This is a genomic window from Bacillus sp. AFS037270 (assembly GCF_002585305.1).
Genome location: NZ_NUNF01000019.1, coordinates 115,344 through 173,014, shown reverse-complemented (window position 1 = coordinate 173,014; position 57,671 = coordinate 115,344). Strand labels below are relative to the sequence as shown.

The window sequence follows — 57,671 nt, the reverse complement described above, 5'->3', positions numbered from 1 at the left end:
TTTTCGGGCGTAATTGTCTACCAAAAGTTTTCTGATTCTTTTAAAAACTGGTACATTGTTAAAAGAATTCCTTATGATGTACTTTACCAAGGTGCGAGGCAGACTGTATTTACAAATATAATCATTGTAATTATTACACTTATTATCGTTTTATTTGCTACCATGTTCATCTCTCTGAGACTCACTGCTCCAATCAAAGTATTAATTGCTAATATGAAAAAAGTAGAAAAAGGTGTGTTTGAAGCGGATTTTGAGTCATTAGGGAATGATGAAATTGGGATGCTGGGCAGGCATTTTAAATTAATGATTTCAAAAATAAATGAATTAATTGAACGCGAATATAAACTAGAGATTGAAAATAAATCTTCCCAGTTAAGGGTTCTCCAATCACAAATAAATCCGCATTTTCTTTATAATGCGTTTCAGTCGATTGGAACGCTTGCATTAAAATTGAAGGCAGTCCAGGTGTATTCGTTATTAAACTCATTATCGAATATCATGCGTTACAGCATGAATATGAATGATGATATTGTCCCATTTTTAGCAGAGGTAAACCATGTTAAATCCTATCTTAATTTACAAAAGCAAAGATTTGATGAGCAGTTTGAGTTTGAATTAAATATTGAAAAAAGTGTAGAAGAGGTACTAGTACCGAAAATGATCTTACAGCCGATTGTTGAAAATTGCTTTAAACATGGCTTTGATCAGCAGCTAGAAAAAGCAACGATTGTGATTACAGCAAGAGGGGAACATGACCATCATTTATGCATTTCTATTAAAGATAACGGGGTTGGTGTTAATGATCACGACCTTGAACAACTTCGCCGAGAATTGTCCGACGGCGGGAGTGACGTAAATCAGAAGAGCGCTGGTATTGGATTAAAAAATATTTATGACCGCTTAAGGATTTATTATAGTAATCAGGTAGAAATGGATGTTTACAGCAGCGAAGAAGGCGGATTTACTGTTACGATAATTATTCCAAGAGATATTCATAATGAGGTGGTACATCCATGAAAGTCTTAATCGTCGATGATGAAAAACACGTTCGTGAGGGAATTAATCTGCTCGGAGAATGGGAACAGAATGGGATAACGGAGATTTATGAGGCTAGTAACGGTGAGGAGGCAATCCAGCTTATTCGAACTCTTCGTCCGGAAATCATTTTTTCTGATATGAAAATGCCCAAGATGGATGGTACACAGCTGTTAGAGTGGATTAAAGAAAATCAGCCAACAAGTAAAACGATTGTCGTGACTGGTTACGATGATTACCACTATATGCGTAAAGCCATTCATTTCGGCAGTTCAGACTATTTATTAAAGCCGGTTGATCCGGAAATATTAAACCAAACGCTGGCAAAAGTGGTGAAGGAGTGGAGAAACGAGGAAGAGGAGCGGAATAGCAAAACGACCAGCTATCAATTAATAAATGAAATGAAGCCAGTTTACCGGGATCGAAAATTAACCCAATTATTAAATAGTGATAATCTGAAGGAAGAATTGTATGAGGAATTTGGTTTTTCTAAAGCGCAAAAATATCTCGTCGCACTTGTTCGGATCAATAGAAAGGCAATCGAGGCTTTTCGGGGAGACCGGGACCTAACCTATTTTACACTCTTGAACGTCATGAATGAAATTTTACAGGAAAAAGAATGTGGAATAGCCTTTCGCTACCTTGCGAATAAAGGTGAAATCGTCATTGTTTTTTGGAATCAGTTTACTCAAATAGAAGAACTGCTGGGACGCATCTATAAAGCAATTTTGAATATCATAAATGTTTCTTGTCATATTGCGGTTGGGATAGAGGTGGATAAAAGGAACAAATTAATGAATTCTTATCAGCATGCAAAGGAAGTTTTATTAAACAGTAATATATTGGATGATGCAAAAAGCAAGGTCTACCGTCAAGATGTAATTCAATCGCAGGTATTAAAAAACTTATTTGTGTATTCTTCTGAAATTGAATTGGCTATTCAAGCGGGGGAAATAAGGGCTTTTGAAGATTTGATTAGTAAAATTGCAAAAGATTACACGGAGGGCCATTACTTATCATGGGCCCAGCTGCTGCAGCTTGAAAATGAGTACCTGGTCATCAGTAATCGATGGTTTGAACATTTTCATATCACAGCAAAGATTTCGAAGCATATTGAGTACAGAGTTGATCCATTTTTCGATCAAAACGGTACATTCCAGCTGCAGGATTATATAGGTCGAACTATCCGCGAAGTTTCTATTTTTCTGAGGAAAATTAAGCGAAAGACTGTTCAGAAAAGCAATAATGTCATCTATGAGATAGAGAAATATTTGGAAGCAAATTTTGATCGTGATGTTAAGCTGCAAGAGATATCAAACCATTTTTATATAAGCAGGGAATATATTTCGCGGAAATTTAAGCAGGAGTTTAACGTTAATATTTCTGATTATATTGTTAAAATCCGAATAGAAAGGGCTAAAGCATTATTGAAAAATAGTGAGCTAAAAATCTATGAAATTGCCAACATGGTCGGTTACCAGGACGACAAGTATTTTCGAAAGGTATTTAAAAAGGTGGAAGGCGTAACACCCAATGAGTTTCGGGAATTACATATTATTCAGAAATGAGCAGATTATAAATAGTAAATGGGAGTTAACATAACCGTTATTTTAGTTATGTTAACTCTCTTTTTGTTAGTTAATAAAACGTAAATATAACTAAATTACAGGTAAATTTTATAAAAATAAATAATTTACTAAAAAATAAAGTAAAAAGTATTGAATGAAAGCGCATCCTCTGATATATTGAGGATATAAAATTTAGTTAAGTTAACTAAATGGATTGATGGTGAAAAAATGACAACGATAAAAGATATTGCCGATCAGGCAAATGTATCGACGGCAACAGTTTCCCGGATCTTAAATAATGATCCCACACTTTCCGTATCTGATGATACGAGAAAACGGGTGATTGAAATCGTCAATGAGTTAAATTATAAACCATTGCGAAAAAAGAGTGGGAAAACGGATAAACCTAATGAGAATTTTAATATTGGCGTCATCATGTTAAATGATGAAACGATTGATCCATACTTTCAGTCGATCCGCCTTGGTGTAGAAAGTACCTGTAATCAATATTCTCTAACAATCGCTACGACGATGATGGTAGGAAAAAGCAACATTACAGCAGAAAGCTTGAGCGGACTGGATGGGCTGATTGTTCTGGGAGATGTTGATATCGGGGATTTAAAAGAAATTTACTATGAAAATAACCATATCGTCGCGGTGGACTATTTGCCTCAAGATTCACATGTGGATGTGGTAATTTCAGATTTTGAAGGAGCAACTCAAAAAGTTCTAGATCATTTGCTTGAACTTGGTCATACGGACATCGCTTATCTAGGCGGAAGAGGAATGGTATTTGGGGTAAGCCGCCAAAAGTCGAAGGAAAAAGAAGATACTAGAAAAATGACCTTTGAAAAAGTGATGAAAGAAAAAGGGCTGTACACCCCAGACAAAGTCTTAATTGACGAGTGGGGGCCAACAAGCGGATATACATTAACCAAACAATTAATTGATAACGGGCAGCCGCCAAGTGCAATTATAGTCGGCAGTGATCCAATGGCATTGGGTGTGCTTCGCGCCTTACATGAGGCCAACGTCAAAGTACCTGACGAAGTTTCAGTGTTCAGTTTTGATGATATCGAAGCAGCGGCCTTTATGAATCCCCCCCTCTCAACCGTAAAAGTATATGGAGATGAAATGGGGAAAACAGCAGTAAAGCTACTATATGATCGTTTGAAGGGAAGAACAATCCCGCTGAAGGTGACTATTCCAACGGAACTTGTTTTACGTGATAGTGTAAGCGTTAAAAAATAATAAAAGTACTAACGGCGGTTAGGTCATTTCTTGGCCGATAGGAAAGTATAACTTTCCTATCAGGCATAAGTGCAACTACGCCTCTGTCTTCGCCCTTAGGGGCTAGCCAATCGGCGAGTTTTCGAATAACCGCTCGCCAATCCTTTTGTTAGTTTGAAAATAAAAAACTATTAAAATCATGGAGGGTTTTCTATGAAAAAATCAATCTCATTAGTAGCTACTGGTATGATTGCACTTTCTGTTCTAGCAGGCTGTGGAAGTAAAGATGAGGCTTCAGGTGGTTCAAATGGCAAGGTGAAAATTGAGTTTTTCCAGTATAAATCAGAGGCAAAAGGTACGTTTGATGAACTGATTAATAAGTTTGAAAAAGAAAATCCAACCATTGATGTCGTTCAGTCTCAGCCGCCTGATGCTATTACAGTATTAAAAACACGTGTTGCAAAACGAGACCTTCCAGATGTCATCGGAATGGGCGGGGATGTATCGTATGCAGAAATTTCAAAGGCGGGAGCCTTTAAAGATGTTTCAAAAGATAGTGCTTTAAATGATGTACAGCCTGCGTATGTTGGCATGTTAAAAGATATTTCAAAGCAAGAAAAAGTATATGGAATTCCATATGCAGCAAACGCCGATGCTGTTATTTATAATAAAACTATTTTTAAAGATTTAGGTATTGATGTACCGACAACATGGGATGAATTCATCGCTGCTGCGGAAAAAGTGAAGGCAGCTGGTAAAATTCCATTCTACTTTACTTTTAAAGATGCTTGGACAGCCCTTCCTGCTTACAATGTACTTGCAGCCAACACTCAAGGAGAAGACTTTTTTAAAGAGCTTGATAAGGGAAAAACTACATTTTTAAAAGGACATAAGGAAGCAACTGAAAAGCTATTAACCTTACTTAAATATGGTCATAAGGATCAGTTGGGTAAAGCATATAACGATGGGAACGTTGCATTTGCAAAAGGTGAATCTGCCATGTATCTTCAAGGGATTTGGGCAATTCCCGAAATTAAAAAAGCAAATCCTAATATTGATTTAGGCGTATTCCCTTACCCAATTAATGATTCAAAGGTTGTTTCAGGAGTGGATTTACTACTAGCTCAATCTGCAACTAGCAAGCACCCGAAAGAAGCCAAAAAGTTCATCGATTTTCTATTAAGTGATGAAAATATGAAAACATATCTAACAGAGCAAAATGCTTTTGCTGCTAAGAAAGGTGTCGTACAGGAAGCACCTGAACTAGAAGGTTTAAAAGCAAGCTTTGACAAGGGTAATGTCGTTGACTTTCCTGACCACTATGTACCAACAGCTGTTGCTCTTGACAAACAATTGCAAGTGTTAACACAGAAAAAGAATGTTGGAGAGTACTTGAAAACATTAGATAGTGAATGGGAAAAAGTAGCAGACCGTAAATAATAATTATGGAGAAATTGGGGACCCAATTTCTCCAGTTTTAAAAATAGGGAGTGAAAAGCAATGAGCAAAGAGGATATTGCCTTGAAAAATCCAACGGTTTCTTCCGCTAAAACAAAAGAAAAGAAGACCAAAATCAAACTTAAAAACGTCCCCTTTTATTTAATGACGATTCCTGCGTTTCTTCTTTTCCTCATTTTCCATACCTTCCCAGCCCTTCAGGGTATTTATTATTCGTTTACAAATTGGGACGGTTTAAGTTTTACGTATGACTTTGTCGGTTTGAAGAATTATTTGAACTTATTTAAAGATGGAAATATCCTGAACTCTTACTTATTTACTTTTAAATTTGCGATTGTCTCCACGATTCTTGTGAATGTATTGAGTCTTTTAATCGCAATGGGGCTCAATGCCAAGATTAAAGGTAAGAATTTTTTCAGGGCGGCTTATTTCCTTCCTAATGTCCTTGGTGTGCTAATCGTTGGTTTTATCTTTAACTTTATTTTTTCAAATGTAATCCCACAGTTAGGAGACAAACTGGATATTGGGTTTTTATCCACCAATATCTTGGGAAGTGAAAAATTTGCCTGGTTAGGTATCGTCATTGTAGCGGTTTGGCAGGCATGTGCCTTTAATGTCATTTTATACTTATCCGGCCTGCAAACCGTTCCAACTGAATTATATGAGGCATCAAGTCTTGATGGAGCGAATAAGTGGCAGGAATTTTGGAAAATTACTTTCCCAATGATCGCCCCATTCTTTACCATCAATATGGTACTTTCGATGAAGAACTTCTTAATGGTTTTTGACCAGGTTGTTGCCTTAACAGGAGGCGGTCCGGGAAGAACGACAGAATCGATTTCCCTTTTAATCTATAAAGGTGGATTTACAGGGGGAGAGTTTGCATACCAATCAGCAAACTCCGTAGTCTACTTTATTGTGATTGTTGTAATCTCTGTTTTTCAAATTAAGGTTCTCCAAAAAAGGGAGATGGATATGTAATGTTAAAACAAAAGACAAACTGGCCTGTTACGATATTAATTGCTTTAGGGTCTCTATTTATACTTATCCCTTTGTATATTGCGGTTTCGATTGCGTTAAAAACACCGGATGAAATGGCCAAATCGGTCTTTTCTCTTCCAACAGGGCTTCATTTTGAAAATTTTACCCGGGCCATCGAAGCAACTAACTTTTTTGCAGCATTCAAAAATAGTGCGGTCATAACTGTGGTTACAGTAGTTTTTACCATCTTGACAAACTCAATGGTTGCATATGCAATCGCAAGAAATATGCACAAGAAATTTTTCAAAGGACTCTATTACTATTTTGTTAGTGCTATGTTTATCCCGTTTCCAATTATTATGCTGCCACTGGTTAAACAGACTTCATTACTCAATATGGATAATCAAGGCGGACTGATCTTTTTATACATTGTCTATGGGGCGGCATTAAACATCTTTATTTATACAGGATATATTCGTTCAATTCCAAAGGAACTAGAGGAGGCAGCAATTGTCGATGGCTGCAGTACATGGGGAGTTTTTTGGAAAGTTATTTTTCCGCTGTTAACACCAATAAATGCTACAGTGGGAATTCTAACATGCTTATGGGCATGGAACGACTTTATGCTTCCATTAATTATTCTAAACGATCCAGCGGATGCTACTCTTCCATTAGTTCAGTATATTTTCCAGTCTCAGTTTGGTACGGACTTTAACTTAGCATTTGCATCATATCTATTAGCTCTATCACCGATGGTTATCGTCTACATCTTCGCACAAAAGTGGGTCATCGGCGGTGTGGTAAAGGGAGCTATCAAATAGCCGATTTAGGAGTTGGAGATTCATGGGAATTCATTTTTGTTCAAAAAATAAAACCTTTCACTTGCAGGCAAAGGATACAAGCTATGTTATGGAAATAGTCCGTGACGGCTATTTAGTCCACAATTATTGGGGGCGGAAAATTAGAAAGTATAGCCATTCAAATTTTCTGCAATCGTTAGACCGCGGTTTTTCCGGGAACCCTTATCCGCATAAAGAGGATCGGACCTTCTCCCTGGATACTCTTCCGCAAGAGTATCCACAGTACGGAAACACCGATTTTCGGAAGCCTGCCTATCAAATTCAGCTCGAAAATGGCTCAACGGTTACGGACTTGAAGTACCTATCCCATATCATTTTTAAAGGAAAAGCACCTTTAGAAGGGCTGCCAGCAACGTATGTAGAGAGTGAAGATGAGGCGGAAACGCTCGAAATTACGATGGAGGATTCACTTATCGGCTTAAAAGTAATCTTAAGTTATACTGTTTTCGAACAGTTTAATGTGATTACCCGTTCAGTCCGCTTCGTAAATGAGGGGGAAGAATCATTAAAGCTGTTAAGTGCATTAAGTGTGAGTGTCGATTTTCGAGATGCGGATTTTGAGTTTTTACATCTTCATGGTGCCCATGTAAAAGAAAGACATATCGAACGCCAGCCACTTCGCCATGGAATTCAGTTAGTTGAAAGTACGAGGGGGGCAAGCTCCCATCAGCATAATCCATTTATTGCTCTATTAAGAAAGGGTACAATGGAGGATACAGGCGAAGTTTATGCGTTTAACTTTGTGTATAGCGGAAATTTCTTGGCACAGGCGGAGGTAGACCAATTTAGCAATACCCGTGTCACGATGGGAATTAATCCGTTCGATTTCAGCTGGAAGCTGGAAGCGGGTGAGGTATTCCAAACACCGGAAGTAGTGATGGTCTATTCGGCCGAAGGTCTCGGCAATATGTCACGGACATTCCATGAGCTTTATCGTACCCGTTTGGTACGAGGAAGCTACCGCGATCAAGAGCGGCCGGTTTTAGTAAACAACTGGGAAGCAACTTATTTTGATTTTAATACTGAGAAGATCCTTGAGATTGCCAAGGCAGGAAGCGAATTAGGGATTGACTTATTCGTTTTGGATGATGGTTGGTTTGGAAAAAGAGATAATGATAAGTCTTCATTAGGGGATTGGTTTATTGATCATCAAAAGCTCCCTGAAGGATTAGATAATCTTGCGTTAAAAGTGAAGGATATGGGAATGGAGTTTGGACTCTGGTTTGAACCGGAAATGGTTTCAGTTGATAGTGATCTTTATCGCGAGCACCCAGATTGGTGCCTGCATGTTCCTGAACGGCTTCGGTCGGAGAGCCGCAACCAGCTTATTCTCGATTTTTCAAGAGAAGATGTTTGCAATGAAATTACCAAACGAGTTAGCGATATTTTAGCAACTGTTCCGATCTCTTATGTGAAATGGGACATGAATCGCCACATGACGGAAATCGGTTCGGCAGCCCTGCCTGCGGACAGGCAAAGGGAAACTGCGCATCGATATATGCTCGGCTTGTATAAAGTGATGGAAACAATTACGACTTCGTTCCCACATATTTTATTTGAGAGCTGCTCTGGCGGCGGGGGAAGATTTGATCCAGGGATGCTCTTCTATATGCCGCAGGTGTGGACTTCCGATAATACCGATGCAATCTCACGTTTGAAAATTCAATATGGTACGAGTCTTGTATATCCGATTGTTACTATGGGCTCCCATGTATCTGCGGTGCCGAACCATCAGGTGCATCGGAGCACTTCAATGGAGATGCGTGGTAATGTCGCGATGTCTGGAAATTTAGGGTATGAGCTAGACTTAACCAAGATAACAGGCGAGGAAAAAGAAATCGTCAAACAGCAGGTTGCTCACTATAAAGAAATTCGTAAATTAATCCAGTTTGGTGATTTTTACCGGCTGCAGAGCCCGTTCGAAGGAAATGAAACAGCTTGGCTTTTTACTACCAAGGACAAGTCTGAAGCCATTGTCTACTATTTCCGGGTATTAGCTGAACCAGCTGCACCAACAACTGTATTAAAGCTAAAGGGAATTGATGATACGAAACAATACCAAGTGATCGGTACTGATAAAGTATTTGGCGGGGATGAGCTGTCATATGTGGGTCTAAGTATACCAGCTAACATTCATGGGGATTTCCAAAGTTACGTTTGGCATTTAAAAGCGTGCAGTGAATAAGAGTCGTATCGAAAACGGTGAACAACAGAAGAAATGTTGTTCATCGTTTTTATGTAATGACCAACTTGTATAGGGAAATAAATCATCCTTAGGTGGTGGTAAGTTCTTGAGCACTTTTGTAAAAAAAAGAATTCGCCACCTGCTTTTTTGATATATTTTAAAATATTACTCCGTAGACCCAAAAGGATTGTTTTACCTTTTGGGTCACTTTTATTTTTTCAGTTAATAAAAAATATTAGGAGAAAAACTACTAATATAGCTATTAAATTACAATGGTATGATGAGAAAGGATATGTTAAATTGAATTAATAATAAAACTAGATTAGAAAAAATGCATAATACTGTAAGGGTTTACTTAAGCCTTCAGGGGGACTGATATGTTTTTTTCCTTACGTAATCGTTTATTTATCGTATTTACTTGTTTATTAACAATCCCGTTAATTATATTGTCCTTTATTATACCAAGCTGGTTTACATCCATCATTGAGGAACAGACACAGGAACTGACAGTGGAGGCTATGGACCAATATTCGCTTTTTATTGATTCCATCACAACGCAAGCGAAAGATTTAGGGAATCAGATACTCGTAAACCAAACGACACAAAAATGGATCAAACTAGAAAGCAAGAATGCCAATATATCCGATGGACAGAGACTTCTACAGAAGAATCAACTCAAAATGTTGTTATCGTCGATGATGGTAAACAATTCAAATGGCATGTCGATTTCAGTTGTTTTGAATGATGGCACAGGGACCTGGGGAAATATCTCAAACTTAAATCAAGTAGATTGGTATAAAGACTATTCTCAAAATAAACAGCGATATATTAAGTCGCATATTGATCCATTTCAGCCAACCCAAGGTAACATTAATAGCTATATTTTACCCCTCTTCGATATGAATACATTTGTTTCGTATGGAATGATTAAGGTGAATTTTCCTTCAGAATTGCTTGAAACATCGTTGAATAAAACCAAGATTGGAAAAAACGGACATGCTTATTTGATCAATCATAATGGCGAAAATATCCTGCCTGGAAAGATCCGAACCCCTAAAAAGGTTTTGAAACAAACCTTAATTAAATTAAGCGATGATAAAAATCAAAAGGGATTAGTCGAAACGGATGATCATGGAGAAAAATATTTAGTTTTTTATCAAAAGTTAGGGGTAGGCGATTGGATTTTAATTAGTGAAGTAACTAAGTCTGAATTATTCGCTAAGGTCACACGTTTACAACGGAACCTGCTGTTAACTAGTGCGATCGTGTTTTTAATAACGATTGTAGCTTCTTACATGATTTCTTCGAATATTGTTAGCCCCTTAGGTAAGTTGGCAAAAGCTATGAGGTATATAGAAAGTGGCGATTTTTCCGGTGCCAAACGCTTTATGCCGACAATAAAATCAGCTAATAATGAAGTGGGTTACCTAATAACCGTTTTTAATCAGACGATTGATCGGTTGAAGAATTTAATTGAAACCGAATATGAGGCAAATTTACGCCAAAAAGATGCGGAATATAAAGCCTTATTATTACAAATCAATCCACACTTTTTAAATAATACGCTTGAAATTATTGGTGGATTAGCTATGCAAGGAAAAAATAAACAAGTTATGGATGTAAGTATTCACTTAGGCCGAATGATGAGATATTCCTTGAACACGCACAGTGATGTAGTAAATTTGGGAGAAGAGTTAAAGTATATCCGCAGTTACACTGAAATATTAAAGCTAAGATATGAAGATGCTATATCAATTGAGATTGAAGAAGATTTAGAGACAAGAAGTCTTCCTATTATTAAATTTATTTTGCAGCCGCTCGTCGAGAATGCTGTGAAATATAGTTTTATTGAAAAGACATCCGCGGAAATTTTTATTAAAACCAAGCAAAGTAATCATTTGGTATTTATTGTTATTGAAGATAAGGGGATCGGAATGTCTGAAGAAGTGTTCTCCGATCTAATGAGTGTCCAGACGAAGAATGATATAAATAGTGTCCTTATGAGTAAAGGAAGCAGCATTGGACTAAGAAATGTACTAAGTCGTTTGAAACTTTACTATGGTCCAAATTTCTCGTATATGATTGAATCTGAAAGGAATGCAGGCACACGGATTACGTTATGCATCAATACAGATCGGGGTGATAGACATGTTGAAGGTGATCATCACAGATGACGAGATTCAAATTCGTAAAGGCTTACGAATGAAAGTGAACTGGGAAGAACAAGGGTTCCAAATAGCAGGAGAGGCGTCCAATGGGGAAGAAGCACTTGAATTGCTTCGGGATTTGAATATCGATGTGGTTATTACGGATATGAGGATGCCGATTATGGATGGAATTGAATTAGCGAAACGTTGTCAGCAAGAATTTCCGAACGTAATGGTAGTTGTTTTATCGGGTTATTCTGATTTTGAATATGTAAGAGGTTCATTGAAAGAAGGGGTTAAAGACTACTTGTTGAAACCTGTTGCCCCTGATGAATTAGTAGAGGTATTGAGTAAGATTCGTAAGGAAGTTGAAGAAGAGAAGCGGATCCAAGCGGAATCGGCTCGATTGCGCAGGCTTGTTCATTCTCAGCTTCAAGAAGTTCAAGAGCAATATTTACTCTACCTTGTTAAAGAGGAATGGCTAGAGCTAAACATGGTAACAGAGAGATTGCGCCAATTGCAGTTAGAAGATCTTGTAAATGATGACGGAGAAGTACAATTTGTTACGGTAGAAATAAGAGAGAAAGAATACAATCCGAATCGATTAAAGGAACTATGGCTTCCCTTTCAGATGTTATGTAAGGAAATTGCAAAAGATCATCCCAAAACATATTCGTTTTATGACCCTAGTTATGCAAATATGATTCACTTTTTACAGCTTCTCGATTCCGACAATAGAGACAGTCCTTCAAGGCTAGTAAAAGAAATACAACAGACGATTAAGAGACTCTTGAAATTAGAAACGGTTGTTGGAATTGGAAATGTGATTTGTGGAATTACAAATTTTAAGACAGGTTATATCTCTAGTTTACTTGCATGGAGTCAAAGTCAACTCGGCTCACAATCACAGGTATTGGATGGGTCGAATGTAAAAGAAGAAGTATTTGAGTTTTCACCTGAGATTGAAAGAAAGTTAACTAATGGAATTGAAAGTGTAAATTACGAGGCATTTAAAGAGAATATATACATTTTATTGGAAGGGGACCGAAACCTCTCGATTATGTCCTTTACCTTTGCTGCTAATCGTGTGTTGTTTTTGTTAGGCTCACTCGCAAGAAAATATAATATGGAAACAAACGATTTTCAAAAGGTAATGTGGAATTGTCAGCAAAGCATTTGGGAACTCAATTCGCAAACTAAAGTAATCGAGCATCTTCTTCAATTAGCGAAGCTAATTATCGAGAAGGTCCGTGTAGCGCGTTTTTCGAACGGAAAAGTTATCGTAGCTAGTGTTCAGCAATATTTGGAACAGCATTACGCAAGTGAAATTTCCCTTTCCATGCTATCGGAACTCTTCCATATCAATAGTGCACATTTATCCGAAACGTTTAAACATACTGTTGGACAGAATTTCAGCGATTATCTTGTTCAATTACGACTACAGAAGGCCCGACAGTTCCTGAAAGATAAACAGCTTAAAATAATTGATGTGGCAAACTTGACTGGCTTTTCTAACTCAGGGTATTTTAGTACCGTTTTTAAAAAGTATTTTGGACAAACCCCTGTTGAGTTCCGAAACTCACTAGATTCATAAGTTTGATTTTTTAGGGCAGGAAGGTGAGGGAATGTAGATGAAAAAATGGTTATCTTTGATAATTTTTTCCATTTTACTTATAAGTAGTTCCTTGTATGTGCTATCTTTCCTTGGTACATTCTCTAGCAGTGAAACAGAAAATGTTGAAAAACCAAATAAAACCAACCCAATCGTGCTAACCTTCTGGCGCAATAATGGAAATGCAGCAGAAAATAAAGCATATGAAAAATTAGTTTCTTCTTTCGAAGCAGTTTATCCTACTATTAAAGTTCATATGAAATCATTTCCTTATAGTGATTATGAAATAAGACTGCGAACCGAGCTTGCCACTGGAAACCCTCCGGATGTGCTGACAATTGACAGCCCGACCTTGGCGCTTTATGCCAATACAGGTTCATTATTATCACTCGATTCATATATGAGAAACGAGGGAAATATTGAGGATATTCCTGAATCGACATTAAAAGGAATGAGTTTTCAGGGGGCCATTTACTTGGCTCCTCTCGTTGAATCTAGTATTGCATTATTTTATAATAAGCGGCTTTTTAAAAACGCAGGCATACCTTTTCCTTCAGGCGATCCCAATAAGCCAATGACATGGGAAGAAGTGCTGCAGATTGCCAAAAAACTAACCTATCCTGAAAAGGGGGTGTATGGGATTGATCCAGCACAGGGCTTTAATGATGGTGAGTCTCCTGCTTATTTTAAAATGCCTCTCCTTTGGCAGTTTGGGGCGGACGCGCTAAGTCCAGATGGTACAACTGCAAGCGGGTATTTGGATTCAAAAGAGGCATTAAAAGCCCTGCAATTTTATCAAGATTTATATTATAAAGATAAAGTGGCCGGTTTTGAATTACCGCCAGACCCATTTATAACAGGGAAACTTGCGATGACTGTTCTTGGATCTTGGACATTGAAGGATCTGGAAAATAGTTCTGAATTTAAATTAGGTGAAGATTTTGGAGTTGCCCCTTTGCCAAAAGAGAAGTATCAAGTTGTTCCAAATGGAGGATGGGCCCTCGGTATTTCCTCCAAGACTAAATACTCAAAGGAAGCTTGGGAGTTTATCAAATATGTTACAAGTTATGAAGGGATAAAAATGTATGTGGAGGAAACCGGTGATATACCTGCTAGGTACTCTGTTGCTAAAGACTTTCCTGAATTTAATCAGTATCCTAAAAATATCTTTTTACAACAAGCACAAAGATTTTCTAAAAACCGCCCGGTTACCCCAGCTTATCCTGTGATCAGCGATGCCCTAAAGACCTTATTTGAAGAAGTTGGACTTGGCGGAAATGATGTAGGGGCTTCTGCAAAGGAAGCCGTGGAGAAAATTAACACTAGTTTAAAACAAATACAGAATCCATAAAAGGTAACCTCTAGTTCAAAACTAGAGGTTTTTTTATTTGTTAAATTTGTAACCGATTTCAAAGTGCCGAAAATATTAAACACCTTAAACCAAAAATATTGAAATATTCATAAGAGCCATTTTGTTAAAGTAAAGCCAGAAGAAGAAAATACCCCAGAGAGGAGGAAGCAATTGTGGAACAGATATACCAGAAAGTAGAGAATGGTCCAAACGAAGTAATGAAAGCAGAAGTGGGCACTAAAATGTCGAGGAATTTAAAGTATATGAAGAACAATTATCAATTATATCTCCTTGTTCTTCCAGCGTTAATCCTGCTTATTATTTTTAAATACGTACCCATGTATGGAGCCATTATTGCCTTCAAAGATTTTAATCCATTACAAGGAATCATGGGAAGTCCGTGGATTGGATGGGAAAATTTTGAGAAGTTCATGAGCACACCAGATTTTATGAATCTCTTAAAGAACACCCTAAAATTAAGTGCCTTTGGATTAATATTTGGCTTTCCTGTACCTATTATTCTAGCACTTATGATTCATCGAATTAAAAGAGTGGCCATTAAGAAAAATATTCAATTAGTCTTATATGCTCCAAATTTTATTTCAGTTGTTGTTGTAGTCGGGATTGTTTTTATTTTCCTATCTCCGGTTGGACCTATTAATCGATTCATCACTTTTTTGGGTGGAGACAGTATCTCCTTCATGACAGAACCTAGTTATTTCAGGACGATCTATATTATAAGTGATATTTGGCAATTTGCGGGCTGGGCATCGATTGTTTATTTAGCATCACTTTCCAATGTAAGCCAAGACTTAATTGATGCCGCGAAAATAGATGGAGCTAATATATTGCAGCAAATACGTCATATCGATTTGCCAACGATTAAACCGATTATGGTGATTCAATTTATTTTAGCTGCCGGAAACATCATGAGCCTTGGGTTTGAAAAAGCGTATTTATTGCAAACATCAATGAACCTTCCTACATCTGAAATATTGCCTACCTATGTTTATAAAATTGGCTTGCAGATGGGGGATTATGGTTACTCAACCGCAATTGGGCTTTTCAACGCCGTGATTAATGTCATCTTACTAATCAGCGTTAACCAAATCGTAAAACGGTTAAACGAAGGAGAAGGTATATAAATCTACTTGATGGAGGTGAGAGGTATGTTTAAGCATCAAACGAGGGCAGATAAAGTCATCTTAACAACAAACGGGGTTATCTTGGCCTTAATCGTATTTGCTATTTTAATCCCATTAATTTATGTCATTATGGCATCGTTTACAAATCCAGCAACTTTGTTAAACAGTGGGATTACCCTTAATCCATCCAAATGGACACTTCAGGGATACTCACGAGTATTTAAAGATGGATCACTATTAATAGGTTTTAGGAATTCACTTTTTTACTCCACTGCTTTTTCGCTTATTTCAGTTACAATCACGTTATTCGCTGCTTATCCATTATCAAGGAAGGATTTTGTCGGCCGAAAACTGATGATGGCTCTCTTTATTATTACAATGTTTTTTGGCGGGGGATTAATCCCAACCTATTTGTTAGTCAAAAATTTAAATATGCTGGATACCATTTGGGCCATTTTATTACCAGGTGCTGTAAATGTATGGAACATTATTTTAGCAAGAGCCTACTTTCAAGGCATCCCAAATGAATTACGAGAAGCCGCTATTGTTGACGGTACATCGGAAATCCAGTTTTTCTTTAAAATCCTGCTTCCATTAAGTAAACCAATCATAGCGGTATTAGTGTTATATCAATTTGTCGCACAATGGAATTCTTATTTTGATGCCATGATTTACTTGAAAAGCGAGAATTTACAGCCCTTACAAATTGTCCTTCGATCAATTCTTGTTCAAATGCAGCCTAGACCTGGCATGATTCAAGACGCACAAAACACAGCCCAGCTGCAGCAAATTGCTGAAATGGTCAAGTATTCAAGTATTGTCATTTCTAGTTTGCCGCTAATAATAATTTATCCATTCTTCCAAAAGTACTTTGAAAAAGGAGTAATGGTGGGTTCAATAAAGGGTTAAAAAAATTAATTTTAAACTATTAAATGGGGTGAAGGGATTATGAAGAAAAAGAAAAAAATGAGTTTTTTAGTAACGGCTGCACTTGTTACAAGTTTACTAGCTTCAGGTTGTTCGAATTCGGCCAGTTCGAAAAAAGAAGCAGATGGGGCCAATTCATCACCAAAGTATGAACTGAAAAATATCAATTTTCCATTAGATAAAAAGATGACATTAAAATTTTTAACACAAAGTTCACCAATTGCGCCAAAGGATCCAAATGATAAATTAATTTGGAAAAGAGTAGAGAAGGATACAAATGTTCATATCGATTGGACGAATTATCCTTGGGAACAATTTGGAGATAAAAGAAACTTGGAGCTTGCTAGCGGCGACCTGCCGGATGCCGTGTTTCACGCTGGTTTAAGTGATAATGATATCCTGAGATACGCGAAACAAGGAGTTATTGTCCCTGTAGAAACACTAATTGATAAATATATGCCAAATTTCAGGAAAGTTCTAGACACTCGCCCGGAATATAAAAAATTAATCACTGCTTCTGATGGACATATCTATTCCTTCCCATGGATCGAGGAACTTGGCAATGGGAAAGAAGCGATTCAAGCGTTAGATGACATACCTTGGATTAATAAGAAATGGTTAGATGAGTTAGGTTTAAAAATGCCGACAACTACTGATGAGTTAGAAAAAGTTTTAATTGCGTTTAAAGAAAAGAAGCCAGAGGGGAAAAATGATATCATTCCGATGTCGTTCATGATCAACCATGGCGGTGAAGATCCAGCTATGCTCTTAGGTGCCTTCGGGTCAGGCGATAACTATGATCATTATGTAGTATCAGAGGATAAGAAAGTTATCTATACTGCAAACCAAGAAGGGTACAAAAAGGGAATTGAATGGCTTCACCAGCTGCAACAAAAAGGTTTAATCGATAAGGAGGCCTTTACGCAAGATTGGAATACGTATGTGGCCAAAGGGAAGAACGGCCGCTACGGCTTATACTTTACGTGGGACAGAGCCAATATTTCTGGTAATAATGAAGATTATGTTCCACTTCCTCCGTTAAAAGGACCAGATGGGCAGATCAATGTAGCAAGGACCAATGGATATGGTTTTGATAGGGGCCGAATGGTCGTAACAAGTGCAAACAAGAATCTTGAATTAACAGCAAAATGGATTGATAAGGCTTATGAACCAATTCAATCTGTACAAAATAACTGGGGTACTTATGGAGATAAGAAGCAACAAAATATCTTTGAACTTACCAGCAATGGTTCTCTAAAACATTTACCGCTTGGTTCCACTTCACCTTGGGATTTAAGGCAAAAAACAAATGTGGATGGGCCTTTGGCAGTTTTAGATAACTACTATGGAACGGTAACGACCATGCCAGATGATGCTGCTTGGAGACTTGATATCCTGCATAAAATATATGTTCCTTCTATGAAAGCAACCTATAATTATCCACCAATTTTCTTAGATAAAGACGATCAAGATCAATTAACACAACTGGAGACAGTGGTAAAACCATATGTAGAAAGAAAGAAAGCGGAATGGATTTTAAAAGGCGGTATTGAAAAACAATGGGACGACTATTTAAAACAATTGGACAAAAACGGCCTTCCAAAACTATTAGACATTAAACAAAAAGCATTAGATAAGTATAATGCCGGGGAATAAGTTAGTAGATTAATAAATTAGGGAATGACCATCCAAGCCGAAACAGAATTTCGTTTCTGTTCGGCTTATTCTTCATAAAGTTAGGTGAGTAGACATGTTCGATGTAACGGCACTGGGTGAAGTATTGATAGACTTTACGCCAGCTGGGAAATCAGAAAGTGGTGAAGTTCAGTTTGAAAGGAATGCAGGAGGAGCCCCAGCAAACGTTCTTGCAGCACTAGCTAAGTTAGGAAAGAAAACTGCGTTTATTGGTAAGGTAGGTAATGATCAGTTTGGTCATTATTTACATTCTGCATTAGGTAAGAATGGCATCAACACGAAGGGCCTTGTGTTCTCGAATGAGATAAATACAACACTAGCTTTTGTACATTTAGATGAACAAGGGGATCGGTCTTTCAGTTTTTATCGTAATCCTGGGGCAGATATGATGTTAAAGGAGCAAGAAGTCAATCTAGAGTTATTAGATCATACGCGTATCTTCCATTTCGGGACGATATCAATGACACATGAACCTGCTGCATCTGCCACTTTAATGGCGATTAAGTATGCGAAAGAAAAGGGACAACTCATTTCATTTGATCCAAATTTAAGAGTTAATCTTTGGGGGGATTTGAGCCGCGCGAAGGAGATGTTTACTATTGGTTTAGGATATGCCAATGTCTTAAAAATATCTGAAGAAGAGCTAGATTTTATTTCAGGCACGAAAGATCCTGATAAGGGTACGGCCTATATCTATGACCAATTTCATACTGAATTAATCTTCGTTACCATGGGAGGAGAAGGCTGCTTCTACCGTTTAGGAGAAAAAGTGGGGAAATGCAGCGGCTATGAGGTAGTGTCAATCGATACAACGGGTGCAGGAGATGCCTTTTTAGCTGGAATTCTTTATCAACTGATCGAGAAAAATCAATCACTGTCTGATTTGAGTTTGAATGATGTAGAAGAGATGGCATCATTTGCAAATGCGGTAGGCGCCTTAGCTACAACGAAAAAAGGGGCAATCTCGGCAATGCCATCGGTGGAAGAAATCATTGATCTTCGAATCAGACAATTTGTCTATCAAAGGAGAACCGAATCATAATGAACAAAATTGATGTGAAAGAAAAGTTTCGTCCGCAGTATCACTTTTCACCAGAATCTAACTGGATGAATGATCCAAATGGAATGGTCTATTATGCAGGGGAGTACCATTTGTTTTATCAACATTATCCTTACGGAACGACATGGGGTCCCATGCATTGGGGCCATGCGGTAAGTAAGGATCTAATTCATTGGGAACACCTTCCCATCGCCTTGGCACCTGACGAGCATGGAGACATATTTTCTGGCAGTGTGGTAGTCGATTGGCATGATTCAACTGGTTTTTTTGGTGGTGCCGCTGGTCTGGTAGCGATTTTTACACATGCGGACCAATATCCGGATTCAGACCGTCCAAGACAAAGGCAGAGTCTTGCCTATAGCACAGACCGTGGACGTACTTGGACTAAGTACGAAGAAAACCCCGTCTTAGTGGAGGAATCAATTACTGATTTCCGTGATCCAAAAGTATTTTGGCATGAGGAGACCAATAAGTGGATTATGATTCTTGCTGCAGGAGACCATGTTCGGTTCTATACTTCACACGATCTAAAGTCTTGGGAGTTTTCAAGCGAGTTCGGTGCACAGTCCGGGTCCCATGCTGGTGTGTGGGAGTGTCCTGACATCTTTAAATTACCAGTTGACGGAAATAAAAATACAAACAAGTGGGTGATGATTGTTAGTATTGGTAATGAATCCGCTTATATCGAAGGTTCGAGAACGCAGTACTTTATAGGTGAATTTGATGGAGTATCGTTTACCAACGAGAACTCCGATGACACAGTACTGTGGCTAGACCATGGAAGAGATAATTATGCTGGCGTTACATGGTCCGATATCTCAAAAGAAGATGGACGGCGGATCTTTATTGGCTGGATGAGTAATTGGAAATATGCAAATGAAACCCCTACCGTCGGGTGGAGAAGTGCCATGACGCTTCCGAGGGAGTTAACATTAAAAGAAACCTCTGATGGCGTTAGACTTATTCAAACTCCGGTGGCTGAGCTTGAAAAAATCAGGCGGGAAAAACGGTCATGGAATCAGCTCATCCTAGAACCAGAGAAAAATGTATCACTTGACGTTGCTGGAGAACAGTTAGAAATTATAGCTGAATTTGAACTGCAGTCAGCAACAGAATTTGGTATCAAAATTCGGAAATCAGATTCGGAGGAAACCATAATAGGATATGACACTGTAAATGAATTCCTATTTGTTAATCGGATTAACTCGGGAGTTACTGAATTTAACGAATATTTTCCTTGTATGCATGGAGCCTCATTAAAAACAGAGAATAATCCACTGAAACTGCACATTTTTGTTGATAGTTCATCCGTCGAGATTTTTGCGAACAATGGCCAAGTGGTAATCACGGATTTAATCTTCCCTGACCCTAAAAGCACAGGGATTGAATTATATACCACAAATAAGAAAGTTAAATTAGCCTCGTTAGTCATCGTTCAATTGGCTTCGATTTTTTAATGACTACATCCAGTCTTGTTTTTTCTGAACTGCTGAAGTTAATTGTTATTTCAAATTAAATGTAAATGAATTATTTGAGTAAGGGTAGATTTCAACCTGAGTGAACCTGCCCTTTTTCAGCCATTAATTGAGTATAAAACACTTAATAGGAGGGCATTTCATGCAATTAGGCTTTATTGGATGTGGAGTTATTTCAATTGAGCATGTTGAAGGATTAGCGGAGTTAAAGAACAAAGGACTGGAAACATTTGAATTGGCAGCAATATGTGACATTCAGGTTGAAAGAGCTGAAAATTTTTCTATAGAGGTGGAAAAAAGGTTAGGTAAACGCCCTGCTGTATATTCTGATTATCGTGTGATGTTAGAAAAAGAACAATTAGATGCCGTTTCTGTTTTGATTAATCATGATTTGCATCATTCAGTAGCTGAAGATTGCTTTGCTGCGGGAGTAAATGTGCAAATGCAAAAGCCGTTAGCAATTTCCCCTTCTTTTGGTCAGAAAATGATTTCTGATGCCAAAAAGTTTAATCGTGTTCTAACAGTTTCAGAACCAAGTGTGTTAGGTGCAGCAAATGTTGCGATGGTGAATGCTGTAAAAGATGGAATAATTGGTTCTGTTTCTTTAATTATGGATTATGCGACAGTTTCTTTAAATCGAGGATTTTTCGCTGGTACTCCGTGGAGGCATATGAAGGGTAAGGCTGGTGCTGGCTGGATTAATGATCATGGTGTACATCGAACACACTTCTTCGCTGAAATTAATGGTCCGATTGATGAGGTTTTTGCCTATACAGAAATTTTTGAAAAAGAATTAAGTAATGGTGAGGTGACAATTAAACCTACTGGAGAAGATACTGCGGTCACTGTATTTAAATTTAATAATGGGGGACTTGGACATTGGATGTGTGCCACATCGGCTCATGGTGAAAGAACCGGTGGTGTATGGATTTATGGGAATAAAGGATGTCTTCGTCCGGGACAGCATGTAGCACTTGATGATGGAAGAAGAATTTTGATACCAGAATTAATAGAAAGATATGCATCGGATATTGTTAAACATCCATTTGCCCATTCCTATGTGGAATTATGGGATGCAATTATTAAAAATAAGACACCTATTTCTAGTGCTCAAAGAGGCCTAGAAGCATTAGGCGTTGTATTTGCTGCACTAGAATCCGCAACAATTGGCCAGCCAGTCAAAGTTAAAGACATCCTAAATGGTAAAAAGCACAAGTATGAAGATACAGTTTTTGATGAGATGGAATCTAAAGAAGTGAATTTATAATCGAGCTCTAATAAAGATATGAATCTAGTAATTAATGTAATTGGAAGAGAGGGCAAAGGATGAAATCGACTTTGAAAAAATGGACTTTTGTATTTTTCTCAATCGTGCTAATCACGGCTGCAATGGGAACGATTTTTACTCATCCTACGACAGGCAGGGCAACTGAATCGACAGAAAGCGGGGAGGGTTCAACTATTATTGAAAACACAACCAAAGCAAATACAAATCTAACAGACTGGAAAGTGAAAGGGAAAGGTACATTAGAAGACACAGAACAGGGACTTTTGCTCACTTCAGAACCTAAAGAAAATGTCATGGCGATATCGGGTGTTACAACTGAAGATTTTATTTTTGAAGCCGATGTAAAACTCATCGACAAGAACGCAGACGCCACATTAGTGTTCCGATCAAATGAAGATGGGTGGGACTCGTACATGCTGCAAATCGTGCCAAATGCGGGGATTATTCGTCTTCGTGATGCTCGTGATGAGTCGAGATTAAAAGTCGAACACCAAGTGAACCTGCAAGAAGGAGGGATCTATCATCTGAAGGTAAAGGCGGTTGGTGATCATCTCCAAGTTTATTGGGGGGATCATTATGCTCCTGTCATTGATGTTCATAACAATCTATATAAGAAGGGATTACTTGGACTCAACGTATGGGATGGATCAGCCTTATTTCAAAATGTAAGCGTTAGCAAACTATCTGCCAATCTAGGCTCCTATCAATATAAGGAAGGAAGCTGGGAACCAGCCATCAAAGGTCTAAAGGGAATGGCCGTTGACGGGGTGAAAGCCAAGCAAATCTATAATAAGAGTGAAAGCGACTTTGTTCTTGAAGGAAATATATCATTTGACCAAGATCTAGCGGAAGCTGGCCTTTTATTTCGTACAAATGAGCAAGGAACTACGGGTTATCAAGCGGTCCTTATTAAAGAAGGAAACTCGGTCAAAGCTCAATTGCAGAAAGCGGACGGTACTGTACTTAAAACATCAGACCGCGACTTTCAAACTCAAGAAGGTACCATACACCATCTTGAGATTATCACAAACGGCAATCAAATTAAACTTTATGTTGATGGGTATACGGATGCAGCAGTAAATGCGACGGATACGAGTTACAGCACAGGCTTTGCTGGTTTTACCGTTGTATCAGGGACTGCATACTTCCAAGATACTTATCTTGTTCCAGCATCAAGCTATTATACGGAAAAATATCGGCCAGATTATCATTATACTCCGGCTCGTGGATCTGTAAGTGATCCGAATGGACTCGTTTATTACGAAGGAGAATATCACTTATTCCATCAAGATGGAGGAACTTGGGCTCATGCAGTAAGTAAAGATTTGATAAATTGGAAGCGCCTTCCTATTGCTTTACCATGGAATGATTACGGACATGTATGGTCTGGTTCTGCCATAGCAGATGTAACAAATGCCTCCGGTTTATTTACTAATGCTGGTGGTAAAGGGCTGATTGCCTACTATACTTCATTTAACCCAGATGGACCTAATGGTAATCAGCGGGTCGGTCTTGCCTATAGTACCGATCAAGGGCGTACCTGGAAATATTCAACAGAGCACCCCATCGTTATCGAGAATCCGGGTAAGAATGGTGACGATCTAGGCGGGTGGGATTTCCGTGACCCAAAGGTGGTCCGAGATGAGATGAACAATCGGTGGATTATGGTTGTATCTGGAGGAGACCACATTCGCTTCTTTACTTCAACTAACTTAATAGATTGGAAGCTTACCGATAATTTTGGTTATGGAGATTATGTTCGCGGTGGTGTTTGGGAATGCCCTGATCTTTTCGAACTTCCGGTAGACGGTACAGGGGAGAAGAAATGGGTTCTGATGATCAGTACAGGAGCCAATCCGAAGACACAAGGATCCGATGCGGAGTATTTTATTGGTAATCTAACAGCTGAGGGAAAATTTATTAATGATAATCCAGCGGGTGCGGTACTGAAATCGGATTACGGTAAGGAGTTCTATGCGTCGACGTCCTTTGCCAATATGCCTGATAACCGCCGTGTAATGCTGGCGTGGATGACCAACTGGGATTATCCATTTGCTTTCCCAACGACGGGCTGGAAGGGAGAACTGACGATTCCGAGAGAAGTAAGATTGGTGAAAACTGATGATGGAATCAGACTTGCACAAGCACCGATTAAAGAGCTGCAGTCCATTCGCAGTACTCTATTTCAGGTGCAAAATAAAGTAGTCAATTCGACCAATGCTTCCAACTTAATGAAGGGAATCTACTCAGGTGCCTTCGAAATAGAAGTAGAGGTCGAAATCCCTGCTGACAGTAAAACAAGCGAATTTGGATTTCATGTTCGTGAAGGAGCTGGCCAAAAAACGGTTGTTGGGTACAAAACAGAGGAGAATCAATTATTTGTTGATCGTGCCGAGTCAGGAGAGACTGATTTCTCCAGCCTTTTTTCTACTTTACATGAAGCTCCTTTAAAACCAAATAATAAACGTATCAAAATGAATATATTTGTAGATGAATCTTCGATTGAAGTATTTGCTAATGATGGAAAAGTAATTTTTTCTGATGTCATTTTTCCAGATCCATCAAGTCGCAGCATGAACTTCTACACAAAGGGTGGAGAGGTGAAGGTACTTTCCTTAAAAGTACACTCGTTATCCAATATTTGGAATCCGTACGATGATGATGATACCAGTATTGTCATGGATTCAAATCAAAGAGAGATGAATATTGGTGATTCTCTCACTTTATTTGCTTCCGTGAAAAATGGAAAAGGAAGGGGAACTAAGCCAATTGAGTGGAAATCGAGTAATCCGAATGTAGTGAAGGTTGCCTCCGCAGCTGACTCCAAAGCCGTGCTTAAAGCAGGAAGCAAAGGAGAAGCGACAATTACCGCCACTTTACCAAATGGAAAGGCTTCTGCAAGTGTAGTGGTAAGAGTGTACGATGGTGAATTTAATACAAATCTGACTGGATGGAAATCTGATCTTTCAGCCTCTCACTGGACCGTTACCGAAAATGGAATTCGTGGTACGTATACAAGTGATGCAAACTATGTGGCAAAGGAAGCAGCGGGAGACTTTACGTATGAAACAGATATGATGCTGGGACAATCGGGCGGAGCAGGTTCTATTCTTTTCCGGGCAAGTGAGGATGGCAGAAGCGGTTATTACTTCAATCTTGATCCTAATATGAAATCGTTCCGTCTTTTTTACAAGATTGACGGCCGATTTGAGGATCGTATGATTATTGCAAAAGTCCCCGCCTTTATTCAACCTGGAAAAACGTATAAGGTGAAAATCGAAGCAAAAGGTCCTCACATCCAGATTCATGTAGATAGCCAGAAAATTATCGATTTACAGGATGGTACCTATGCAGAAGGCCATTTTGGTTTAAACGTATTTGGAGGTCAAGTTTCCTATCAGAATGTGAATGTCAGCAATCTGTCTTCAGCTGATTTAACTGTTACAAGCTTTACAAATAAAGTACTAGGCAAAGCGCTTTATACAGCTAAGTCAGAGAACGGTGAGCCTGTGACAATAACTGATGCCGACAAGGCTACAGATTGGACTTTAATTCCAACTGGTGACGAATATGGTTCTTATTCGATACGTACTGAGGGCGGCAAAGTACTTGACCTTGATACGGGGCAAAATAAAATTCAGCTCTATAATTATCTAGGCTATAACAATCAGCGCTGGATTCTTACAAAAAATGAGAATGGAACTGTAACAATTACATCTGTTCATAACGGGAGGGCACTTGAAATATCCGAAGAGGGTTTGTTGACACTAAACGATTGGGATCCAGATTTAGAGCGCCAGCAGTGGACCCTTTCAACTGCAATTAGATAAAGTTCTAAAAGAAATGCATTCGCAGTGCGTACCGCACGGAATGCTCTTTCTTTTGTATTTAACGGCAGAATCCTATAAAAATAGCAAAATAGTATATGTTTTCATTAGATGGTCTATGTTTTATTTTCTTTATACGATATAAGATAAGTTTATGATTTTAAGCGCTTACTTTATAGAAATAGTAAGATACCGATGTTGAAAATAGGATTAGGGAGGAATAGAACATGACAAAAAAATTACGAGTTGCCATCATTGGGTGTGGTGGAATTGCAAAGGGAAAGCACTTGCCAAGCTTGGCAAAGCTTTCACAGATCGAAATGGTGGCTTTCTGTGATATTGAAGAGGATCGTGCTGTTGAGGCAGCTTCAAAATATGGAATCGAAGATGCTGCAATCTATGTGGATTATCAAGAACTGTTAAAGGACGAATCCATCGATGTAGTCCATGTATGTACGCCTAATGATTCTCATGCCGATATCACCGTCGCAGCATTGGAAGCGGACAAACATGTTATGTGCGAAAAACCGATGGCCAAAACAGCAGCAGATGCTAGAAGAATGGTAGAGGCAGCCAAGCGGACTGGGAAGAAATTAACGATCGGCTACCAAAACCGTTTCCGTACTGACAGTCAATATCTGCAAAAAGTATGCGAACGTGGAGATTTAGGAGAGATCTATTATGCGAAGGCCCATGCGATTCGCCGTCGTGCGGTGCCAACATGGGGAGTATTCCTTGATGAGGAGAAGCAAGGCGGAGGCCCATTAATCGATATTGGAACGCACGCGCTCGATTTAACCCTGTGGATGATGAACAACTATAAGCCTAAGGCAGTTTTAGGAAGTACATTCCATAAGCTTGGGCAGAAGAAAGATGCAGCAAATGCTTGGGGATCGTGGGATCCAGAGAAATTTAAAGTAGAGGATTCGGCTTTCGGATATATTACGATGGAAAATGGTGCCACCATCATGCTTGAATCGAGCTGGGCCATTAATATGCTGCAGACAGGAGAAGCCAAATGTACGCTGTGCGGGACTGAAGGCGGAGCAGATATGTGGGATGGCCTTCGCATCAATGGGGAAGATTTCAGCAAGTTGTATACCAATCACATCAATTTAGATGCAAAAGGTGTTGATTTTTATGACGGGGAAACGGAGGATGCAGCCGAACTAGAAGCAAGACTGTGGATTGAAAGTATCTTAAATGATACCGAGCCGGTCGTAAAACCTGAGGAGGCACTAGTAGTTACTGAAATTTTAGAAGCTATCTATAAATCGGCGCAAACTGGAGAGGCCGTTTATTTTAATAAATAAACAAGCAGCTGGAGGGAACTCTTACAACCCATTTTTTAAAATCAGTAGCAAGAAGAATTATTCAAAATTAATAGAATGGTAATTAAAAGAAAATGACTCTGGTTTGCTTGTTATCAAACTGGGGTCATTTTCTTTTATTTCTAGCTAGATTTTAAAGCATAAAAATATTTTTTGAAATCTATAACTTTTCTGAAAATATGTATTGCAATCGGAAGAGTAATCTATTAAAGTAAAAATGTAATCGCTTACTGAAATCGATTACAACTAGAGAGAATATCTTTTAAAAGGAGGGAAAAGGGGGGATTTTGTTTGGCAACAATTGCCGATGTAGCAAAAAGAGCAGGACTTTCAAGGGCTACCGTTTCAAGGGTGCTTAACAACCATCCAAATGTTACAGAAGATAAAAAAAGGTTAGTTCGTGAAGCAATGGAGTCGTTAAAGTATGTTCCAAATACAACTGCTCAGCGGCTCCGGAACCAAAGAACAGACACCATTGCCATACTAGTTCCAGTCCTTACAAATCCATTTTTCGCCTATTTGCTGGAAGCGATGGATATGGTAGCAACTAAGAACCATCTTCAGTTACTTATTTGCCAAACGAGGTATAGCAAACAGAAGGAAATGGATTTTTTAGAGCTATTAAGAACAAAACAAGTAGATGGTTTAATCTTAACTTCCTATGAAAACGAGTGGAAACAAATTGAGCCATATTCAGCGTTTGGCCCCATGGTCTTATGCAATGAATATGAAAGAAACACAAAGGTGCCAATCATTCGTATGGATCAATTTAAGGCAAGCTACATAGGAACACGGCACTTGATTGAACAAGGCCATATAAGAATTGCATGTACCTGTGGTGATAAAAGTAATTTAGCAAAGGATAGACAAGCTGGGTACAGAAGAGCACTTGTGGAAACAGGAATTTCGGTTCAAGAGGACTGGATCTTCTCTAATGTATTCGACATCGAAGACGGTAAAAGGGTATTAAGAACGATTATGAATTTGAAAGAAGCACCTACAGCCGTTTTTACAGGAAGTGACCAGGTGGCAGCCGGAATGATTATGGCTGCCAAGGCGTTAGGTAAAAATGTTCCTGATGATATCGCCATCATTGGTTTTGATGACCAGCCGATTGCCAGGGTGGTAGAGCCGGCTCTTACAACCATTAGACAACCAATCGAAGAACTTGGAAAGACAGCAATGGAAGTAATGATTGATTTCATTGCCTTTAAGAAAGAAGTCAACCACCAGGAGATTCTATTACCCTATGATTTGGTAATTAGAGATTCAACTATGTCAAAATTGAAATCGATTTCAATATAGGGGGAATAACGTTGAAAAAGTCGAAAAAAGCAAAACTTCTAGCCGTATTTGCTACATTATCCTTGGCACTTGCTGCCTGTAGTTCCGATCAAACCAGCACAAAGGAAAAGCCAGCTGGCGACAAAACAAAGACAGCAACTGAGCAAAAAGTAAAAATTGTCTATGCACGCGGGAAGGATGTAACTAAGGGAACTGAAAAAGTGGTGGAGGCTTTTGAAGCAACACACCCAAATATTGATATTGAGTTCCGAGAAATGCCCTCTGATACCGGAAAGCAGCATGATGCATATATAACGGCTTTCAATGCAAAATCTTCCGAAATTGATGTTATTGATATGGATGTAATTTGGCCTGCTGAATTTGCCCAGGCTGGCTATGTGCTTCCACTTGACCGTTTTATCCAGCAGGATGGAATTGACCTAAATGAATATAACCAGGGAGCTCTTGGTGCAGCCCAGTTTAACGGGAAACAATGGGCCCTTCCTAAATTTGTTGATGCAGGTCTACTATACTATCGAAAAGACTTAGTTAAAGAAGACGAAGTTCCAAAAACATGGGATGAGTTATTGGCAAAAGCAAAAGAAAAGAAGGGACAGGGCAACACAAAATTTGGTTATGTTTTTCAATCGAAACAGTACGAAGGGCTTGTATGTAACGCTGTAGAATTTGTCGCCTCATATGGCGGAGCGTTTATCGATAAAAATGGGAACGTAGCCGTGAATAGTCCAGAAGCAATCAAAGGTTTAAAGAAATTAGTTGAAGTTGCCAAGTCTGATGTAGTACCTGGTAATGTCACAACGTTTACTGAGGTTGAATCAGACCAAGCCTTTATTGAAGGACAAACGGTATTCTTACGTAACTGGCCATATGAATATGCTAGTGCAAATGACAAAGAGAAGTCCAAGATTGTAGGTCAGGTAGGTGTAGCTCCGCTTCCAGCAGGTGACAAAGGATCTGCTGCGGCACTAGGCGGTTGGATGGCTGGTATCAATAAGTATTCCAAGCATCCGAAAGAAGCTTGGGAATTCTTAAAGTTCATGGCGGGAGCTGAGGGTCAAAAGATTGATGCAATCTACGGCGGACATGCTCCAACAATTACAAAGCTATACCAAGATCAAGAGATTCTTAAAGCGAACCCAACTTTTGCTGATAAAGGCTTCGTAGATGGTTTAAGTGCAGCCGTTTCTCGACCAGTCGCTCCGAATTATCCGGAAATTTCAGAGATTATTCAAATTAATATTTCAAAAGCAATTGCAGGGGAACAAACTGTTGAACAAGCGGCTCAAAATATGGAAAAAGAAATGAAGGCAGCCCTTAATAAATAATATTAAAAAACTAGGATTAGCCTTCTCCTTGGGGGCTAATCCGTTTAAATCCTTAAAAAAGGAGGGGTTAACGTGAAAAATAGTGCCCTTAAAGTAGAAACAGATGACTATAAAGCATCGGTTAGAAAGACTTCTTTTACCCTGAAAAAGAAAAGAAAAAAACTCTTTACTGAGAAAACGGCCGGGTATTATCTTGTGGCACCTGCTATGATTTTAATCTTCCTCATTGCCATTTGGCCCGTCTTGCAATCCTTTTATTTCAGTTTGTTTGATTTAAGATTAAACAATCCCACTAAATCGGAAGTCCATTTAAGTTATAATCTCGACCTAGAACGATATCTGAATAACTATCCGTTTTTAATCGGAACCATTGACAATGAAATAAAGAGTGGGAATGGCGCCGAGGAGCTTCAGCCCATAAAAGATCAACTGCAATCCATAGATAAGATGATTCGCAGCAGATCTGAGATCAGCACAAAATATGATTCCGTAAACGATAAGTTAATGAATTTTGAACAGGTGAACTCTGAGCTTAGCATTGCAAAAATTGATAAAAAAATGGCTAAAGAATATGAAAATACTTCTGAAATTATTAATAATAAAATGAAGAAATTGTCCGGCAATGTTAAGTTCACTCAAGAAAAGAAACTCCTGGGTTTAGCCGCAGGATATGGAGATGCGCTTATTCAGCCTAATTTTATCGGTTTGCAACATTACAAAGATAATTTAACAGCTAGCAGAATGTGGAAGGCGATTGGAAATACTACTACATTTACGATTATCTCTGTCCTTGTGGAGCTTGTTCTTGGACTAGCGATTGCCCTTTTGATTAATAAGGCTTTCATTGGACGCGGGCTTATTAGGGCGAGCATTCTGATTCCTTGGGCCATTCCGACCGCGGTCTCCGCCCTTATGTGGAAGTTTTTATATGATGGGCAAAATGGCATTGTAGCCAAAATTTTCGCAGATATCGGCTTAGTGGATAAGATGGAAAAACTTCTTGTAACTGACACCGGTGCCATGTTTTCAGTCATCTTTTCTGATGTCTGGAAGACCACTCCATACATGTCTTTGCTGTTATTGGCCGGGCTTCAAACCATTCCAGACTCACTTTACGAAGCAGCTTCCATTGATGGTGCAGGTAAATGGAAGCAATTCATGAAAATTACATTGCCTTTGTTAAAGTCAAGCATACTTGTTGCACTGCTATTTAGAACACTAGATGCTTTTCGTGTTTTTGACTTAATTTACGTTCTAACTGGCGGCGGTCCTGCTAACTCTACTGAAACCATTTCTATCCTCGCTTATAAGGTGATGTTTTCTCAAACTAATTTTGGTGACGGTTCTGCCCTTTCTGTCATTGTATTTATATGCGTAGCCATTATTTCAATGATTTATATTAAGTTTTTGGGCAGAGATTTACTAAATGACAGATAAGGGAATTCGACAGTACACCATTTTTTAGGGGGGGAATTTTAACATGCAGAAAAAAGCAAGCCCATTCTTTTATGTGTTTCTTATCGTGTTTGTATTTGTTGTAATGTTTCCATTTTTATGGATGCTGATTAGTTCAATAAAACCAGCTACTGAATTGTTCGGGGACAAGGCATTTACTCCCTACACCTCCCATCCGACAATGGAAAATTATAAATCCGTTTTCTTTGATCATCCGTTTTTAAGATATTTATGGAATAGTACGGTGGTTTCAACTATTACAACTGTGTATGCCGTTACAGTTGCGTCATTTGCTGCTTATGCCATTGCGAGGCTTCAATTTAAAGGAAAAACTTTTATTCTTGGGATTGTACTATCTGTCTCGATGTTTCCACAAATCGCAACCATTACACCAATTTATATCTTTTTAAAGAACCTTGGACTCACCAATTCCTATTTAGGATTGATTATTCCTTATTCAACCTTTACGCTGCCGTTGTCTATTTGGATATTAGTAACCTTTTTCCGCAAAATACCGCTAGATCTTGAAGAAGCGGCAAAAATAGACGGAGCTACTTTAATGCAAACTTTTTGGAAGGTCATCATGCCGCTTGCAGTACCAGGAATATTTACTACCGCTATCCTTGTTTTCATTGCAGCATGGAATGAGTTCTTTTTTGCCCTTACCATCAATACAGATGATAAGTATAAGACGGTACCGATTGGGATTGCTATGTTCCAGGGACAATTTACCATTCCATGGGGTGAGATTGCAGCGGCTACAGTTGTAGTAAGTGTTCCACTGGTTATTATGGTGTTAATCTTCCAACGAAGGATTGTATCCGGTTTAACCTCGGGTTCAGTTAAAGAATAATAGCAAAATAGTTCATCTTTTAACTATATAATCTATGTTTTAATTCGCATATCCATAATAAGATGGAATCAAATAAGAAATGTTTTTATAAGTTTATGAAAATACCAAAAATGCCTGTAGGAGAATAGGTGCAAAAAAGGAGAAAATAAGATGACGAATAAAAACTATCATTTAGTTATTGTTGGTTATGGTGGTATGGGGAGCTATCATGCAAAGCTATTAAAAGAAAACCAAAACATTGAGGTCGTTGGAACCTATGACATATCTGAGGATAGAAGAACAGCTTCTTTGGCAGATGGCTACAAGGTCTATGAAAGTTTATCTGCTGTTTTGTCTGACGATGTTGTTGATTTTGTTCTAATTGCTACCCCTAATGATGTACATAAAGAAATTGCCATCGCAGCTTTGAACGCAGGTAAGGATGTAATTTGTGAAAAGCCGGTGACTATTTACAGTGAAGAGTTGCTTGAGATTATGGAAGCAGCAAAAATTAATGACCGTGCCTTTATTGTCCACCAGAACCGCAGGTGGGATGAAGACTTCCTAACGATGAAAAAGATTTACGACGAACAGATCATCGGAGATGTTTTTCATATCGAATCACGTGTTCAAGGAGCAAATGGTATTCCTGGAGACTGGCGTCACTTGAAAGAATATGGCGGCGGGATGCTTCTTGACTGGGGTGTCCATTTATTAGATCAGCTCTTATTTATGGTTGATAGTAAGATTACGAGTGTCTTTGCTAATTTAAGTTATATTTTGGGGGACGAGGTAGATGACGGATTTCAGGTGTTTATCACATTTGAAAACGGTATCACTTCATTGATAGAGGTTGGAACATCCAACTTCATTCAACTTCCGCGTTGGTATACAAAAGGAACCAAAGGTACAGCAGTCATTAACGATTGGGATATTAATGGTAAAATTGTCACTCAGAATCTGGGCGAAGTAGAAGCCCCTAAACCGATTAAAGCTGGACAGGGCTTAACGAAGACAATGGCACCTCCGTCTGAAAAAGCTGTGACTACATCTGATTTACCTAAAGTAGAAAAAACAATGGAAAGCTTTTATGAAAATGTTGTTTCAGTAGTGGCAGGAAATGCAGAACCAATCGTGAAAAACGAGGAAGTTTTGCGTGTCCTACGATTAATGGAAACGATTTTTAAATCAGCCGAAACTAACCAAGTCATTAAAGACTTTGATCTTGTACCTTCAAAATTGAATTAAGTTAGTTAATAAGAAATGGAAAAGGCTAGAAAACTGGTGTATTCTAGCCTTTTTCATATATTATTCAAGCCGGCGGTACATACCAGGAGCAACACCATACTTCTTTTTAAACACTCTATGGAAATAGGGATAGGTGCCAAAACCACAGTCTTCAGCGATTTGTTCGAGTGTTAGTGCAGTGTACTTCATCCGTTCAAGGGCAGCGGATAAGCGGATTTCCTGCGTGTATTCCATGATAGTTTTTCCCACACTGCTTTTAAAAAGATGAACCGACCGGGAGACACTCAATCCTGAATGGCGTGCTACATCTTCGACTTTAAACTGGGTTGTCGCATGCTCCTCAATGTACCTCATCATCCTTGTTACTGGATATGGATAATGGTAGGAAGGGACTGTTTCACTAACAGCACGTTCAAGCGTTAAACAAAGGGCTCGGACTAGATAGTCGGCAAGTTCCTCATTCTGATTGGAACCAGGACGCCTTTTTTCAATTATAATCTGACGCCATAGGAGCAGCAGCTTTTCATCCAATTCAATACGGGAAACGGGAGGCTTAGCGGAACGGTCCCACCATTCGTCGAGCCAGGCTCCCTCGCATCCGATGTGATAGTCTCCGCTAATTTGCCCTTCATTGACAAGTAGTTCGTAATGATCGCCTGGTTTAATTAGAAGGAGATCGCCCTTCTTAAGTTCCATTTTGGTTCCTTTTACGACTACCTCGCATAGCCCTTCTGTTTGTAGTCGAAAAAGATAGGACGGGTATCCGGATTTATGTTGAGAGTGATATCCCTTTGTATGATAGGAATAGCCGCAAAAAAGTATGTTTGTGGTCATAATTTTCCTCTTCGAAAAAGATAGCAGAATAGTAGATGTTTTAATTATATCATCTATGTTGAGTAGTAGAAATAAAATATAAAATGTAATCAAATAAGCTAGGTTTCTAGAAATGGAGGACTAAGAATGAGAAAAATTCCAGTAGCGGTACAAATGTTCACATTAAGGGAAGAAAGTGCAAAAGATTTTGCAGGTACTCTAAAAAAAGTGGCAGAGCTTGGCTTTGATGGTGTTGAGCTTGCTGGTTACCATGGATTAACTCCGATGGAAATAAAAGAGTTATTAGATGAGCTTGGACTTAAAACAGCTGCCTGCCATGTGCCGCTTGACCAATTAGAAAACAATCTGGCACAGGTAATTGAAGATCAAAAGATATTAGGAAGTAAGTATGTCGTATGTCCCTATTTAATGCCAGATCGACGCAGTGAAAGTGACTACATAGCCCTAATTTCGTTTTTAGAACATGCGGGTGAGATTTGTCGCCAGGAAGGGATTTCCCTTTGCTACCATAATCACGATTTTGAACTTGAGCGCTTATCTGATGGCAGAATGGCACTTGAAGCGATTTTTGATAAAACAAACCCTGACATGGTAAAGGCAGAGCTTGATGTGTACTGGCTGACTAAAGCGGGTCAAAAGCCGGCAGAGTGGATAGAACGATATCAAAATCGAACACCGTTAATTCACTTGAAAGATATGACGACCGATGACGAACAATTCTTCGCTGAACTTGGCACAGGCGGCGTTGACCTAGAAGCTGTGCTAAATAAGGGTGAACAAGTTGATATTCAGTGGTGGGTCGTAGAGCAGGATGTGAGCCGGCGTACACCACTTGAAAGTATTGAAATTAGTATCAATTATTTAAAAACAAAGCTTCCACATTTCATAAGTAAATAATTTTGTTCAATATTTTTCACCCTATTTGTCAATGTAAGCAGTTTCAATTATTCTGGTATTCTCTAAAATAATAAATAAAGTGAACAACGAGAAGGAGTGTCCAAACATGTTGAACGTAACTGTATGGAATGAAAACCGTCATGAACAAAAAGATCCAGTCGTAAGGGATATTTATCCTAAAGGTATCCATGGAGCCATCGCTGAGTTCCTCAAGTCTGAAGGCTTTGATACAAGAACAGCTACCCTTGATGAGCCAGAACATGGTTTGACGGATGATGTTCTAAGTAACACAGATGTATTAGTTTGGTGGGGGCATGTCGCTCATAATGAAGTAAACGATGAAATCGTTGAGAAGGTTCGCCAGCGTGTCCTTGATGGAATGGGGCTAATCGTCCTTCACTCCGGGCATTTTTCGAAAATCTTCAAGACCTTAATGGGAACAAGCTGTGATTTAAAATGGCGCGAAGCGGGCGAAAAGGAACGCCTTTGGGTCGTGAGTCCGAGTCATCCCATTACAGAAGGAATCCCTGAATATATCGAGTTAGAGCATGAGGAAATGTACGGGGAGCATTTTGATATCCCACAGCCAGATGAACTAATTTTCACTAGCTGGTTTGAAGGCGGCGAAGTATTCCGCAGCGGCTGTACATACAAGCGCGGAAACGGAAAAGTATTTTATTTCAGACCAGGTCATGAAACCTATCCTACCTATCATAACCAACAAATTCAGCGAGTGATCATTAACGCTGTTAAATGGGCGCAGCCAGTTAAACGAGAACGGCCGGTATACGGAAATGCCAAACCACTAGAGGAAATTAAGGGAGGAAACTAATATGAAAAAGATCAGAGTAGGCGTAATCGGCTGCGGCAGTATTGCCCAGCATCGTCATTTACCAGAATATCAAGTAAATCCAAATGTAGAGCTTACAGCCGTTTGCGATATCAATCAAGAGCGGGCAATCGAAGTAGCCGAAAAATACGCTGTTCTTTCCTACACAGATTATAACGAGTTGCTGAAAAGTGGTGAGGTGGACGCGGTAAGTGTTTGTACACCAAACTATCTCCATGCCCCTATCACCATTGCTGCTTTAGAGGCAGGTCTTCATGTCCTTTGCGAGAAGCCAATGGCAACCTCTAAAGAAGAAGCTGAAGCGATGATTGCAGCAGCTGAAAAAAACGGCAAAAAATTAATGATTGGTCATAATCAGCGTTTTGTTCCGTCCCATCAAAAAGCCCGCCAGTTGATTGCAAACGGAGAAGCCGGCAGAATTTACAGCTTCCGTACAGCGTTTGGTCACGGCGGCCCTGAAGGCTGGAGTGTTGACGGAAAAGAAAGCTGGTTTTTCGAAAAAGAAAAAGCGTTTGTCGGTGCTATGGGTGACTTAGGTGTCCATAAAACAGATTTATTGCGCTATGTATTAGGGGAAGAAATTGTTGAAGTAGGTGCCTTTGTTGAAACGAATGCAAAGGATTTTGCTGACGTGGATGATAATGCCGTTTGTGTATTGAAAACAGAAAGCGGCATCATCGGTACACTTGCCGCCAGCTGGGCTTATACCAGCAAGGAAGATAACTCTACCATTATTTACGGTGAGAAGGCAATCCTTCGCTTAGAAGATGATCCAATAAATTCTCTTGTTGTTCAATATAGCAATGGCGAAGTAGTGAAATATGAACTAGGGAAAATTCAATCAAATGATGCGGGTGGTCAAAACAATACCCATGTCATCGAACATTTTGTAAATGCTATTCTGCTAGATGAAGAGCCTGCTGTAACTGGTGAAGAAGGAATGAAGTCACTAGATGTAATTCTAGGAGCACTTAAGTCAAACGAAACAAAGCAAATTGTTAAAGTAAGATAACTATTAAAAACTAGAGTTGGCAGCAAGCATAGCGGTCAACTCTGTACTATTATTTAGTGTGATAGATATAACGTTAATAAAAGTGAGGAGAAATTAATATGAAACTAGGCGTCTTTACTGTATTATTTGCTGAAAAAACATTCGAGGAAATGTTGGATACTGTTCAAAAAGCGGGCTTAAATGCAGTTGAAATTGGAACCGGCTGCTACCCTGGAAACAATCACTGCGATTTAGATTTACTGCTAGAAGACGAAAATGCAAGACGTGAATATATCCAAAAAGTGGAGGAACGCGGATTAATCATTAGTGCGTTCAGCTGCCATGGCAATCCAATTTCTCCTGAAAAAGAATTTGCTCAAAGCTCACATGAAACACTTTTAAAAACAATTAAATTGGCATCTTTATTGAATGTACCAGTTGTAAACTGTTTTTCAGGTACAGCGGGCGACCACGAAGGAGCAAAGTATCCTAACTGGCCTGTTACTCCATGGCCAAATGAATATGGTGACGTCCTGAAGTGGCAATGGGAAGAAAAACTGATTCCCTATTGGAAAGAAGTTGGCCAATATGCGAAAGAAAACAATGTCAAAATCGGTCTTGAACTACATGGCGGCTTTTTAGTCCATACCCCATATACGTTGTTAAAATTACGTGAAGAAACCTGTGATGCGATTGGAGCTAACTTAGACCCAAGTCACTTATGGTGGCAAGGAATTGACCCTGTAGCTGCAATTAAGATTTTAGCAAAAGAAAATGCAATCCATCATTTCCATGCAAAGGACACATACATTGATCAAGAAAATGTGAATATGTATGGGTTAACAGATATGCAGCCATATGGAGAAGTACGTTCGCGGGCGTGGACGTTCCGTTCGGTTGGCTGTGGACATGGTTTAAAAGAATGGTCTGACATGATGAGCGCCCTTCGCACATTTGGCTATGATTATGTCGTTAGTATCGAGCATGAAGATCCAATCATGTCGATAGAGGAAGGATTTACTCGAGCTGTAAACAATTTGAAATCTGTCTTAATTGAGCAGCCTGTTTCGCAAATGTGGTGGGTATAACTCCTAAGAAAAACATCTAAGAATTAGAGGTGCCATATGAATAAAAAGTGGTGGAAAGAAAGCGTGGCCTATCAGGTTTATCCTAGAAGCTTCGTGGACAGCAATGGTGACGGGATTGGCGATCTAAAGGGTGTAACTTCCAAGTTAGATTACTTAAAAGAGCTTGGCATCGATGTGATTTGGTTATCGCCAATGTTCAAATCTCCCAATGATGATAATGGCTATGACATTTCCGATTATCAAGATATTATGGACGAGTTTGGAACGATGGCAGATTTTGATGAGCTCCTTGAAGGTGTCCATCAACGCGGGATGAAATTAATATTAGATTTGGTTATTAATCATACAAGTGACGAGCATCCTTGGTTCATTGAGTCCCGCTCTTCCAAGGATAATCCAAAGCGCGATTGGTACATTTGGCGAGATGGAAAAGGCTTAAAGGCACCAAATAACTGGGAATCCATTTTTAGTGGGCCGGCATGGAGATATGATAAAGAAACTGAACAATATTTCATGCACATCTTTTCACCACGCCAGCCGGATTTAAATTGGGAAAACCCTGAGGTCAGAAATGCATTATATGACATGGTCAATTGGTGGCTCGATAAGGGAATAGATGGATTCCGTGTGGATGCGATTTCTCACATAAAAAAAGAACCGGGATTCCCCGATATGCCGAACCCTGAGAATCTAGACTTTGTCCCATGCTTTCCGAAAATGATGAACGTGGAAGGGATTGATGAATTCCTAACCGAATTCTCACAAAAAACGATTAAAAACTACGACATTATGACGGTTGGGGAAGCTAACGGTGTTGGGTTGGACGATGCGGATAAATGGGTCGGTGAAGACAACGGGTACTTCAATATGATCTTCCAATTTGAATTCTTGGGTCTCTGGGATAAGGATGCAGATGACCGTGTGGATGTACGTGCATTGAAGAAGAATCTGACCAAATGGCAGAAAGGATTAGAAGGCAAGGGATGGAACGCCTTATTCATTGAAAACCATGACCAGCCGCGCCGGGTTTCTAGCTGGGGTAATGACCGCAAGCTTTGGAAAGAAAGCGCCAAAATGTTGGGTGCGTTATACTTTCTGATGAAGGGTACACCGTTTATTTATCAAGGTCAGGAAATTGGGATGACTAACGTCCAGTTCCCATCGATTGAAGATTATAATGATGTTGGAATGGTTAACTATTACAAAGTGGAAACGGCAAAAGGCCGTTCCCACGATGAGATTATGGAGATTATTTGGAAACAGTGCCGTGACAATGCTCGGACTCCGATGCAATGGGACGCTTCCAATATGGGAGGATTTACGACTGCTAATCAAACATGGTTAGGGGTAAATCCAAACTATAAAGAGGTTAATGTTGAGTCTCAAATAAATGATCCTGACTCAATTCTATCTTTTTATAAAAAGTTGATTCAGTTGCGGAAAGATAACCCGCTGTTTGTTTATGGAACCTATGAATTGTTATTACCTAATCACAAGCAGTTATTTGTTTACACTCGTCGTCTTGGAGGCCGTAAAGCGATTGTAATTAACAATTTTAGTGAAAAATCAATAAGATTTAAGGTGCCAACAAGTGTCTCCTATTCTGTTTCTGAATTGGTATTAAACAATTATGAGGTAACAGACAAGAAATTAAGAAGAGAATTTACCCTCAAGCCTTATGAAACTAGGGTATATTTGTTGAAGTAATAGGAGGCCTTTTAAAGAACAAAAGACGATTCGGATATCCGAATCGTCTTTTGTTCTTTATATACTTTACACTGTTGCTTTTGTTCTTTATATACTTTACACTGTTGCTTTTGTTTTTTCAGGACTTGTATTTTTGTTGCCCATTTTTCTGAAGAAAGGAACCACCCAATGATCTAAACCTATTCTACCGGCATTATAGCCAGCTGTTAGAATGATGAAGCCTGAGAAGATGTCTCTAGGGTTATGAGATACAGTTCCCGCTAAGAAGAAAGAGAAGTTCATCACTAGACCAAAGAACATGGCAGTAGTTGTTAAGCATCCAAGAATTAAGCCTAAACCGATTAAAGTTTCGCCAACAGGTACAATCACATTAAATACATCAACGTTTGGTAATGCAAAATGTTTTAAAAAGTCAACATACCAACCAAATACAATTGCGCCGTCTGGTCCTTTAACGGGATTAGCGATCGCGCCTTTTAAGAATCCAGAAGCATCAAAGCCGCCGCTTGTTAATTTTCCAAGACCTGCAGTAAACCAAGAGTAGCCAAGGTATAAACGTAATACGGTTAGGATATAAGAAGCAATTTTATTTTCTCTTAAAAATTTGTTAAACATAAATGATTCCGCCCTTCAAATTTTGTTTGTTCTTTATGGTTCTACTATATTCCCTTTTTCACTTTAAAAACATGGCTATAGTGATAAGTTCAAAGTTTGTTCGAAATGTTATGGCAAACTATTGAACGTGCGGATCATCTTATTAAAAATAAACAAGTAAATGCCAGAAGCAACAATGAATCCGTTTACATTTAGGAAGAAGCGACGATTGTTAATTATGTCGATTTTTGTTATTTTAATGATAGACATAGAAGAATCATTCATGAGTCAAATGATTGGAACAAGGGAGAAATTAAATGGCGGCGTCAAAGATAAGCATTCAACTACAATTGAAGATTATTTATAGTCTATTCTTCTTTATCATGCTATTGGAAATTTCAATCTCTATATTTTTCCCATCCGTGCTTTTTGTTAAATTGGCTGCTATTATCACGCTTATTGGAGCGTTGCCTCTTTTGTATATAACCTTTAAAGAACTGAGGGGTAAAGATGAAGAATCCCTGCAAAACAAACAAAAGCTAAAAAACATATTTGATACGCTGGATGTGGCAATTTGGTCTCATGATTTAAAGTCTGATACCCTGTTAATTACCCCAGGAATTGAAAAACTCTATGGGTACTCCTATATAGATTTTTATAAAGATATGGATCTTTGGAAAAAGGTAATTCACCCAGAGGATGTCTATCTTTTGACTGATAGGTCGAAAAGGTTAGCAAGAGGCGAGACCGTCACGAGTGAATATCGGATTATTCGCCCGGATGGTGAGGTCCGCTGGATTCAGGACAGAGGTTTTCCAACACTTGATGAAAAGGGAGATTTTGTTGATTTTAATAGTGTATTATTTGATATAACAGACCGCAAAGAAAGTGAAGACCGCTATCGGAGTCTAGTGGAAATGTCTCCGGATATCATTGCTGTTGTTAGTCAAAATACCATTGAATATATAAATGAAGCAGGTTGCAGGCTAGTTGGAGCTAAGAATCCTGAAGAATTGATTGGGAAATCACCGTTGGAATTTGTACCTGAAGAAATTGTTGATGCCTTTAAAATTAAGGGGGCAAAATTACGCAACCAACAAGTAAGGCTCGAATGTCAAGTTAAACAATTAACTGGAAATACGATCGATGTGGAATTAGCATCTGCCCCTATCTATTTTGAAGGCAGATTTGCTGTTCAGGTGGTTGGAAGAGATATTACAGATCGAAAACGGACAGAAGAAACAATTAAAAATATGGCTTATCATGATACATTAACAGGATTGCCCAATCGAAACCGATTTCGTCTGCATCTTAACGAAGTATTGAATCATTTAGAAAGCAAGAAGATATTGGCTGTTTTATTCATTGATCTAGATAGATTTAAAATTATTAATGACACCAAAGGTCATACAGTTGGGGATCTGATTCTCAAGGAGGTTGCGGATCGGTTAAAACAAGTGGTTGATAAAGATGGATTAGTATCAAGACAGGGCGGGGACGAGTTTATTATTTTATTTGAAAATGTTAATAAAATAAAAGCCGTAGAAGCTGCCCAGCGCATTTTGCTGGTGTTTACAAAGCCGTTGGTCGTGAATAATCAAGAATTCTTTGTTACCCCAAGTATTGGCATCAGTCTTTATCCAACAGACGGTTTGGACGAGGAAACCTTAATTAAGAATGCTGACACAGCAATGTATCAAGCGAAGGAACGCGGGAAAAACAATTTTAAATTCTATTCTTCCAACCTGAATGGTATTTCCGTTCGAAAAATGGAGCTTGAAAATGGCTTAAGAAAGGCCCTTGAAAATCATCAGTTTATCCTTCACTATCAGCCGCAATTATCCTTGTCTACAGGGGAGTTAGTTGGAATCGAAGCATTAATTCGCTGGGAACATCCTGACCATGGATTTATCTCTCCTGCCGATTTCATTCCACTAGCAGAAGAGACTGGTTTAATTGTCCCAATCGGGAAGTGGGTGCTAGCAGAAGCCTGCCGTCAGCGAAAATTATGGGAGAAAGTTGGCCTCTCAGATCAAGTTCCGATTGCTGTCAATGTTTCAGTACGTCAATTTGAGGATGACTTATTTTTAAAGTATATCGGGACAGTTCTAGAACATACAGGTCTAAAAGGATATCAATTGGAGCTAGAAATCACGGAAAGTATTATGCAAAACTTGGAGAATTCCACGATTATCCTAAATCAGTTAAAAGAACGGGGGATCCTAATCTCCATTGACGATTTTGGAACAGGCTATTCTTCGTTAAGTTATTTGAAGCATTTACCGATTGATAAAATCAAGATTGATAAATCCTTTGTTGATGACATAACTTCCCATTCCAATCAAGGGATTATGGTAAAAACCATTATTGATATGGGGTTGAATATGAATTTTACCGTCATTGCCGAGGGGATTGAAACAAAGGAACAGCTTTATTTTTTAAGAAATAATCAATGCAAAATCGGTCAGGGCTATCTATTCAGTAAGCCAATACCCGCCGGCCAAATGGAAACCTATCTTTTAACTACAAAAAGTGGCAGCCAGTTTTATTAACTGACTGCCACTTTTTTATATTGAAATTTCTGCCTTTGCTACTTTGCGGCGCTCCCATGGTTTCATTAACCAGCGTTTTAAAGCAAAACAGCCGCGCAGCCATTCATCAGCACCCTGTGCAAGCCACACACCTAATAAACCTAGTTCATAGTGTACTCCAAGCAGGTAGCTAAGAGAAACGGCAATTCCCCACATCGACAAGACACCAATGACCACTGGGAAACGAACATCGCCAGCCGATTTAAGTGAACTCATCAAAACGATATTCATCGCCCTGCCAGGTTCTACAAAAACAATGGCCCATAAGACTGGAAGGCCAACAGCGATAATTTCAGGATTTTTTGTAAAAGTTTCTAAAATAGGCGACCCAATCAAAGCGATAATCAGCGATGTTAAGGTGGAGGCAGCCATGGCAATTTTTAAGGTCCGAATGCCGCGCTTTAAAGCCCGGTCAAACTGCCTGCCGCCAATGTACCGGGCAACTAACAACTGCGTCCCTTGGGCAATTGCCACCGTAAAAAGAAAACAAATATAGTTTATATTTAATACATATACACGGGCTGCGAGGGAAGCAGTACCCATTGAAACTACAAAGCTAGTAATAATCAGCTGTGAAAACTGATAGGAAAGATTCTCTCCCGCTGACGGGATGCCAATAGCCAGCAGCCCTTTAATATCTTCCTTTTTAGCAGTCATAACATCTTTTATTTCCAGCTTCAATGCCAGCCGGTTATATACAAGATAAATTAAAGCACAAACCGCAAAAGCACGCGCAGCCACAATGGCCCAGGCCACACCCGTGACACCGGTAATAGGTAAACCGAATATACCTGTTATAGCAAGGATATTGCCGCCTATACTGATAAAATCCATCATCATCGTTACGAACATTGATTCTTTTGTATAGCCATGGCTCCGTAAGATAGCACTTAATGCAAGAGAAATGGATTCAAAAAAGAGCGAGATTCCGCATATACGAAGAAAGGTCAGTCCGTAGTCATATACTTTTCCATGGATATCAAATAGTTGTAAAAGCTGTTCACCGAAGAAGAAAACGATGAATGACACAAAGATGCCGAACCAAACGTTCAGTCCAAATACCGTGCGCCCTAACTGTCTAGCGTCCTTTAAGCGGCCGGCACCGAGGTTTTGGCTGATTAAGACCGTTCCTCCAATTGAAGTGACGTTAAAGACGAGAATAAATATATTTAATAGCTGATTGGCAACCCCTACACCGGCTGCCGCTGAATCCGAATAATGACCAAGCATAAAGGTCGCGATAATGCCGATTCCCATATGCAAGGAGAGTCCAATAAAAAGCGGCCAAGAAATACTAAATAGAGATTGTTCTTGATATTTATAGGTTGTTTCCTTCAAATCTTTATACTCCTTTGCTCTATTAACTTATTAAAACATAACATTCATTGTACACCCAACTGCCCGATAAAAATAGGGGGGAAACTCCAGAGGTCTCTTTTACCATATTCGATTTGGGCTTGGATAAGACGTTAAGAAAAAAATGGCTGACTCTTTTAATTTGAGAGTCAGCTAGTCTAAAAAAAATTGAATAAATTGAGCCGTTTTATTGCCCCCACTTCATTGCAACTGTTAAGGTGCAGCAGTTCACCGGCTGCTGATGTGTAGCTTGCGTCGTTAGGGTGAAGTTTACGCCAGTCGGTGTAAATTTAGTTATAACAGGGACTTTTAGACCGATTGTTTTAATTAATTGATCCACTTCGGTATTTTTTCCTTGCTGTGCTGAACTCATTACTTTTTGTGCAAACGCGGCATTTCCTAACCGATCTAACAAGATACTTCCTTGTGCCATTAACAGCCGAAACGATTTCACCGACCCTTCAAAGATTTTCGTATCGACTGGGGGATACATACGAGGGATTGGATAGTTAACGGTATATGTCGAGTATACCGGCATGGGAGGAACAACCGGATAATAAAAAGGGTTGTAGTACATATTGCCTCTCCTTCCATAATTAAAAAACCAGACAATATACGGTATGAAAAATCGAGGTCTTTTGTTCCATCTGGGTAGGATGGGTACGAACAGGCGGGAGCATGCAAAAAGCACGTAGAGTTTACGTGCTTTAATGTATGTGGATATTACCACTTGAAACATCCAGATTGATTTTATATTTTCCGCTTCCATAGGTGCCTTTGATACTCTTTTTGTTGAAGTCTTTTGTAGTTAAAGGGAAATCGCAGGAGATATTGCCGCTGCTCACTTCCCCCTTCAATGTAAAATCAGCGTTATCAGGTAAATCGAGGCCAACCATTCCAGAACTTACATCCATTTTAATGGAATTGACGAGTTTATCGGCTTGAATAGTAAGTCTTCCTGAAGAAACATCTGCTTCGAGTCCGCCTGTATAGTGTTTGATCGTTAGGTTGCCTGAACTGACATCAATCGTACCTGTTATAGTTCTTAATGAGTTTATTTCCACATTACCTGATGAAACGTCAGGAGTAAATTGTCTTACATCCAGATTTTGAAGATTCATATTGCCGGATCCAATATCAATGGTTAGATCTTCTAATTTCATGGGATGCGCCTTAGACTTTCCGGAAAAATTTATATTCCCTGAGCCTAAGTCAATCATCATATTTCGATCGTAATTTTCCGGAATATAGATTTTTAGATTAGATTTTTGGGGGGATGGCCACCAGTTAAACCAACTAAATCCTTTACTTTTGACCGAAACTTCCACTGTATCTCCATCTTCTGCTACTTGCAGTTTTTGTTTCCCATCGTAAACTGCTCTTAGATTTGGCCGGTCTTCTGGAATAATCGTGGTACTGACATTCGATACATCTACTTTAATCACTTGGGTACTTTTTGAAATGTCTGCTAGACCGTCACTATTTCCGCCACTGCTGGCTCCTATTGTTTGAAAGCTGGGAGCATGTTCATAAGCAATGTACAATCCGGTTATTACCAATAAAAGTATTAATATTCTCTTCATTTTCACACATCCCCTTTTGTTGTAGCTCTTCTATGAATAGAATACAAAATCCTCCAATCTTTCCCAATGCACTGGGGATTTATTTTTCTCTAAGACTTGAGGTGTATTTTTATAATCCTACTGATTTTATTTACAAAGGGGATTGCAATACAATAGTGTTGGAAAACATTTTAAAAGGTGAGTGATAATCATTAATCAGGCAATTATTTTATTTATTCTTGCTGGACTTGCTGAGATTGGTGGAGGATATTTGATATGGCAGTGGCTCCGTGAGAACAAGCCACTTTGGTATGGAATTCTCGGCGGAATTATATTGGTTGTATATGGGGTGATCCCCACGTTTCAAAAATTCCCCTCCTTTGGAAGGGTGTATGCTGCATATGGGGGCGTCTTTATTATTCTCGCTTTACTATGGGGGTGGGGCATCGATAAAAAGACCCCTGATTTATACGATTGGATTGGTGCGATCATCTGTCTGATTGGTGTTTCGGTGATCCTTTGGGCGCCAAGGCATTAAGAATTTTAATTCTTTTCGATTAACGAAGTTTTTTCAATCCCTGCAAAGAAATTGTGGTATTCTTTGATAGGGAGGAGAGATTTCCATGCTGCAAAGTTTAAATAAACGACTTGTCAAAATCATGCCGCTCATCACTCCAGTTAGTGTAATATTGGGCGTTCTGTTAAGCACTTATATAAAGGATTTTTCTTATTTAATTCCATGGGTTTTTGCCTTTATGACATTTGAGGGAAGTTTAAGTTCCAATTTCCGCTCATTAAAAGATGTCATTGTTCATCCGTTTCCTATATTTCTAGCAATGTTGATTTTACACGTCCTTATGCCGCTATGGGCCTGGGGTGTAGGTCATGTGGCTTTTTCAGGTGATGTTTACACGATTACTGGACTTGTTCTAGGTATGGTGATTCCAACGGGTGTCACGAGTTTCATTTGGGTTTCTATCTATAAAGGGAATATTCCCTTAGTTTTATCGATTATTTTAATCGATACGTTATTATCTCCGATTATTGTTCCCTTGACCCTGTCATTATTTATTGGTCAAAAAGTCGAGATGGATACAATTAGTATTATGAAAGGTATGTTGGGGATGGTGGTAATCCCGTCATTAATCGGGATGACTTTAAACCAGCTGACAAAGGGGAAAGTGAAAGAACAAATAGGGCCAAGCCTTGCTCCTTTTTCAAAAATTTGTTTAGGTATTGTTGTGATGTTGAACGGGTCGGTCGTTGCCCCTTATTTGAAACATATTGACCTTAAGCTGGTTAGCATTATAGTAATTGTCTTTTTCATAGCTTTAACCGGTTACTTGTTTTCCTTCTTCGTAGGCCGATTAATGAAAAGGGGACAGAGTACTGTGATTACACTAACGTTTACTGGCGGGATGAGAAATATTAGTGCTGGTGCAGTATTAGCGGTCTCCTTTTTTCCGGCAGCAGTTGCTGTGCCTGTTGTTGTTGCGATGCTATTTCAGCAAATCCTGGCTTCGTTAAATGGTCATTTTGTTGAGCGTTTTTATAGTAAAAAGGAAGTCAGCAATCAGAAGAAGTCAATTGCTTTATAGATGTTAAAAAAGCCAGTTTGAAGAAAACTGGCTTTTTACTATGCATCATTGCTTATATGCTTAAATGTGGAAACCTGAAATAAGCCTTGATCTGTCAGCTTTAACTCCGGAATCACCGGCAGTGATAAAAAGGAAAGCGTTAAGAATGGATTAAAGTGGTCGTTCGCTCCTAACGTACGAAGAGCCAGATTTATCTCATTTAATTTACTGTACACTTCCTGATAAGGGCGATCAGACATCAACCCTGCAATAGAAAGCTCTAATGAGGCAATTACTTCCCCTTGATTAACAACAACCATCCCGCCTTGCATATCTTTAATCGCGTTAGCTGCAACAACCATATCATAATTATTAGTGCCTGCAATGATTAGGTTGTGAGAATCATGGGCGATGGTGGTAGCGATCGCCCCTGATTTTAGACCCAGGCCTTTTACAATACCCAAACCTATTGCACCTGTCATATGATGGCGTTCAATGACGGCTAACTTTAATTGATCCTTTTTTGTAGATGGTCGAAATAAACCAAGTTCACAGGTATCTACTTCTTCAATTTGATGGATCGTTACCAGGCTGTTAGGAATAATTTCAATAATATTTGCCTTCTTTTCCTTCAAAAGAATCTGAAAACTATCCTCTTCAAGCTCATGAAAGCGGACAGATTCTCTTATTGATGCTGATATCGAAGGATCTGCGTTTCCTAGTTCACGGATTAGCAAGCTATTCTTAACAACTGCTCGACCATCTTTAAATACATCGGTGATCTGAATGGTGTCGAGATTATCAAAGAAGATGAAATCCGCCCTGTAACCAGGGGCAATGGCTCCTTTGTCTTCAAGACCAAAACATTCTGCCGCATTAATGGATGCCATTTGAATAGCAGTTAAGGGAGAAAGCCCTGAAGTAATCGCCAGTCGAACATTATGATCAATACTGCCTTCGTGAACTAGGTCATCTAGGTGCTTATCATCTGTCACAAATAGACAGCGGCGGGCGTTACGCTCATTTACAACAGGGATTAACTGATTCAAGTCCTTGGCTACTGTGCCTTCACGAATCATTAAGTACATTCCTCTGCGAAGACGATCTCTTGCTTCATCTGTAGTCGTACTTTCATGATCTGTTCGAATGCCAGCAGACATATATACATTTAAATCATTAGCCTTTAGGCCCGCTGCATGGCCATCGATTTTTTTACCCAAGTGTTTGGCGTCAGATATTTTACCGACCATATCTTGTTCGGCGTTTACCACGGCTGGGTAGTTCATTACTTCTGCTAATCCCAGTACTCTCGGATGTTGATAAAAAGACTTTAAATCCTCAGCCGTAAGTGTGGCACCGGAATGTTCGAAGGCTGTTGCGGGCACACAGGAGGGGAGCATAAAGTAAAAGTCAAAGGGAATGTTTTCAGTTGAATTAAGCATATATTGAATGCCAGTCACCCCTGAAACATTCGCAATTTCGTGGGGATCCGCAATTATGGTAGTAACCCCATGGAGGAGGAGGACCTTGGCAAATTCCCTTGCAGTAACCGTTGAGGACTCAATATGGACATGACCATCAATGAAAGCTGGAGAAATATAACAGCCATTTGCATCAATGATGTTTTTTCCACTGTATTCTCCAATCCCTGCAAAATACCCGTCAACTATAGCAATGTCACCTTCCATTATTTCACCGTTAAATACATCAACAATTTTTCCATTCTTAATGACGGTATCTGCAGGTTCTTTTCCAGAGGCCACAGAGATTCTTCTTTCTAATTGATTTCTCTCCATCTTCAACATCCTCTTTTTGTCAGATTAATATTCCACCTTATTTTGTGATTTTTCCCATGTTTTAAACGGCAGGTCGCCATTAGCAGGGAAAATTTGCTTCATAGGGATTTTTCGCGCTTCGAAAGGTAATACGAGCTGGTCATAAATAAATTGATCATCGAAGCCGATTTTGGCTGCGTCCTCTTTAGTGCAGGCATAATAAACAGCTTTTGGACGCGCCCAATAAATGGCGCCAATGCACATTGGGCATGGTTCGCAGCTCGTATAGATTTCACAGTCCTCAAGCTGAAAGCTTTTAAGAGTTTGGCAGGCCTCGCGGATCGCCTGAACCTCAGCGTGGGCTGTTGGATCGTTTAAGGCTGTAACTTCATTACGGCCCCTGCCAATAATTTTCCCCTCTTTTACTACTATAGCTCCAAATGGTCCACCATGACTGTTCATCACATTGGATAGAGCCTCATCAATGGCTTCCACCATAAATTTATCAGCTGACATTACAATCTCCCCAATCGTCCTAAATTAAACGTTTGTCATTAAAGGTTTATGCCTAGTAATAGGAAAGTAAGATTTTCCCTTTTAAACTTGAGATATATTATTCTATAACACACGCATATTTTCTCCTTTGTCGTAAGGATTTCTGACAGACTTTTTCAAAATGGCCATGGTAAGAAAGGATGCCAACGATATAACCGTTAAAGATTAAAGGATCAGCCTTTCTAATTCTGAAAAATAAAAATTTCTATGTTAGATTATATGACGCCAATGTAGAAGCTATCTCCCCTTTTGGATATTATTAGTGAAAAGCTGATGATAGAAACTTTAACATTTTCCTTAGTTACATATTCTCACCTATCCAACTAAGCCCAAATTATAGAGAGATAGAACATGGTTGTTTTTAGGAGGTCTATATTAATAAATAAATATAAGGGGGTCTTGTATGGACGGGATACATGAGATTCTAGACGCGATTGTCGGGTCTGCTAATGATGATGTCCTTGCTACGATTATTCGCGTAGAAGGATCAGCTTATCGAAAAGAAGGGACTTCCACGCTGTTTCGAGGTGATGGAACGCAAATAGGTCTTCTAAGTGCCGGCTGTCTTGAGACGGATTTGTCCTTTCGAGTTCAAGAAGTCATAAACCAAAGAAAAACAAACACCGTTGTTTATGATTTAAGGGACGAAGACGATCTGTCATGGGGGCAGGGGGCAGGCTGTAACGGTGTAATAAGTGTTCTCTTGGAACCGATTGATGCCTGTCTTCGTGAGCATCTCTGTAAATTAAAGTTCCATTTAGATAATGGGAACCGTGTGACGGTGATAAAAAAATTAGCGAAAGACAATTCGGTTACTGACTATTTGTTTATCACAGATCATCAACAGCTGTTTGGAAAGTGGCACGGAAGAGTACCCCTGCAAATAAAAAGGCTCGTAAATGATATACATCAAAAAATACCGAAAAGTGGAATTTCTTATTTACCGGAATTATCAGCTGATATTTACATCCATTGCTTTGAACCAAAGCCGCGGTTAATTGTTTTTGGGGCTGGCCGGGATGCAATTCCATTAGTTAATATGGCAGCTCAAGCAGGCTTTTCCGTCCTTGTCTCTGATTGGCGCTCGGCGTTATGTAAAGAAGAATATTTTTCGGAGGCTAATCAATTAATTGTGGGTTTTCCGAATGAAGTGATGCCTATGCTGACTTTATCCAGCTTAGACTCTGTCATCATCCTTACACATCATTTTCAAAAGGATCGAGAATTGTTACATCTTCTAAAAGGAAAAAAATTAAGATATTTGGGTGTACTGGGCTCAAAAGCTAGGACGCAACGTTTGCTTGATGGCCGAGAAATACCGCCGGAGATTAAGAGCCCGGTTGGATTGCCAATAAGGGCGGAAGGTCCAGAGGAGATTGCAGTTAGTATTGTAGCGGAACTAATTCAGAGACAGCGGACAAAGCGGCCTGAGATGGTAATGGAAAGGAGCTGGTCGAGTAATGATTAAGCAGGGAGCAACGATGTTAAACTCGCCAGCGGTTTGGCTTCCGGATAATCTGGCTGCAGCCTGGCAATTAAAAAAACAGTTAGGTGAAGAGGCTAGCTTTATCGCGGGAGGAACACTCATGCAGACTCAGTGGCAAAAAGGTACGGATTGCCCCCGCCATTTAATTAGTTTGGAACAGATTAAAGAAATGCAAGGTTGTGAGAGAGCCAATTTTAACGGAGAAGCTGGTATCCGGATTGGTGCTTTAACCACACTAGCTGCTTGCAAGGATCACCCTTCACTTTCAAAAAATATCCCCTTATTAGCAGAGGCTATAAGAAATGTTGCAGCTCTGGCTGTTCGTAATCGTGGAACGATTGGCGGCAATATTGCGGGAGGATTTGGCGATATAATTCCTGCCCTTTTGGCGCTCGATGCAACCTTATCCTTTTATGATGGAGGTAAAATAAAACTAAAAAGATTATTAGATTGTCTAAGTGAATCAGATGGTGCCATTCTTACCGCCATATATGTTCCTGAAAATAAAGAGCTTGAAGGGAAAAGTTATTTTTATAAAAAGCTTGGATACAGGGAAGCATTTACCCCTAGTATTGTAACCATCTCCGGCTGCTGTCAGCTCAACGAACAAAAGGAGGTCGAATACATTCGCCTTGCTGCGGGGGGAGGGACAACGCCGCCTCAACGACTGGCCGGGGTTGAAAGATTTGTGGAAGGTTCCAAATTGTCCAATGAACTCTTAAAAAATCTTTTTCAAAAGATAAAAGATGAATTCAATGCAGCAACAGATGCGTTTACTACGGCAGATTATAAAAAAGCGGTCGCTGCCAATATGATTGTTTCAAAGATTGCTGGCTTTGCTGGTTAGAAAAGGAAGGGATCTTATGGCATTACAAACTAGCCTTTCAGAGCTGAAAAGAAGGGTACGTCCTGATGGTCCCGAAAAAGTGACCGGCAGAATGAGATACCTTACAGACCTAACGTTTCCTAACATGTTATATGGGGAAATTTTAAGAAGCACGGAGCCGCATGCCGAGATTTTATCTATTTCGGTCGATGAAGCAGAGCAACTTCCAGGTGTTAGGGCTGTTGTCACTTACAAGGACGTTCCTGGTTTGAATGGTTTTGGACTTATTTTTCCGGATCAGCCAGTTTTATGTGAAGACCGCGTCCGATATGTCGGAGATGCTCTAGCTGCTGTCGCGGCAGATACAAAGGAAATCGCCGAGCAGGCATTACGGTTAATTCGGGTTGAATACATGAAGCTGCCAGTAGTTGATAGTCCCGAAAAATCTCTTCAGCCTGATGCACCGCTTCTTCATCCAGGAGGCAACATTCTACATCATCCTTATTTTAAAAAAGGAGATGTGGAAACCGCTTTTCAAACATGCGCTATTGTTGTCGAGGAAACCTATGAGTTGCCAAGGCAAATGCATGCCTATATGGAAACCGAGGGCGGCGTGATTGTCCCGGAACCAGATGGGAAATTAACCGTTTATGTGGGGACGCAGCATGGTTTTAAGGACCGGTTTCAATTGGCAAGAATTCTGGATATGCCGGAAACGGATATCCGTGTAGTTTCAAGCCCAATGGGTGGTTCCTTTGGCGGGAAGGATGAATTAAATATTCAGCCATATGGGGCATTACTGGCATTAGCGACAAAGTGTCCTGTCAAAATTCATAACAGCAGACAGGAATCGGTCAGAGCAGGGCTTAAACGCCATCCAATGAACATTATGATGAAAACAGGAGTGGATCAAGAGGGGAATATTCTTGCCCATAAGGTAAAAATTATCGCTGATACTGGGGCGTATGCCACTTTAGGTCCTGCCGTTTTAGATTTTGCTGTGGAGCATGCACCGGGTCCCTATATCATCCCACATATGGAAATAGAGGGATTATCTGTTTTTACCAATAATGGCGTATCAGGTGAGTTCCGGGGCTTTGGCGGGAACCAGATCACGTTTGCATTAGAGGGGCAAATGGACCGGCTTGCTAATAAGTTGAATATGGATCCAGTAACATTCCGTTTAAAGAATTTAAGGAAGGCGGATGATCCTGGGCCATTAGGACAAAAAATAGCTCCTACGAATGGAGCATCAGATGTCCTTCAAGCGATTGAACGTTCACATGCTGAAAAATCCAAGAGGTGGAAGCGGGAGGAACTCGATAAATGGAAGGTGAGAGGGACTGGCATTGCCCTCACGATGCACGGAGGTGGACTTGGAATCGACCGGAATGATCCTGCCGGCGGCCGGCTTTCTTTTACAAAGGCCGGGAAAATTGAAGCCGCCTTCGGGTTTGAAGAGTGTGGTCAAGGTCTTTTGGCCGTGATTGAAACCTTACTAATAGAAGAATTCGAGTGTACAGAAAAAGATATTAAGATTGTTATAGGAGATACCGCTTTGGTACCTGTCAGCGGTTCATCGACTGCCTCAAGATCAACAAGTATGGTATGGCAGGCACTAATGAGAATGAAGGATTCCTTTCGGAAGCAAGTTCTAGAACTTGCACAGATGATTACAGGGATTTCTGCTGATCAGCTGCAAATGGGACCAAGGGGAATCTGGAAGGTCGGAGAGATGGATGCTTCGGGTCCTTTTATTACTTTCGCCCAGCTGGCGCATCAGATGCCAACTGGCCGGTCAATTAATGTCCACACTTCGTTTAACTTTCCAACGAGTCCTGATGCAACAGTGGGAGGAAGTCATTATCTTTATGCTTTTGCAGCTGTAATCGCTCACGTAGAAGTGGATTTGTTAACAGGCCAAGTGAAGGTGAGTACAATCGACCAAGCGGTAGCAGCTGGCCCTGTTGTCAGCCCGTTGGGATATCTAGGTCAAATAGAAGGCGGAGGCGTAATGGCCCTAGGTTATACCATGATGGAGGAAGCCGTCATGGATAAGGGAATCTATCTAACTGATAACTTTGACAACTATTTTATTCCCACCATTTGTGATGTTCCCTACAAGACGAATGTTGAGGCGATTGAAAAACTGGCGGTGGGCGACCCATTTGGTCCAAGAGGGGTGGGGGAAATTGGGACGGTTGCGGTTGCGCCGGCGATTGTTCGAGCGATTTATGATGCAACGGGCTGCTGGGTGAATAAGCTGCCTGTTTCTCCTGAATTTTTATTAAAATCTATCAGTTTAGGAGAGATGAAACCATGGATATGAAGCATGTCATCCAGAGTATTGACCTGCCAACAGCTGTCCCAAAAATAGAGCTTGCCCTTACTGTAAATGGTGTCCTCCATCAGTTAAAGGCAGCGCCGGCAGCAAGGCTATTGGATATTTTACGGGAAGACTTAGGGTTGTCAGGTACAAAAATGTCCTGTGAAATTGGCCGCTGTGGTGCCTGTGCCGTTCATATGAATGGTCAATTGGTTAACTCATGTCTGGTTTTGGCCTACCAGGCAAACCATACCTCCATTAATACAATAGAAGGACTAGAGGAGGATGGATTACATCCGATTCAAAAAGCGTTCTTAGAAGAGGGCGGATTTCAATGCGGGTATTGCACTCCGGGGATGATTATGGCTGTTAAGGCATTGCTTGATTCAAACCCCAGCCCGACTAAACAACAAATACAGGAAGCACTCTCGGGGAATTTATGCCGTTGTACGGGATATGGCGGAATCATTCGTGCAGTGGAAAAGGCGATTACAAGCTTAAAAGAAAATCAGGTTACTAACATCGAGGAGTGATTGACCGATGGCTAAAGTTCTAACTGAAGTAGTTAAGGAGGATAAAAAAACAACAGAGCTATTGATAAAGAATGGCCTTGTCTTTACTGAAGAAGGATTTCGTGAGGTAACCATTAAAATTATCGACGAGAAGATTGTCTCACTTGTGGAGAGTGAAGCAGGTCCGTTGATTGAGACAGCGGAAAACATTATCGATGCAAGTGGCTGCCTAGTGGTTCCCGGATTTATCGATGCCCATGTTCATTTTAATGATCCAGGCAGAACCGATTGGGAAGGGATTGAGACAGGAAGTCGTGCCGCCGCAATGGGTGGGACGACCACCATTTTTGATATGCCGCTAAATTGTTCCCCATCTACCATAAGCTTACAAAATTTAACTGATAAGAGAGAGTATTTAACGTCATTATCCCATATCGATTATGCCCTCTGGGGCGGGATGACTGGTACTAACCTAAATAATAGACAGGAATTAGCCCAAATGAGTGAGGGAGTGATTGCCTGGAAGTCATTTATGAGTGAAAGTGGGATCGATGACTTTCAATACTTATCTCCCACTGAATTGAAACAAGCCATGCTAGCGGCAAAGGACCATGGCAAAGTACTCGCCCTCCACGCGGAATGGGAAAAGGATATTGCTAGACTTATAGCTTTTAATAAACAGCATCCTTGGCTGAATGAACGAAGTGCTTATTTAGCGAGCAGACCAATCTCGGCAGAAGAAAAGGCAGTAAGTTATGCGTTAGAGCTTGCCGCCAAATATGGAACAGCTCTTCATTTTGTTCATATTAGTTCACCCAAAGTTGTCGGTCTTATCGAGCAAGCTAAAAAAAGCGGCGTGAACGTAACAGTGGAAACCTGCCCCCACTATTTAATCTTTGATGAAGAGGATTTTCTCAGGGAGGGAGCGATTCTCAAATGTGCACCGCCGTTAAGACCACGTGAAGCTGTCGAAGGATTATGGGACTGTGTTGCAAATGGCATGATTGACACAATTGGGTCTGATCATTCCCCATGTCTTTATTCCATGAAGTCAACCGATTCGATCTGGGAAGCTTGGGGTGGTATCCAAGGAGTTCAATTTACGTGGCTGGCAATGGTTGATGAGGCTTTGAAACGTGGAGTGCCTCTTAAACAGATTTTCCCTTTAGGAACCTCCAATGTCGCAGACCGCTTTGGAATTGAGGAAAGAAAAGGAAGAATTAGTCCGGGGTTAGATGCCGATTTAGTCTTCTTTTGTTTAGATGAAACGACTGTTGCCGAAAAAGAGTCTTTTGGATTTCGAAATGCCTATTCCCCTTATGAAGGCAGGGTATTTTCAACCAAGGTTAAGAAGACGATGCTGCGTGGCAAGGTGATTTATGACGATCAAAATGGAGTAACAAATGACAAAATGGGTGTCTGCCTGAACTAAGGGAGTGAGGTAAAAGGAATGAAACTTACCCAGAGAGAGCAGGAGAAATTAATGGTCGTGGTGGCAGCCGATTTAGCGAGGCGCCGGAAGGACCGCGGCTTAAAACTTAATTATCCGGAAGCAGTTGCGCTTATAACGTACGAAATAATGGAGGGAGCAAGGGATGGAAAATCGGTTGCGGAATTAATGAGTGCGGGGACCAAAATTTTAGCCTCGGAAGATGTCATGGAAGGTATTCCTGAAATGATTCGGGACATTCAGGTCGAGGCGACATTCCCTGATGGCACAAAACTAGTAACCGTACATCAACCGATTCGATAAAAATTTCGGGTTTTAGGGCTATTCAACGAAATTAGTGAGTTATTCTACGAAACTAAGGGAGTTTTCTACGTTTTCTAGGATCAATTCTACAAAAATTAAATTATTACTACGAAATAACCAAACTATTCTACAAGTAATGTAAAAAATTTACAATATGCCATTTTTTACGGAGTGAAAAGTATGATTCCAGGTGAATACCGCTTAAGAAAGGACCCAATTATTTGTAATCAAGGAAGGCCTGCTTCAAGGGTCATGGTGCTCAATCTTGGAGACCGACCGATCCAAATAGGGTCACATTTTCATTTTTATGAGGTAAACGCAGCACTGCAATTTGACCGCGATCAAACATATGGCAAACACTTAAATATCCCTGCAGGCACGGCTGTAAGGTTTGAACCTGGCGACGCAAAAGAAGTAGAGCTCGTTCCCTTCGCGGGCCGCCGCGAAGTTTATGGATTAAATAATCAAACAAATGGTCCTCTAGATACTAAAAAGGAGGGACATCATGAGCTTTAGAATGTCGAGAAAGCAATATGCGGATATGTTTGGTCCCACAACAGGGGATGCCATCCGCCTTGCTGACACTGATTTATTTATTGAAATAGAAAAGGACTTTACCGTTTACGGCGATGAAGTGAAGTTCGGCGGCGGTAAAGTGATTCGGGATGGGATGGGACAGCATCCGCTCGCAACCCGAGCAGACGGAGCGCTCGATACTGTGATTACCAATGCCATTATCGTCGATTATACTAGGATCTATAAAGCGGACATCGGGATTCGTGATGGACGGATTGCTGGTATAGGTAAAAGCGGAAATCCGCTTGTGATGGAAAAAGTGGATATGATTATTGGGGCCTCAACAGAGGTCATTGCCGGGGAAGGGATGATCGTCACGGCCGGCGGCATTGATGCTCATATTCATTTTATTAGCCCGCAGCAAATTGAAACCGCCCTATCCTCAGGGATTACGACCATGATTGGAGGCGGCACAGGTCCTGCGACTGGAACCAATGCCACAACCTGTACACCGGGTGAATGGAATATCCATCGT

General features: G+C 39.8%; 46 protein-coding genes (2 of these 46 cut by a window edge). 39 read left to right on the top strand and 7 right to left on the bottom strand.

What is annotated here, in order from left to right; translation table 11 throughout:
• The 23 genes from COD92_RS10250 to COD92_RS10140 all read left to right on the top strand — a co-directional run.
• Window positions 1-1,017, top strand: partial view of a cache domain-containing sensor histidine kinase gene (locus tag COD92_RS10250; RefSeq protein WP_098996266.1) — the 3' portion only. Its footprint begins 804 nt before the window's first position; only the last 1,017 of its 1,821 coding nucleotides appear in the window; the start codon falls outside the window, past its left edge; its stop codon occupies window positions 1,015-1,017.
• Window positions 1,014-2,603: a response regulator transcription factor gene (locus tag COD92_RS10245; protein WP_098530835.1), complete on the top strand. Its 1,590-nt coding sequence runs from the start codon at window positions 1,014-1,016 to the stop codon at window positions 2,601-2,603. Before COD92_RS10250 ends, COD92_RS10245 begins: the two co-directional genes overlap by 4 nt.
• Window positions 2,604-2,831: 228 nt before the next feature.
• Window positions 2,832-3,854, top strand: a complete 1,023-nt coding sequence (locus COD92_RS10240; protein ID WP_098996265.1) for a LacI family DNA-binding transcriptional regulator — start codon at window positions 2,832-2,834, stop codon at window positions 3,852-3,854.
• Window positions 3,855-4,046: 192 nt separating this feature from the next.
• A complete protein-coding gene (locus COD92_RS10235) occupies window positions 4,047-5,273 on the top strand; it encodes an ABC transporter substrate-binding protein (protein WP_098996264.1) in 1,227 nt (408 codons plus the stop codon).
• A 162-nt stretch (window positions 5,274-5,435) separates the two neighbouring features.
• Window positions 5,436-6,272: a carbohydrate ABC transporter permease gene (locus COD92_RS10230; RefSeq protein WP_255295269.1), complete on the top strand. Its 837-nt coding sequence runs from the start codon at window positions 5,436-5,438 to the stop codon at window positions 6,270-6,272.
• Window positions 6,272-7,093, top strand: coding sequence for a carbohydrate ABC transporter permease (locus tag COD92_RS10225; protein ID WP_098530831.1), 822 nt, complete (start codon window positions 6,272-6,274; stop codon window positions 7,091-7,093). Before COD92_RS10230 ends, COD92_RS10225 begins: the two co-directional genes overlap by 1 nt.
• 22 nt (window positions 7,094-7,115) lie before the next feature.
• A complete protein-coding gene (locus COD92_RS10220; RefSeq protein ID WP_098996262.1) occupies window positions 7,116-9,317 on the top strand; it encodes an alpha-galactosidase in 2,202 nt (733 codons plus the stop codon).
• Between the two features lie 377 nt (window positions 9,318-9,694).
• Window positions 9,695-11,491 carry a sensor histidine kinase gene (locus COD92_RS10215; RefSeq protein WP_098996261.1) on the top strand — a complete coding sequence of 599 codons (1,797 nt, stop codon included), beginning with the start codon at window positions 9,695-9,697 and terminating at the stop codon, window positions 11,489-11,491.
• Window positions 11,466-13,058, top strand: a complete 1,593-nt coding sequence (locus COD92_RS10210; protein ID WP_255286666.1) for a response regulator transcription factor — start codon at window positions 11,466-11,468, stop codon at window positions 13,056-13,058. Before COD92_RS10215 ends, COD92_RS10210 begins: the two co-directional genes overlap by 26 nt.
• A 37-nt stretch (window positions 13,059-13,095) precedes the next feature.
• Complete coding sequence (locus COD92_RS10205; RefSeq protein ID WP_098996260.1) at window positions 13,096-14,427, top strand: ABC transporter substrate-binding protein; 1,332 nt, start codon at window positions 13,096-13,098, stop codon at window positions 14,425-14,427.
• A 218-nt stretch (window positions 14,428-14,645) separates the two neighbouring features.
• Window positions 14,646-15,572, top strand: a complete 927-nt coding sequence (locus COD92_RS10200) for an ABC transporter permease (RefSeq protein ID WP_306418557.1) — start codon at window positions 14,646-14,648, stop codon at window positions 15,570-15,572.
• Window positions 15,573-15,596: 24 nt separating this feature from the next.
• Window positions 15,597-16,481: a carbohydrate ABC transporter permease gene (locus tag COD92_RS10195; RefSeq protein ID WP_218011287.1), complete on the top strand. Its 885-nt coding sequence runs from the start codon at window positions 15,597-15,599 to the stop codon at window positions 16,479-16,481.
• A gap of 39 nt (window positions 16,482-16,520) precedes the next feature.
• Window positions 16,521-18,155, top strand: a complete 1,635-nt coding sequence (locus tag COD92_RS10190; RefSeq protein WP_098530826.1) for an ABC transporter substrate-binding protein — start codon at window positions 16,521-16,523, stop codon at window positions 18,153-18,155.
• Window positions 18,156-18,249: 94 nt separating this feature from the next.
• A complete protein-coding gene (locus COD92_RS10185; protein ID WP_098530825.1) occupies window positions 18,250-19,236 on the top strand; it encodes a carbohydrate kinase family protein in 987 nt (328 codons plus the stop codon).
• A complete protein-coding gene (locus tag COD92_RS10180; RefSeq protein ID WP_098530824.1) occupies window positions 19,236-20,711 on the top strand; it encodes a glycoside hydrolase family 32 protein in 1,476 nt (491 codons plus the stop codon). Before COD92_RS10185 ends, COD92_RS10180 begins: the two co-directional genes overlap by 1 nt.
• Window positions 20,712-20,871: 160 nt before the next feature.
• Window positions 20,872-21,996, top strand: coding sequence for a Gfo/Idh/MocA family protein (locus tag COD92_RS10175; RefSeq protein WP_098996259.1), 1,125 nt, complete (start codon window positions 20,872-20,874; stop codon window positions 21,994-21,996).
• A gap of 59 nt (window positions 21,997-22,055) precedes the next feature.
• Entirely contained in the window at window positions 22,056-25,847 is a 3,792-nt protein-coding gene (locus tag COD92_RS10170; RefSeq protein ID WP_176550421.1) for a GH32 C-terminal domain-containing protein, read from the top strand.
• Between the two features lie 224 nt (window positions 25,848-26,071).
• Complete coding sequence (locus tag COD92_RS10165; protein WP_098530822.1) at window positions 26,072-27,157, top strand: Gfo/Idh/MocA family protein; 1,086 nt, start codon at window positions 26,072-26,074, stop codon at window positions 27,155-27,157.
• Window positions 27,158-27,466: 309 nt separating this feature from the next.
• Window positions 27,467-28,480, top strand: a complete 1,014-nt coding sequence (locus tag COD92_RS10160; RefSeq protein ID WP_098996258.1) for a LacI family DNA-binding transcriptional regulator — start codon at window positions 27,467-27,469, stop codon at window positions 28,478-28,480.
• Window positions 28,481-28,491: 11 nt separating this feature from the next.
• The gene (locus tag COD92_RS10155) at window positions 28,492-29,805 is read left to right on the top strand and encodes an ABC transporter substrate-binding protein (protein ID WP_480254059.1); all 1,314 of its coding nucleotides are present in this window, start codon (window positions 28,492-28,494) and stop codon (window positions 29,803-29,805) included.
• A 207-nt stretch (window positions 29,806-30,012) separates the two neighbouring features.
• The gene (locus COD92_RS10150) at window positions 30,013-31,242 is read left to right on the top strand and encodes an ABC transporter permease subunit (RefSeq protein WP_098530869.1); all 1,230 of its coding nucleotides are present in this window, start codon (window positions 30,013-30,015) and stop codon (window positions 31,240-31,242) included.
• Between the two features lie 43 nt (window positions 31,243-31,285).
• A complete protein-coding gene (locus COD92_RS10145) occupies window positions 31,286-32,113 on the top strand; it encodes a carbohydrate ABC transporter permease (protein ID WP_098530819.1) in 828 nt (275 codons plus the stop codon).
• Window positions 32,114-32,263: 150 nt separating this feature from the next.
• Window positions 32,264-33,340 carry a Gfo/Idh/MocA family protein gene (locus COD92_RS10140; RefSeq protein ID WP_098530818.1) on the top strand — a complete coding sequence of 359 codons (1,077 nt, stop codon included), beginning with the start codon at window positions 32,264-32,266 and terminating at the stop codon, window positions 33,338-33,340.
• A gap of 60 nt (window positions 33,341-33,400) precedes the next feature.
• Here the strand turns inward: COD92_RS10140 and COD92_RS10135 are convergent, their stop codons facing one another.
• A complete protein-coding gene (locus tag COD92_RS10135; RefSeq protein WP_098996257.1) occupies window positions 33,401-34,174 on the bottom strand; it encodes an AraC family transcriptional regulator in 774 nt (257 codons plus the stop codon).
• Window positions 34,175-34,300: 126 nt separating this feature from the next.
• Between COD92_RS10135 and COD92_RS10130 the strand changes: the two genes are divergently transcribed.
• The 5 genes from COD92_RS10130 to COD92_RS10110 all read left to right on the top strand — a co-directional run bounded on the left by COD92_RS10130 (window position 34,301) and on the right by COD92_RS10110 (window position 39,707).
• Entirely contained in the window at window positions 34,301-35,071 is a 771-nt protein-coding gene (locus tag COD92_RS10130) for a sugar phosphate isomerase/epimerase family protein (protein ID WP_098530816.1), read from the top strand.
• A 106-nt stretch (window positions 35,072-35,177) separates the two neighbouring features.
• Window positions 35,178-35,903, top strand: a complete 726-nt coding sequence (locus tag COD92_RS10125) for a ThuA domain-containing protein (RefSeq protein ID WP_098996256.1) — start codon at window positions 35,178-35,180, stop codon at window positions 35,901-35,903.
• 1 nt (window position 35,904) lies between these two features.
• Window positions 35,905-36,933 (top strand): Gfo/Idh/MocA family protein, encoded by a 1,029-nt coding sequence (locus COD92_RS10120; RefSeq protein WP_098530814.1) that lies wholly within the window; start codon window positions 35,905-35,907, stop codon window positions 36,931-36,933.
• A 98-nt stretch (window positions 36,934-37,031) separates the two neighbouring features.
• Complete coding sequence (locus tag COD92_RS10115; RefSeq protein WP_098996255.1) at window positions 37,032-38,000, top strand: sugar phosphate isomerase/epimerase family protein; 969 nt, start codon at window positions 37,032-37,034, stop codon at window positions 37,998-38,000.
• 36 nt (window positions 38,001-38,036) lie between these two features.
• Complete coding sequence (locus COD92_RS10110) at window positions 38,037-39,707, top strand: glycoside hydrolase family 13 protein (protein ID WP_098996254.1); 1,671 nt, start codon at window positions 38,037-38,039, stop codon at window positions 39,705-39,707.
• Window positions 39,708-39,803: 96 nt separating this feature from the next.
• Here COD92_RS10110 and COD92_RS10105 read toward each other — a convergent pair whose 3' ends face one another.
• Complete coding sequence (locus COD92_RS10105; protein ID WP_098996253.1) at window positions 39,804-40,322, bottom strand: DoxX family protein; 519 nt, start codon at window positions 40,320-40,322, stop codon at window positions 39,804-39,806.
• A gap of 296 nt (window positions 40,323-40,618) precedes the next feature.
• Between COD92_RS10105 and COD92_RS10100 the strand changes: the two genes are divergently transcribed.
• Window positions 40,619-42,853, top strand: coding sequence for a sensor domain-containing protein (locus tag COD92_RS10100; protein ID WP_098996252.1), 2,235 nt, complete (start codon window positions 40,619-40,621; stop codon window positions 42,851-42,853).
• Between the two features lie 15 nt (window positions 42,854-42,868).
• Here COD92_RS10100 and COD92_RS10095 read toward each other — a convergent pair whose 3' ends face one another.
• The 3 genes from COD92_RS10095 to liaG form a co-directional block, all read right to left on the bottom strand.
• Complete coding sequence (locus COD92_RS10095; RefSeq protein WP_098996251.1) at window positions 42,869-44,230, bottom strand: MATE family efflux transporter; 1,362 nt, start codon at window positions 44,228-44,230, stop codon at window positions 42,869-42,871.
• 205 nt (window positions 44,231-44,435) lie between these two features.
• The gene (locus COD92_RS10090; protein WP_098527390.1) at window positions 44,436-44,825 is read right to left on the bottom strand and encodes a YuzC family spore coat inner layer protein; all 390 of its coding nucleotides are present in this window, start codon (window positions 44,823-44,825) and stop codon (window positions 44,436-44,438) included.
• Window positions 44,826-44,955: 130 nt separating this feature from the next.
• Window positions 44,956-45,831, bottom strand: coding sequence for a LiaG family protein (gene liaG, locus COD92_RS10085; RefSeq protein WP_098996250.1), 876 nt, complete (start codon window positions 45,829-45,831; stop codon window positions 44,956-44,958).
• 187 nt (window positions 45,832-46,018) lie between these two features.
• Here liaG and COD92_RS10080 point away from each other — a divergent pair, with 187 nt between their 5' ends.
• Both COD92_RS10080 and COD92_RS10075 read left to right on the top strand, forming a co-directional pair.
• The gene (locus COD92_RS10080; RefSeq protein ID WP_176550423.1) at window positions 46,019-46,348 is read left to right on the top strand and encodes a YnfA family protein; all 330 of its coding nucleotides are present in this window, start codon (window positions 46,019-46,021) and stop codon (window positions 46,346-46,348) included.
• Between the two features lie 85 nt (window positions 46,349-46,433).
• On the top strand, window positions 46,434-47,408 hold the full coding sequence (locus tag COD92_RS10075; RefSeq protein WP_098996249.1) for a bile acid:sodium symporter family protein: 975 nt from the start codon (window positions 46,434-46,436) through the stop codon (window positions 47,406-47,408).
• A gap of 38 nt (window positions 47,409-47,446) precedes the next feature.
• Here COD92_RS10075 and ade read toward each other — a convergent pair whose 3' ends face one another.
• Window positions 47,447-49,183: an adenine deaminase gene (gene ade, locus COD92_RS10070; protein WP_098996248.1), complete on the bottom strand. Its 1,737-nt coding sequence runs from the start codon at window positions 49,181-49,183 to the stop codon at window positions 47,447-47,449.
• A gap of 24 nt (window positions 49,184-49,207) precedes the next feature.
• Window positions 49,208-49,678, bottom strand: coding sequence for a nucleoside deaminase (locus COD92_RS10065; RefSeq protein ID WP_098527386.1), 471 nt, complete (start codon window positions 49,676-49,678; stop codon window positions 49,208-49,210).
• A gap of 442 nt (window positions 49,679-50,120) precedes the next feature.
• On the opposite strand from COD92_RS10065, the gene COD92_RS10060 reads away from it, so the two are divergent.
• The 8 genes from COD92_RS10060 to ureC all read left to right on the top strand — a co-directional run.
• Window positions 50,121-51,185 (top strand): XdhC family protein, encoded by a 1,065-nt coding sequence (locus COD92_RS10060; RefSeq protein WP_098996247.1) that lies wholly within the window; start codon window positions 50,121-50,123, stop codon window positions 51,183-51,185.
• Window positions 51,178-52,050, top strand: a complete 873-nt coding sequence (locus COD92_RS10055; protein WP_098996246.1) for an FAD binding domain-containing protein — start codon at window positions 51,178-51,180, stop codon at window positions 52,048-52,050. The genes COD92_RS10060 and COD92_RS10055 overlap by 8 nt, the downstream gene beginning before the upstream one ends.
• A 16-nt stretch (window positions 52,051-52,066) precedes the next feature.
• On the top strand, window positions 52,067-54,358 hold the full coding sequence (pucD, locus tag COD92_RS10050) for a xanthine dehydrogenase subunit D (RefSeq protein WP_098527383.1): 2,292 nt from the start codon (window positions 52,067-52,069) through the stop codon (window positions 54,356-54,358).
• Window positions 54,349-54,888, top strand: a complete 540-nt coding sequence (locus tag COD92_RS10045) for a (2Fe-2S)-binding protein (protein WP_255286499.1) — start codon at window positions 54,349-54,351, stop codon at window positions 54,886-54,888. The genes pucD and COD92_RS10045 overlap by 10 nt, the downstream gene beginning before the upstream one ends.
• Window positions 54,889-54,895: 7 nt before the next feature.
• Window positions 54,896-56,299: an allantoinase AllB gene (allB, locus tag COD92_RS10040; protein ID WP_098527382.1), complete on the top strand. Its 1,404-nt coding sequence runs from the start codon at window positions 54,896-54,898 to the stop codon at window positions 56,297-56,299.
• A gap of 18 nt (window positions 56,300-56,317) precedes the next feature.
• Window positions 56,318-56,620 carry an urease subunit gamma gene (locus tag COD92_RS10035; RefSeq protein WP_098527381.1) on the top strand — a complete coding sequence of 101 codons (303 nt, stop codon included), beginning with the start codon at window positions 56,318-56,320 and terminating at the stop codon, window positions 56,618-56,620.
• Window positions 56,621-56,800: 180 nt separating this feature from the next.
• Window positions 56,801-57,136 carry an urease subunit beta gene (locus COD92_RS10030; RefSeq protein WP_098996245.1) on the top strand — a complete coding sequence of 112 codons (336 nt, stop codon included), beginning with the start codon at window positions 56,801-56,803 and terminating at the stop codon, window positions 57,134-57,136.
• On the top strand, window positions 57,126-57,671 hold the beginning of the coding sequence (gene ureC / locus COD92_RS10025; protein ID WP_098996244.1) for an urease subunit alpha. 1,167 nt of this gene lie beyond the right edge of the window; the window shows 546 of its 1,713 coding nt (coding positions 1-546); it begins with the start codon at window positions 57,126-57,128; its stop codon lies off the right edge, out of view. Before COD92_RS10030 ends, ureC begins: the two co-directional genes overlap by 11 nt.

What these genes read in the sequence shown, in the direction of transcription:
- COD92_RS10245 (WP_098530835.1), top strand. Translation starts at nt 1,014, where the DNA reads ATGAAAGTCTTAATCGTCGATGATGAAAAACACGTTCGTGAGGGAATT.
- COD92_RS10240 (WP_098996265.1), top strand. Translation starts at nt 2,832, where the DNA reads ATGACAACGATAAAAGATATTGCCGATCAGGCAAATGTATCGACGGCA.
- COD92_RS10235 (WP_098996264.1), top strand. Translation starts at nt 4,047, where the DNA reads ATGAAAAAATCAATCTCATTAGTAGCTACTGGTATGATTGCACTTTCT.
- COD92_RS10230 (WP_255295269.1), top strand. Translation starts at nt 5,436, where the DNA reads ATGACGATTCCTGCGTTTCTTCTTTTCCTCATTTTCCATACCTTCCCA.
- COD92_RS10225 (WP_098530831.1), top strand. Translation starts at nt 6,272, where the DNA reads ATGTTAAAACAAAAGACAAACTGGCCTGTTACGATATTAATTGCTTTA.
- COD92_RS10220 (WP_098996262.1), top strand. Translation starts at nt 7,116, where the DNA reads ATGGGAATTCATTTTTGTTCAAAAAATAAAACCTTTCACTTGCAGGCA.
- COD92_RS10215 (WP_098996261.1), top strand. Translation starts at nt 9,695, where the DNA reads ATGTTTTTTTCCTTACGTAATCGTTTATTTATCGTATTTACTTGTTTA.
- COD92_RS10210 (WP_255286666.1), top strand. Translation starts at nt 11,466, where the DNA reads ATGTTGAAGGTGATCATCACAGATGACGAGATTCAAATTCGTAAAGGC.
- COD92_RS10205 (WP_098996260.1), top strand. Translation starts at nt 13,096, where the DNA reads ATGAAAAAATGGTTATCTTTGATAATTTTTTCCATTTTACTTATAAGT.
- COD92_RS10200 (WP_306418557.1), top strand. Translation starts at nt 14,646, where the DNA reads ATGAAAGCAGAAGTGGGCACTAAAATGTCGAGGAATTTAAAGTATATG.
- COD92_RS10195 (WP_218011287.1), top strand. Translation starts at nt 15,597, where the DNA reads ATGTTTAAGCATCAAACGAGGGCAGATAAAGTCATCTTAACAACAAAC.
- COD92_RS10190 (WP_098530826.1), top strand. Translation starts at nt 16,521, where the DNA reads ATGAAGAAAAAGAAAAAAATGAGTTTTTTAGTAACGGCTGCACTTGTT.
- COD92_RS10185 (WP_098530825.1), top strand. Translation starts at nt 18,250, where the DNA reads ATGTTCGATGTAACGGCACTGGGTGAAGTATTGATAGACTTTACGCCA.
- COD92_RS10180 (WP_098530824.1), top strand. Translation starts at nt 19,236, where the DNA reads ATGAACAAAATTGATGTGAAAGAAAAGTTTCGTCCGCAGTATCACTTT.
- COD92_RS10175 (WP_098996259.1), top strand. Translation starts at nt 20,872, where the DNA reads ATGCAATTAGGCTTTATTGGATGTGGAGTTATTTCAATTGAGCATGTT.
- COD92_RS10170 (WP_176550421.1), top strand. Translation starts at nt 22,056, where the DNA reads ATGAAATCGACTTTGAAAAAATGGACTTTTGTATTTTTCTCAATCGTG.
- COD92_RS10165 (WP_098530822.1), top strand. Translation starts at nt 26,072, where the DNA reads ATGACAAAAAAATTACGAGTTGCCATCATTGGGTGTGGTGGAATTGCA.
- COD92_RS10150 (WP_098530869.1), top strand. Translation starts at nt 30,013, where the DNA reads ATGATTTTAATCTTCCTCATTGCCATTTGGCCCGTCTTGCAATCCTTT.
- COD92_RS10145 (WP_098530819.1), top strand. Translation starts at nt 31,286, where the DNA reads ATGCAGAAAAAAGCAAGCCCATTCTTTTATGTGTTTCTTATCGTGTTT.
- COD92_RS10140 (WP_098530818.1), top strand. Translation starts at nt 32,264, where the DNA reads ATGACGAATAAAAACTATCATTTAGTTATTGTTGGTTATGGTGGTATG.
- COD92_RS10135 (WP_098996257.1), bottom strand. Translation starts at nt 34,174, where the DNA reads ATGACCACAAACATACTTTTTTGCGGCTATTCCTATCATACAAAGGGA.
- COD92_RS10130 (WP_098530816.1), top strand. Translation starts at nt 34,301, where the DNA reads ATGAGAAAAATTCCAGTAGCGGTACAAATGTTCACATTAAGGGAAGAA.
- COD92_RS10125 (WP_098996256.1), top strand. Translation starts at nt 35,178, where the DNA reads ATGTTGAACGTAACTGTATGGAATGAAAACCGTCATGAACAAAAAGAT.
- COD92_RS10120 (WP_098530814.1), top strand. Translation starts at nt 35,905, where the DNA reads ATGAAAAAGATCAGAGTAGGCGTAATCGGCTGCGGCAGTATTGCCCAG.
- COD92_RS10115 (WP_098996255.1), top strand. Translation starts at nt 37,032, where the DNA reads ATGAAACTAGGCGTCTTTACTGTATTATTTGCTGAAAAAACATTCGAG.
- COD92_RS10110 (WP_098996254.1), top strand. Translation starts at nt 38,037, where the DNA reads ATGAATAAAAAGTGGTGGAAAGAAAGCGTGGCCTATCAGGTTTATCCT.
- COD92_RS10105 (WP_098996253.1), bottom strand. Translation starts at nt 40,322, where the DNA reads ATGTTTAACAAATTTTTAAGAGAAAATAAAATTGCTTCTTATATCCTA.
- COD92_RS10100 (WP_098996252.1), top strand. Translation starts at nt 40,619, where the DNA reads ATGGCGGCGTCAAAGATAAGCATTCAACTACAATTGAAGATTATTTAT.
- COD92_RS10090 (WP_098527390.1), bottom strand. Translation starts at nt 44,825, where the DNA reads ATGTACTACAACCCTTTTTATTATCCGGTTGTTCCTCCCATGCCGGTA.
- liaG (WP_098996250.1), bottom strand. Translation starts at nt 45,831, where the DNA reads ATGAAGAGAATATTAATACTTTTATTGGTAATAACCGGATTGTACATT.
- COD92_RS10075 (WP_098996249.1), top strand. Translation starts at nt 46,434, where the DNA reads ATGCTGCAAAGTTTAAATAAACGACTTGTCAAAATCATGCCGCTCATC.
- ade (WP_098996248.1), bottom strand. Translation starts at nt 49,183, where the DNA reads ATGGAGAGAAATCAATTAGAAAGAAGAATCTCTGTGGCCTCTGGAAAA.
- COD92_RS10065 (WP_098527386.1), bottom strand. Translation starts at nt 49,678, where the DNA reads ATGTCAGCTGATAAATTTATGGTGGAAGCCATTGATGAGGCTCTATCC.
- COD92_RS10060 (WP_098996247.1), top strand. Translation starts at nt 50,121, where the DNA reads ATGGACGGGATACATGAGATTCTAGACGCGATTGTCGGGTCTGCTAAT.
- COD92_RS10055 (WP_098996246.1), top strand. Translation starts at nt 51,178, where the DNA reads ATGATTAAGCAGGGAGCAACGATGTTAAACTCGCCAGCGGTTTGGCTT.
- pucD (WP_098527383.1), top strand. Translation starts at nt 52,067, where the DNA reads ATGGCATTACAAACTAGCCTTTCAGAGCTGAAAAGAAGGGTACGTCCT.
- COD92_RS10045 (WP_255286499.1), top strand. Translation starts at nt 54,349, where the DNA reads ATGGATATGAAGCATGTCATCCAGAGTATTGACCTGCCAACAGCTGTC.
- allB (WP_098527382.1), top strand. Translation starts at nt 54,896, where the DNA reads ATGGCTAAAGTTCTAACTGAAGTAGTTAAGGAGGATAAAAAAACAACA.
- COD92_RS10035 (WP_098527381.1), top strand. Translation starts at nt 56,318, where the DNA reads ATGAAACTTACCCAGAGAGAGCAGGAGAAATTAATGGTCGTGGTGGCA.
- COD92_RS10030 (WP_098996245.1), top strand. Translation starts at nt 56,801, where the DNA reads ATGATTCCAGGTGAATACCGCTTAAGAAAGGACCCAATTATTTGTAAT.